Source organism: Lentimicrobium sp. L6 (genome assembly GCF_013166655.1).
Taxonomy (GTDB): Bacteria; Bacteroidota; Bacteroidia; order Bacteroidales; family UBA12170; genus UBA12170.
On the sequence record NZ_JABKCA010000011.1, the window covers coordinates 1 to 57,671 of the forward strand.

General features: G+C 35.9%; 41 protein-coding genes (1 of these 41 running past the window's edge). 20 read left to right on the top strand and 21 right to left on the bottom strand.

Annotated features, from left to right (window positions below; all coding sequences use genetic code 11):
- The first annotated feature begins 197 nt into the window (after positions 1–197).
- Entirely contained in the window at positions 198–1,112 is a 915-nt protein-coding gene (locus HNS38_RS04130) for a TAXI family TRAP transporter solute-binding subunit (RefSeq protein WP_172284600.1), read from the top strand.
- Between the two features lie 87 nt (positions 1,113–1,199).
- Here HNS38_RS04130 and HNS38_RS04135 read toward each other — a convergent pair whose 3' ends face one another.
- Both HNS38_RS04135 and HNS38_RS04140 read right to left on the bottom strand, forming a co-directional pair.
- Entirely contained in the window at positions 1,200–1,778 is a 579-nt protein-coding gene (locus HNS38_RS04135; protein ID WP_172284602.1) for an indolepyruvate oxidoreductase subunit beta, read from the bottom strand.
- 13 nt (positions 1,779–1,791) lie between these two features.
- Positions 1,792–3,420, bottom strand: a complete 1,629-nt coding sequence (locus HNS38_RS04140) for a thiamine pyrophosphate-dependent enzyme (protein WP_172284604.1) — start codon at positions 3,418–3,420, stop codon at positions 1,792–1,794.
- 267 nt (positions 3,421–3,687) lie between these two features.
- Between HNS38_RS04140 and HNS38_RS04145 the strand changes: the two genes are divergently transcribed.
- From HNS38_RS04145 to trxB, 6 genes are all read left to right on the top strand, one after another.
- Positions 3,688–4,038, top strand: a complete 351-nt coding sequence (locus HNS38_RS04145; RefSeq protein WP_172284606.1) for a hypothetical protein — start codon at positions 3,688–3,690, stop codon at positions 4,036–4,038.
- A gap of 13 nt (positions 4,039–4,051) precedes the next feature.
- Positions 4,052–4,678 (top strand): hypothetical protein, encoded by a 627-nt coding sequence (locus HNS38_RS04150; RefSeq protein WP_172284608.1) that lies wholly within the window; start codon positions 4,052–4,054, stop codon positions 4,676–4,678.
- A 124-nt stretch (positions 4,679–4,802) separates the two neighbouring features.
- Entirely contained in the window at positions 4,803–5,450 is a 648-nt protein-coding gene (locus HNS38_RS04155; RefSeq protein ID WP_172346016.1) for a DUF2490 domain-containing protein, read from the top strand.
- 11 nt (positions 5,451–5,461) lie between these two features.
- Positions 5,462–6,841 carry a CotH kinase family protein gene (locus HNS38_RS04160; protein ID WP_172346017.1) on the top strand — a complete coding sequence of 460 codons (1,380 nt, stop codon included), beginning with the start codon at positions 5,462–5,464 and terminating at the stop codon, positions 6,839–6,841.
- A gap of 123 nt (positions 6,842–6,964) precedes the next feature.
- The gene (locus HNS38_RS04165) at positions 6,965–7,681 is read left to right on the top strand and encodes a DUF4956 domain-containing protein (RefSeq protein ID WP_172284614.1); all 717 of its coding nucleotides are present in this window, start codon (positions 6,965–6,967) and stop codon (positions 7,679–7,681) included.
- A gap of 407 nt (positions 7,682–8,088) precedes the next feature.
- Positions 8,089–9,042 (top strand): thioredoxin-disulfide reductase, encoded by a 954-nt coding sequence (gene trxB, locus HNS38_RS04170; RefSeq protein WP_172284616.1) that lies wholly within the window; start codon positions 8,089–8,091, stop codon positions 9,040–9,042.
- A gap of 238 nt (positions 9,043–9,280) precedes the next feature.
- On the opposite strand, the gene HNS38_RS04175 is transcribed toward trxB, so the two are convergent.
- From HNS38_RS04175 to HNS38_RS04190, 4 genes are all read right to left on the bottom strand, one after another.
- A complete protein-coding gene (locus tag HNS38_RS04175) occupies positions 9,281–10,882 on the bottom strand; it encodes a T9SS type A sorting domain-containing protein (RefSeq protein WP_172346018.1) in 1,602 nt (533 codons plus the stop codon).
- Between the two features lie 254 nt (positions 10,883–11,136).
- Entirely contained in the window at positions 11,137–12,741 is a 1,605-nt protein-coding gene (locus HNS38_RS04180) for a T9SS type A sorting domain-containing protein (protein ID WP_172346019.1), read from the bottom strand.
- Between the two features lie 66 nt (positions 12,742–12,807).
- The gene (locus HNS38_RS04185; protein WP_172346020.1) at positions 12,808–13,629 is read right to left on the bottom strand and encodes a T9SS type A sorting domain-containing protein; all 822 of its coding nucleotides are present in this window, start codon (positions 13,627–13,629) and stop codon (positions 12,808–12,810) included.
- Between the two features lie 226 nt (positions 13,630–13,855).
- Positions 13,856–15,457 (bottom strand): cation:proton antiporter, encoded by a 1,602-nt coding sequence (locus tag HNS38_RS04190; RefSeq protein ID WP_253916461.1) that lies wholly within the window; start codon positions 15,455–15,457, stop codon positions 13,856–13,858.
- A 178-nt stretch (positions 15,458–15,635) separates the two neighbouring features.
- Between HNS38_RS04190 and HNS38_RS04195 the strand changes: the two genes are divergently transcribed.
- The 4 genes from HNS38_RS04195 to HNS38_RS04210 all read left to right on the top strand — a co-directional run bounded on the left by HNS38_RS04195 (position 15,636) and on the right by HNS38_RS04210 (position 18,868).
- Entirely contained in the window at positions 15,636–16,091 is a 456-nt protein-coding gene (locus HNS38_RS04195; protein WP_172284736.1) for a hypothetical protein, read from the top strand.
- Positions 16,088–17,311, top strand: a complete 1,224-nt coding sequence (locus HNS38_RS04200; protein WP_172284735.1) for an Nramp family divalent metal transporter — start codon at positions 16,088–16,090, stop codon at positions 17,309–17,311. The genes HNS38_RS04195 and HNS38_RS04200 overlap by 4 nt, the downstream gene beginning before the upstream one ends.
- 304 nt (positions 17,312–17,615) lie before the next feature.
- The gene (locus tag HNS38_RS04205) at positions 17,616–18,206 is read left to right on the top strand and encodes a TetR/AcrR family transcriptional regulator (protein ID WP_216663632.1); all 591 of its coding nucleotides are present in this window, start codon (positions 17,616–17,618) and stop codon (positions 18,204–18,206) included.
- 29 nt (positions 18,207–18,235) lie between these two features.
- Entirely contained in the window at positions 18,236–18,868 is a 633-nt protein-coding gene (locus HNS38_RS04210; RefSeq protein WP_172284734.1) for a nitroreductase family protein, read from the top strand.
- Positions 18,869–19,203: 335 nt separating this feature from the next.
- Here the strand turns inward: HNS38_RS04210 and HNS38_RS04215 are convergent, their stop codons facing one another.
- On the bottom strand, positions 19,204–19,710 hold the full coding sequence (locus HNS38_RS04215) for a hypothetical protein (protein WP_172281066.1): 507 nt from the start codon (positions 19,708–19,710) through the stop codon (positions 19,204–19,206).
- A gap of 92 nt (positions 19,711–19,802) precedes the next feature.
- Here HNS38_RS04215 and HNS38_RS04220 point away from each other — a divergent pair, with 92 nt between their 5' ends.
- Positions 19,803–21,632, top strand: coding sequence for an ABC transporter ATP-binding protein (locus HNS38_RS04220; RefSeq protein WP_172281065.1), 1,830 nt, complete (start codon positions 19,803–19,805; stop codon positions 21,630–21,632).
- 54 nt (positions 21,633–21,686) lie between these two features.
- Here the strand turns inward: HNS38_RS04220 and HNS38_RS04225 are convergent, their stop codons facing one another.
- The 9 genes from HNS38_RS04225 to HNS38_RS04265 all read right to left on the bottom strand — a co-directional run bounded on the left by HNS38_RS04225 (position 21,687) and on the right by HNS38_RS04265 (position 39,107).
- Positions 21,687–23,027, bottom strand: coding sequence for a glucose-6-phosphate isomerase (locus HNS38_RS04225; RefSeq protein WP_172281064.1), 1,341 nt, complete (start codon positions 23,025–23,027; stop codon positions 21,687–21,689).
- Positions 23,028–23,178: 151 nt separating this feature from the next.
- The gene (locus HNS38_RS04230; protein ID WP_172281062.1) at positions 23,179–28,794 is read right to left on the bottom strand and encodes a T9SS-dependent choice-of-anchor J family protein; all 5,616 of its coding nucleotides are present in this window, start codon (positions 28,792–28,794) and stop codon (positions 23,179–23,181) included.
- A 171-nt stretch (positions 28,795–28,965) separates the two neighbouring features.
- On the bottom strand, positions 28,966–31,152 hold the full coding sequence (locus tag HNS38_RS04235; protein WP_172281060.1) for an LruC domain-containing protein: 2,187 nt from the start codon (positions 31,150–31,152) through the stop codon (positions 28,966–28,968).
- Positions 31,153–31,866: 714 nt separating this feature from the next.
- The gene (locus HNS38_RS04240; RefSeq protein WP_172281058.1) at positions 31,867–33,996 is read right to left on the bottom strand and encodes an LruC domain-containing protein; all 2,130 of its coding nucleotides are present in this window, start codon (positions 33,994–33,996) and stop codon (positions 31,867–31,869) included.
- Between the two features lie 289 nt (positions 33,997–34,285).
- Positions 34,286–35,047 carry a LytTR family DNA-binding domain-containing protein gene (locus HNS38_RS04245; protein WP_172281056.1) on the bottom strand — a complete coding sequence of 254 codons (762 nt, stop codon included), beginning with the start codon at positions 35,045–35,047 and terminating at the stop codon, positions 34,286–34,288.
- Positions 35,040–36,107, bottom strand: coding sequence for a sensor histidine kinase (locus HNS38_RS04250; protein ID WP_172281054.1), 1,068 nt, complete (start codon positions 36,105–36,107; stop codon positions 35,040–35,042). The genes HNS38_RS04245 and HNS38_RS04250 overlap by 8 nt, the downstream gene beginning before the upstream one ends.
- A gap of 26 nt (positions 36,108–36,133) precedes the next feature.
- Entirely contained in the window at positions 36,134–36,955 is an 822-nt protein-coding gene (locus HNS38_RS04255) for a LiaI-LiaF-like domain-containing protein (protein WP_172281052.1), read from the bottom strand.
- Positions 36,956–37,147: 192 nt separating this feature from the next.
- Positions 37,148–38,368 (bottom strand): FtsX-like permease family protein, encoded by a 1,221-nt coding sequence (locus tag HNS38_RS21035; RefSeq protein WP_172281050.1) that lies wholly within the window; start codon positions 38,366–38,368, stop codon positions 37,148–37,150.
- A 1-nt stretch (position 38,369) separates the two neighbouring features.
- Positions 38,370–39,107, bottom strand: a complete 738-nt coding sequence (locus tag HNS38_RS04265) for a porin family protein (RefSeq protein WP_172281049.1) — start codon at positions 39,105–39,107, stop codon at positions 38,370–38,372.
- A 264-nt stretch (positions 39,108–39,371) separates the two neighbouring features.
- Between HNS38_RS04265 and HNS38_RS04270 the strand changes: the two genes are divergently transcribed.
- The 7 genes from HNS38_RS04270 to HNS38_RS04300 all read left to right on the top strand — a co-directional run bounded on the left by HNS38_RS04270 (position 39,372) and on the right by HNS38_RS04300 (position 48,042).
- Positions 39,372–40,025, top strand: a complete 654-nt coding sequence (locus tag HNS38_RS04270) for a porin family protein (protein ID WP_172281048.1) — start codon at positions 39,372–39,374, stop codon at positions 40,023–40,025.
- Positions 40,026–40,097: 72 nt separating this feature from the next.
- The gene (locus tag HNS38_RS04275) at positions 40,098–41,087 is read left to right on the top strand and encodes a hypothetical protein (RefSeq protein WP_172346022.1); all 990 of its coding nucleotides are present in this window, start codon (positions 40,098–40,100) and stop codon (positions 41,085–41,087) included.
- Positions 41,088–41,233: 146 nt separating this feature from the next.
- Positions 41,234–42,697 carry an IMP dehydrogenase gene (guaB, locus tag HNS38_RS04280; protein WP_172281046.1) on the top strand — a complete coding sequence of 488 codons (1,464 nt, stop codon included), beginning with the start codon at positions 41,234–41,236 and terminating at the stop codon, positions 42,695–42,697.
- A gap of 37 nt (positions 42,698–42,734) precedes the next feature.
- A complete protein-coding gene (locus tag HNS38_RS04285; RefSeq protein ID WP_172281045.1) occupies positions 42,735–44,744 on the top strand; it encodes a peptidylprolyl isomerase in 2,010 nt (669 codons plus the stop codon).
- Between the two features lie 110 nt (positions 44,745–44,854).
- Positions 44,855–45,673, top strand: coding sequence for a hypothetical protein (locus HNS38_RS04290; RefSeq protein ID WP_172346023.1), 819 nt, complete (start codon positions 44,855–44,857; stop codon positions 45,671–45,673).
- Positions 45,674–45,675: 2 nt separating this feature from the next.
- Positions 45,676–47,067 carry a peptidylprolyl isomerase gene (locus tag HNS38_RS04295; RefSeq protein WP_172281043.1) on the top strand — a complete coding sequence of 464 codons (1,392 nt, stop codon included), beginning with the start codon at positions 45,676–45,678 and terminating at the stop codon, positions 47,065–47,067.
- A 3-nt stretch (positions 47,068–47,070) separates the two neighbouring features.
- Entirely contained in the window at positions 47,071–48,042 is a 972-nt protein-coding gene (locus HNS38_RS04300; protein ID WP_172281042.1) for a MoxR family ATPase, read from the top strand.
- A gap of 142 nt (positions 48,043–48,184) precedes the next feature.
- Here the strand turns inward: HNS38_RS04300 and HNS38_RS04305 are convergent, their stop codons facing one another.
- Together HNS38_RS04305 and HNS38_RS04310 are read right to left on the bottom strand one after the other, a co-directional pair.
- On the bottom strand, positions 48,185–49,138 hold the full coding sequence (locus HNS38_RS04305; protein ID WP_172281041.1) for a transketolase family protein: 954 nt from the start codon (positions 49,136–49,138) through the stop codon (positions 48,185–48,187).
- A gap of 617 nt (positions 49,139–49,755) precedes the next feature.
- Complete coding sequence (locus tag HNS38_RS04310; RefSeq protein WP_172346029.1) at positions 49,756–51,777, bottom strand: agmatine deiminase family protein; 2,022 nt, start codon at positions 51,775–51,777, stop codon at positions 49,756–49,758.
- 277 nt (positions 51,778–52,054) lie between these two features.
- Here HNS38_RS04310 and HNS38_RS04315 point away from each other — a divergent pair, with 277 nt between their 5' ends.
- A complete protein-coding gene (locus HNS38_RS04315; RefSeq protein WP_172281039.1) occupies positions 52,055–52,753 on the top strand; it encodes a 4'-phosphopantetheinyl transferase superfamily protein in 699 nt (232 codons plus the stop codon).
- A 47-nt stretch (positions 52,754–52,800) separates the two neighbouring features.
- Here HNS38_RS04315 and HNS38_RS04320 read toward each other — a convergent pair whose 3' ends face one another.
- The 3 genes from HNS38_RS04320 to HNS38_RS04330 form a co-directional block, all read right to left on the bottom strand.
- The gene (locus HNS38_RS04320; RefSeq protein WP_172346031.1) at positions 52,801–53,925 is read right to left on the bottom strand and encodes a glycerate kinase; all 1,125 of its coding nucleotides are present in this window, start codon (positions 53,923–53,925) and stop codon (positions 52,801–52,803) included.
- Positions 53,926–54,050: 125 nt separating this feature from the next.
- A complete protein-coding gene (locus HNS38_RS04325) occupies positions 54,051–56,882 on the bottom strand; it encodes a glycosyl hydrolase-related protein (protein WP_172346033.1) in 2,832 nt (943 codons plus the stop codon).
- A gap of 24 nt (positions 56,883–56,906) precedes the next feature.
- Positions 56,907–57,671 carry the final stretch of an alpha-amylase family glycosyl hydrolase gene (locus HNS38_RS04330; protein ID WP_172346035.1) on the bottom strand. 897 nt of this gene lie beyond the right edge of the window, so only the last 765 of its 1,662 coding nucleotides appear in the window; the start codon falls outside the window, past its right edge; its stop codon occupies positions 56,907–56,909.

The following is a 57,671-nucleotide window of genomic DNA, read 5'->3' on the forward strand; positions in this document are numbered from 1 at the left end:
CTTGAGAATTACTCATGGTGGTAAAGTTTCTTACAAAAAGGTTGTTATTCAATAGTTAGTAATTTTTTATAAAAGGCTGGCTTTTCTTAAGTGAGAAGTCAGCCTTTTGTTATTTTATAATGAATATTCGTGAGCAAGGCTTTAATAATCAATGGAAATGAGTATATTTGAACTTAAAACTAATCAAATCCCAAATTATGAAAAACATTCACTCTTACTTATTGATAGGCATATTATTAATATCCTCTTTTACTTCATTTTCTCAAATTGAAGTATTGTCGGGGACTGAAAACGGTACTTATATTGCTTTAGCAAATGATATGAATAAGGTGCTTCCCAAGAAGGCTAAAGGAGAAACAGAAGTAGATTTTTTAAATGTAAAAGCCACACAAGGTTCTTCGTTTAACTTCGATTTATTAGCTGATGCCAACCACCCTGCAAAAGCAGCATTTATGCAATTAGATCTTCTTTTATTAAAGAAATCTGAAGACATGTTAAATGGAACAAAAAATACTGAAAACCTTATTGTTTTGATGCCTTTGAACACAGAGGAAATACATTTAGTAAGTAAAGAGGGCTCTGGTATTAATTCATTAAATGATTTAAGTGGTAAAACTGTAGGAATCGGAAACAGTGGTGAAGGGACCTATAGTACAGCTATCTACATACAAAACTCCAGCAAATTAGATTGGAAAAATAGGAATCTGAATACACAAGATGCCATGAAAGCTTTATTGCTTAATAAAATTGATGCTTTCTTTGTGGTTGCTGCAGCTCCTTATGAAATGATTGCTACTATTCCTGTTAATTTTCCTTTGAAAATGCAATTGGCTAGCCTTGAAAACGTGAATGGTTGGGCCGAATACTATACTCCCATTACTATGGAGGCCGAAACATATCCTTGGCAAAAAGAGGTTATAAATACTTTTGGTGTACCTAGTGTTGTTGTAGTAAACAAAAACAAATTAAGTGAAGAAGATATAGCAGATTTAAAATTGTGGAAATCGACTACTATTGAAAATTTGGAAACTTTAAAAACTACAGGACATAGCTCTTGGAAAACGGCTAATCCTGCAGAATGGAACAATTCTATTTGGACATCAATGGAATAATGTTTTAAAATATGATAAAAAAATGCTGCAATCCGATAGGATTGCAGCATTTTTTATTAATGATTAGACTTCTCTAATTCTTGTATACTATCTTGCATCTGCAACAGCTCGCCCAGCTCTTAGTGCTTCAATATTTGCATTGATAATTTTATCTCCTTTTTTCTTAAAGATTAATTTGATAGCCTCCTCAAAAGATTCAAATGGAATATCGATAAATGGAGTAGCGGCTCCTAAGGCGACGATATTACTGGAACGTGGAGAACCTATTTCTTTTGCAATTTTATCAGCATCCAAAATAATCACATTCTTTCTTTCTTTAATTTTAGCTATCACCTCATCCACATCGGGATAATTAGGGATATTTACAAAAGGTGTTGAGTTGGTAATAATCCAGCCATCTTTCTTTAAGAAATCAATGTATCTCAATGACTCCATAGGCTCAACTGACAAAATAATGTCGCATCCACCTTTAGGAATTAAATCGGAAGCAATAGGCTTAGAAGATAAACGGAAGTGTGACTGTACCGCTCCTCCTCTTTGGCTCATTCCATGAACCTCGGCTTGTTTCAAATGAAGATTATTGGACAAAGCACTCATGCCAATAGTTGCAGCGATGGAAAGAATACCTTGTCCACCAACTCCTGCTAATATAATATCTGTTTTCATTTTTTTATATTTTTTATCTGAGGTTCAATTCTCTGATTCTTTCATTTAAGGCTACATTCTTAGTAGTTTGAATACACTGGCGACGAGGAATAATGACAGAAACACCTTTATAAGCCAATTCCTTTTTCATAATCGCAACCATTTCGTCATGATTTTTCTTAAGAGGAGTGAAGACAATGATATGCTCTGGATCTACACCGATTCCTTTACAAATATCTTCAATTTTACCTAGTGCAGCAGAATCTTGTCCGCCTGTCATACCAGTAGTGAAGTTATCGGAAATCATAACTGTTATTGGGCTGCTTTCGTTCACAGCATCAATTAATCCTGTCATTCCAGAGTGAGTAAATGTTGAATCTCCAATAACAGAAACAGCAGGAACTAAACCAGCATCGGCGGCCCCTTTTGCCATAGTGATAGAAGCTCCCATATCTACACAACTATTAATGGCATTATAAGGAGGAAGTGCACCTAAAGTATAACATCCAATATCACTAAATACTCTACCTACACCATAATCACTTAAAGCTTCGTTTAAGGCGTTATAAGCATCAATATGACCACAACCTACACACATGGCAGGTGGGCGATTTTTAACGATATCTTTTACATCTTCAGAAATCTCAGTTACTTCTTCTTCGCTGGCTAACTTTAATGCTTTTGCAATGAGGTTAGGATTTAACTCACCATCTCGGGGTAAACTACCATCTAAACGACCGTGAACTTTTTCCTTGCCTAAATAACCTTTTAATAACTCCTCAATAATTGGATAACCATCCTCAAGTATTAATACCTCGTCACATTCCTTCATTAGCTTTTCAACCTTGGCGCGTGGCATAGGATATTGACCAATCTTTAATAGAGGATGAGTCAATTCGGTTTCAGAATAATTTTCCATCAAGTAATTATAGGCTAACCCACAAGCTATAATTCCTAATTTCTTATCAGTTCCTTCAAAATAATGATTGAATGGAGACTCTTCAGAATCTTCTATGAAACCAGCGAAGCTGTTTAATAATCCTTTGTATTGTTTTCTAGCAATGGATGGAAGAAGAACAAATTGAGTCGGATTAGAAGGTAAAATGAGTTCGTTTTGATCGAGTAAAGGTTTTCTTTCCACACCTGCTCTGGAGTGAGCTAGGCGAGTAGTGATTCTAATCATCACTGGAATACTGAATTTTTCGGACAATTGAAAACCAAAATAAGCCATATCATAAGCTTCTTGTTGGCTGGCAGGTTCCAAAATTGGGATTTGAGCAAATTTTCCGTAATAACGACTGTCTTGCTCGTTTTGTGAAGAGTGCATGCTTGGATCATCGGCCACTGTTACGAGTAGTCCACCATTGGAACCTGTGATAGCGGAATTTATAAAAGCATCGGCTGCCACGTTTAATCCAACGTGTTTCATACAAACCATAGCTCGTTTTCCGGCATATGACATTCCTAGTCCTGCTTCCATAGCAGTTTTTTCATTAGCTGACCACTGGCTGTGAATATTGCGCTCCTTAGCTAAATCGTAATGTTGCACATATTCTGTTATTTCAGTTGAAGGAGTGCCCGGATATGCGTAAACACCAGACATACCGCCGTCAATTGCACCTTGCGCAATGGCTTCAGCACCTAACAATAATAACTTTTGCATGAGTTTTTTATATTTCTTGACCTTAAAAATATTTCAAGGTTTCTTGTGGACTCTTTCTTTTTCGCTAGATTTGGGTAGCTAGCTTCCCTGCCCCTCGGGATTTCAATCGTTTGCAAAAATACAGAAATAACCATTTTGTTTTACCATTAAAAAACACCAGAACTATATATTTAGATTGGGTATAATTAAGAAGGAAACCAAGTGAAACTCAACTTTTAAGTTTTTTTCTTATAGAATGAAGCCTCAATTAATATACCTTTACAATCTATGAAAAAAATCGGATTCCTTTATATTCTCCTTATTATTTTATCAGTTTCGGCTTGTAAGAAATATGATATTGCGGATGGTACTCCCGCATGTATTGAGCAATTGATAAAAGATTTTAACTCCGAAACAGATTGTATTGTGGCAGTAGATGTAAGAAAGTATGAGTTTCAGGGAGGAGAAGTATACCTTTTTAATCCTGGTGATTGTGAAACAGATGAGGGTTCTGAGATATACGATTCGGAGTGCAACAGCATTGGTTTTTTGGGAGGTGTTGATGACAATCAGATCATCAATGGAGAAGACTTCTCCAATGCAATATTAATAAGTGTCATTTGGTCAAAGCAACCATAGTAAAATAAGCACCATGGAAAAAACAAATATCGAAATACTTCAGGATTATGCTAAGTCGAGCAAAAGAGAAATAACAATAAAGGAAACACCCTATCCAAAACCCAAGGGAATTCGTAGAATCATTAAGTATAAAAGAACGGCATTCACTCCACTAAATCCTTCAGAAGAAAGTTTTTTACTTTGGTTTTACGATTACCATACTCCTACTATTGAATTATCAACCTATTGTGGAACTTTCATCCCAATTTCTATTTCCAAAGAAGTCAAAATTCATATTCGAAGCAAAACCATCCTTCATAAACTTCAATTATTTGGAAGAAGTAAACATTTAAAGACGGGCTCCAAATCATTTGACTCAAAAGTACTCATTACTACTAATCATGCTCAAGAAGCTAAAAAGCTATTATCCAAAAACAAGATTCAAAAAGCTATACTCAAAGCTTTATCCTTAGATCCTGCTATGTGTATTTCGGTAAATGAAAAGGATATAGATTTTGTTTCTCAGCTCAAAAATAAATCTTATATCTCCATCCTTCGTCCTGGTTTTTGGTATGTGGAGAAAAAAGAAATAGAATCATTAATAAGAGTTTCAGAATCATTAGAAAACTATTTATTCGAAACATCCTCAAAAAATTCATAGGGGAAATTACCCTGTCTATAGATTAAATATCATTTCCTATTGATTTCATTTTCTGAAAGCCATTTCAGACTATATTTTTACGCCATATTCATCATAAAAATAAGAGGAGGGAAATATGAAGTGGATGGAAAAGAAATATATTATCATATTAATAATCTTAGGTATTGTTTCAGTTAATTATGCTCAAACCACTATTAACGAGTTCCAAGGAAGAACGAGTGCCGAGATTATCTTTAAACCAATCAAGAAGTTAAGTTTAAGCTTTTCACCAGAGCTCAGGTTCGATGAGGATTTCAGTATAGACAATTATCATTTTCAATTGCAAGCAGATTATAAATTCAGTAAGGTATTTAAAGCTGGTGTTCGTTATCGTTTTGTGGTTAATCCAAGAGATGTTAAGGATACCGAATATGCTTCACGATATGGTGTGTTTCTTAAGTTTAAAAAGGAATTTAATGACTTTAGCCCGTTTTTACGTTTGAGTTATACTAACGATGCGGATGAGGATTTTAAGACCGAAAGAAGTAATTATCTTAGATATAAGATCGGTGTTCAATATGATATCCCAAAGTGTAAAATCACACCTGCTATTGGCTTGGAAGCATTTCAGGAATTATCGGGAGATGGTTTGTATAAAATGAGGTATTTTGCTGGTGCCGATTACAAAATTAATAAGAAAAACAGTATTGGACTCGATTACAAATTCGATTATTATAGAACATCCTATTATAACAAACATATCGTAAATCTTACTTATAAATTCAAATTCTAAAAACAAAACCTATGAAAGCTTATATCATATTATTATTTTCTATCACAATGTTGGCCAGTGGATGCCGAAAAGATGATATTGTTGTTGTAGATACGGAAGGAATAGACTATTCTGACTGGAGCGAAAGTACCCATGGTTCTTCTGTTTCACCAGATTATTCCATTGTGTTTAATCAAAATAAAGTTCAACGATTTGATATTGTCATCAGTAGTGACAATTACACAATTATGCAAAACGATTTAGATGAAAACATAGGTAGTAGCGGAGGAGGGCCTGGTGGTGGATTTGGTGTAGATGCTACATCATCTGATTACGATCCTGTTTGGGTACCTTGTTCTTTTAATTATGAAGGCATAGAATGGTATAATGTTGGGATTCGGTATAAAGGCAATTCCAGTTTGACTTCCGCCTACCAATCGGGGAACAATAAACTCTCTTTAAAGCTAGATTTCGATCAGTTTGAAGATGCCATGCCCGATTATCCCAATCAAAGGTTTTACGGTTTCAAACAACTCAATCTGAATAATAATTATGATGATGCCTCATTGATGCGTGAAAAAGTAGGCGCAGATTTGTTTCGAGAATTTGGCTTGGCTTCAGCTCAAACCTCCTTTTGCGTGGTTTATGTTGATTTTGGTGATGGACCTCAATACTTTGGAGTTTATACAATTGTAGAAGAAGTGGACGATACTGTATTGGAAAGCCAGTTTTCTGATGATAGCGGAAACCTATACAAACCCGATGGTGATGCGGCTTCTTTTGCACAAGGTACTTTCGATGAAGGAGAAATGGAGGTAAAAACCAATGAAGAGTTAGCTAATTATGCCGATGTACAATCTTTGTATGATATCATTAATAGTTCAGAAAGAACCATAAATCCTGATACTTGGAAAACCAGCCTAGAGTCTATTTTTGATGTAGACACATTCATTAAATGGATGGCTGCCAATACAACTATGCAAAACTGGGATACTTATGGGATCATGACACATAATTATTATCTATATAATAATCCATCTAATCATAAACTCACATGGATTCCTTGGGATAATAATGAAGCCTTACAAGAAGGAAAACAGGGTGGAGCATTGAGTCTGTCATTAAATGAAGTTAATGATAACTGGCCCCTTCTCAGATATATTAAAGATATTGAGGAATATGATGCCTTATATAATCTATATTTACAACAATTTATTGATGAGGTGTTTATCCCTAGCAAGATGGTTAGCACTTATGAGAATTATTATGAAATGTTACATGATTATGCATATGCAGAAGAAGAGGGTTATACCTTCCTCCGTTATGCTTCTGAGTTTGATGAGGCATTATATGAGCTTCAATCACATGTGCAAACTAGAAATAATAATGTGGAAAGCTACTTATCAAAATAAGATAGTTTATAAGGCTATTAAACTTAACGCCAAATAACAAATTATAATATTAAATTTGCATGAAGAAATAACAAGTTTATTAGAGCTTGGCTTCTTTGTGCAAATATTGAAAAACAAATATATATGTTGAAATTCATCCAAAATACAATATTGAATGTCTCAAAAACAGCAGAAAATATTGTCGATACTCCAACTTGGGAAGACAGCTTTCGGTTTTTAGATATTAAATTAATCAATGTTCCTGATTTTACAGAATTAGTGGTTCGATTTGCTCTCAACTCCATTATGATTCTTTTGGTCATACATTATATGTATGCCAGAACAAGCAAGCGAAAAGACTTTTACTTTAGTTATATTGCCATTGGAGGAACCGTTTTCCTTTTGAGTTTTTTGCTTAATAATGTAAAGCTAGAATTAGGGTTTGCACTTGGTTTGTTTGCTATCTTTGGGATTATTCGTTATCGAACCGATGCTATTCCTATCAAGGAAATGACCTATTTATTTGTGGTGATAGGCATATCGGTAATGAATGCTTTGGCTAGTAAAAAAGTGAGCTATTCCGAATTGTTATTTACTAATGCAGCTATTGTAGCAGGACTTTGGTTCCTCGAAAAAAGGCTCTTATTAAAAGAAGAAAAATCTCTTCGTATTATTTACGAAAAGATTGAGAATATTCATAAAATGAAAGAAGAAGAGTTGAGAGAAGACCTTCAAAATAGAACTGGAATTACTATCATCCGATATGAAATCACCAAAATAGACTTCCTTAGAGATGTAGCTGATATTGAGATATTCTATAGCCCAAAAGAAAATGCTACTCTGATTCAGAATAATGAGTAATTCAGAATTACTTACTTAAAGAGGAAAGAAAAAGCCATTAAAATCATTTTATTGGCTTTTTTGTTGATATGAGAATGGCCATAACAATCAATTTATACAATTGTATAAAGAAATTAGTTATAAAGGCATTTCATTATTGCAATGGTTATTACCGATAGGAAATCATACGTTTTTTTTAAGATTAAATTTAATCCTAACTTCATTTTATCATTGGTATTAGTTCTTCATTCTAAAGAAAAACATTCTTATATTAAACTCGACAGTCACTTTGTCACAAAAACAGTCATAGCTTCTTATTTTTTTGGCTAAATTTGCAGACAAAGCTGTGCTAAATTTATTTATTTGCTAATGGCACAGTTTTAGACTGAACACATTTAAAATTGAATACACAAATAAATAATACTATAATGAGCGAGGCTATAGAGAAAGTAAAAACCCTGATCATTGGTTCAGGTCCTGCTGGTTACACAGCTGGTATTTACGCTGGTCGTGCAGCACTTAATCCTGTGATGTATCAAGGAATGCAGCCAGGTGGTCAGCTAACTATTACTACAGAAGTAGAGAATTTTCCAGGTTATCCAGAAGGAACTGATGGTCCTGCTATGATGGAAGACTTGAAGAAACAAGCTGAAAGATATGGAACTCAAGTAAGATGGGGCGAAATTGTAGAAGCTGACTTCTCAAAAAGACCATTTATCTGTAAAGCCGATGATGGTAATATGATTGAAGCTGAGACCGTAATTATTGCTACAGGTGCTTCTGCTATGTGGTTAGGACTACCTTCTGAAGAAGAGTATAATGGTGGTGGAGTATCTGCTTGTGCTACTTGTGATGGTTTCTTCTATAAAGGAAAAGATGTTGCTGTTGTAGGTGGTGGTGATACTGCTGCTGAGGAGGCTTCCTACTTAGCTAATATCTGTAATAAGGTATACATGATTGTGAGAAGAGACGAGTTAAGAGCCTCTAAAGCTATGCAAGAAAGAGTGAAGAAAAATCCAAAAATAGAAATCCTTTGGAATCATAATACCAAAGAAATTCTTGGAACTTCTCAAGGTTTTGCAAAAACAGTAACTGGGGCATTATTATTAAATAATAAGACCAACGAAGAAACAACAATCAATATCGATGGTTTCTTTGTAGCTATTGGTCACACGCCAAACTCTAAAATATTCAAAGGACAAATTGATATGGACGAAACTGGATATATCAATACGATTCCAGGAAGTACAGCAACAAATATTCCTGGTGTTTTTGCAGCAGGTGATGTACAAGATAAAACTTATCGTCAAGCGATTACTGCAGCCGGAACAGGTTGTATGGCTGCTATTGAAGCGGAACGCTTTATTGGCGAGAATGAGTAAATAGTGACTTCAAGAAAACTCCGATAACTTCGTTATAATCTTTTTGAAAACAGTCATTTACACATGTAAACTCCTTGTTTTTCATAAAGACCAAGCCTCGTTCTCGGAGATTTCTTATCAGTCACGTGAGATTGGATAGGTTCTTTGCTAATACAAAGTGGAATTTAACCTAGAAATAACAAAATCCGTTTAGCCTTAGGCTAAACGGATTTTGTTTTAACACTAACTCTTTGTTGACCTACTCTACCACCAATTTAGCACTCCCCACCATATGGTTTTCGCTTCTTACAATAATGACATATATACCTGCCGACCATTGGCTAATATTTAAGGCCTCCTCCTTTATACCATTGGCTAATTTCTTTTGATAAACCTCCTCGCCAGTTTGATTATACACTGATAATTGCAAACCTGTAACTTCATTTTTATTTTCGATGATTAGCTTAGCAATGGTATGGGCAGGATTAGGATGTATTTGCAACTCTATTTTATCTTTTGTTTGGGCATAATGCTTAGGGCTTTGTAATTCATCTATACCCACAATAGTATGGCAGGTATAGGGTAAAAACCCAGAAACTACACCACCAGGGCATAAACTATCGTATTGCCCTGTCCAATTGGGGTATACAGTATCATAAGTAAAGTCCAGATTACGCTTGCTCATATAAATATCATATTTACCAGAGGAATTATTCTCTTTCATTCTACCTACGGTTACGATTTTGTCATTATAGCTATAAATTAAATTAGCTGGGTCTTTCCATCTGTCATCTTCTTTATAGTCTATGATATTAAGAGCCGTATCAAATTTAATATATCCGTAGTGGTAATTATACTCTTCAATGGTATACAAATACCGCCAAATACTGATAAAACTAGTGTCGCTAATTTGAATAGATCCAGCCAGACGGGTGGAAAAATAATCCTCAGGCATGATTTGCTTTGACACAAAGGATTGCTCTTCTCCATTTTCATTAAAATACATCAACACAGGGTGATGGGTTTGATAGTTACTGCCTATAGCTACAAAATTCCCTTCAGATAAATTGTGAATACTCCAAGGTTTACTATATAGGCTATCATAAATACCAAAGGGCAATATCCATTCCTCTTCCCCATTAGGATTAACCTTAATAAATAAAGACCGAGTTCCCCAACCTTGGGAGGGGTCATTATTAATTGGCCATTCTGCTTCTCCAGCTATATAATAGTCATTTTCTTCACTTATCAATATCTTATCTGGCATGGCATTCCATATCACAGGGTAATCATCCATGGTAGCATAATCACCCTTCCAAATAATATGTCCTTCAGTATTCAGTTTAATTAAATTAATACGCTCTTCATACAACTCTCCATAATCTGCACACAATACAATAATATCCCCATTCTTATCAATCGCTATATCCTTAGCAAAAGAATATTCGGGCCATTCAAATATTTTACACCATTCTACCTCCATACAGGCATTTAATTTGGATACCCACGGATTAGCAACGCCTGTAAAATTGCTTATCCCACACATAATAAGTCCACCATCTTCATGATTCTTCATGGATAATATATAGTTTTGATAGGTAGAATCCATTCTTCTTTCCCAAAGATAATAACCATTTATATCCGTTTTTTTAATAAAAGTTTTACCCTCCATGAATTCCTCATAATTGGCATGGAAAATATAACCTTTATCATAATGTTCTATATCATTTTTATAAGCCAAAGCCGATTCATTATTATTTTGCGCCCCATACCACCTTTCCCAAGTGGTATCAGAGTAGATAAATTGAGCATTTGCATAAATTGAAAAAAACAGAAATATATTTATTAGAAAATTTCTCATTTGCTTTATTTTAAAAAGGGAAAAGGAATGCAAATAAATTGCATTCCTATCTCCCATGGATTCTCATCTTCCAAATTTACTTAATTATACCGATGATTAATCAAAATTTGACTTTATTTCCCTATGGTCATAAAGCCGATTTGATTATATATCGGCATAAACCAATGTAACAAGCAAAATGGCTTAAAAGCGCATTTTGGTGTACATTTGGTATCATATTAAATGTAGAACTTTTGATGGTTTGTTATCTTGTTTTACTCCACCACCAATTTAGCACTCCCCACCATATGGTTTTCGCTTCTTACTATAATCACATACATACCTGATGACCATTGGCTAATATTTAAGGCCTCCTCCTTTATACCATTGGCTAATTTCTTTTGATAAACCTCCTCGCCAGTTTGATTATACACTGATAATTGCAAACCTGTAACTTCATTTTTATTTTCGATGATTAGCTTAGCAATGGTATGGGCAGGATTAGGATGTATTTGCAACTCTATTTTATCTTTTGTTTGGGCATAATGCTTAGGGCTTTGTAATTCATCTATACCCACAATAGTATGGCAGGTATAGGGTAAAAACCCAGAAACTACACCACCAGGGCATAAACTATCGTATTGCCCTGTCCAATTGGGGTATACAGTATCATAATTAAAGTCCTGATTACGTTTGCTCATATAAATATCATATTTACCAGAGGAATTATTTTCTTTCATTCTTCCTACGGTTACGATTTTGTCATTATAAGTGTGTACTAAATCTGAAGGCCCAGTCCACCTGTCATCTTCTTTATAGTCTATGATATTTAGAGCCGTATCGAATTTAATGTATCCAGAATGATAGGTGTATTCCTCTGAGGTATTTTTATATAAAAAAATACTAAAAAAGCTAGTGTCACTTATTTGAATGGCTTCCCCTAATCGAGTGGCGAAATAATTCTCAGGCATAATTTGCTTTGAAACAAAAGATTGTTCTTCTCCATTTTCATTAAAATACATCATAACAGGGTGATGGGTTTGATAGTTACTGCCTATAGCTACAAAATTTCCTTCTGACAAATTGTGAATACTCCAAGGTTGGGTATATAGGCTATCATAAATTCCAAAAGGCAATATCCACTCCTCTTCCCCGTTGGGATTAACCTTTATAAATAAAGACCGAGTACCCCAACCTTGTGAGGGGTCATTATTAATTGGCCATTCAGCCTTCCCAGATAAATAATAATCATTTTCTTCGCTTATTAATATTTTATCAGGCACGGCATTCCAAATCACAGGGTAATCATCCATGGTAGCATAATCACCCTTCCAAATAATATGACCTTCAGTATCCAGTTTGATTAAATTAATACGTTCTATATCGCCATAACCAAAACCATAGCATAAAACAATAATATCACCGTTATTATCTATAGCTATATCCTTAGCAAATGAATATTCGGGCCACTCAAACAATTTACACCATTCCACCTCCATACAGGCATTTAGCTTGGCTACCCAAGGATTACCTATATCATTATAGTAGCTAACACCACACATTACAAGTCCTCCATTATGGACATTCTTCATAGATAGCATATAAGTCTGATAAGTAGAGTCCAATTTCCTTTCCCAAAGATAATAGCCATTTATATCTGTTTTTTTAATAAAGGTTTTCCCGTCTGCTATTTCTTCATAATTGGCATGGAAAATATAGCCTTTATCATAATGTTCTATATCGTTTTTATAAGCCAGAGCCGATTCATCATTATTTTGTACTCCATACCATCTTTCCCAAGTAGTATCGGAGTATATATATTGTGAAAAGGAAGATAAACTTAAAAAAAGAATTAGAATTAATAGGATCGTTGATTTCATAATTGTATTTTTTAGAAAGGCAGGAATTGACTTTGTCAATTCCTGCCGGATTCTCATCTTCCAAATTTACTTAATAATATTGAATGTGGTACTATTAATAGCTTTACCATCAATTTTTAGAGTAATAATATAGTTGCCTGATTTAAATGATTTTAAATCTATGGTCTTACTGTCTTGTTTTTGTTCGATGGCAATGTTATCTAAACGCTTACCGGTGGAGGTTTCTGTAATCACCAATTCGGCCGATTGAAATGCTATTTTAATATCGTATTCACAAATCACATAATCTCTGGCTGGATTGGGATACATATTGATTTCAGCATATTCTTCTTTTGGTATATTTATATCAAAAGGCTCGGTAATTAGAGCCGATTTGTTTTCGAACTCCGGTAAATATATGGGGGCTTGATATTCTTTCTCGCCCAAATAGATGAGTAAATTGCGAGCCCAAGCCGAAGCTAAATTCACCGTATCCTTTGATAATAGAAGTATTTCAGCTTTTTCAGTATCAGTTAGCTCATAAATACTTCTATTATTGTTTTTTACATTGGCCAATATCTGATAATATTCTTGCAATTTATCTAATTCGTAGGCATCCTCATTATCCAAAGTAAAGTCTGTTGCTATGGAGTTCAATACTTGATTGGCAGCTGTGGTTTCATTATTCTGTAAGTAAATACCTGCCAATTGATAGCGCGATTCTATATTCTGTGATTGACTTAATAAATACAAAATACTATCGCTATTATTATTTACAGTATCGTGAGTATAGCGGGCCAATATATGATTGAAGGCATTGCTATATTCAGCTTTGCTATTTTGCAATTGTGCTTCTAAATTCTCTTTGGCACCTATAATGGTTTGCCCATTAATAATTTGCTGTTTCATATATTCGGGCATGGGGTTGGTCCTGCTTTTGGGAATTTGTATTTGAGTAGGCTTTCTGATAATTCAAAGGAGCATAAATTTCATCATTAAATTGATGTTAGATAGGATCTTTGTTTTGTAGTGCCTTAATGCAAATATATGTAGGTTAATTTCAAACTTTGATTAATAATACTACAGAAAATTAATGAGGAAACCAGCCTTTCTTTTTTCTACTTACTTGAAAAACTCAATTAGACTCAGAATGATTCAATAAAAACTCCTTAGCAAACTCCTTCCCAACTTGTTCGCGGGCGTTATAAATGAAATCTACTCCATTATCGTGAAGTTCTTTGGCCTGATCGCGGAACTCACATACTGCACCAATTTTAATTCCACTGTGCTCAATATTTTTAAGTTCAATACTTGTATTTACATTAGAGGTATGATTACTAAAAGACAAGAATATCATATTAATTTTACTTAAATCTACATTTTGCCAAAAATTACTATCTGTAGCGTCTCCCCAAATCACATTCTTATTTTCTGACTGAGCTCCTTCCACAGTATCATGATTATAATCCACTCCAACTACTTTGTCATTATATTCTTGGCAAACTTGCCGATAAACGGAACGTCCTATCCTTCCCATCCCACAAACCAACACCTCAGCATCTCCTAAATTGCTTGGTTCGTCATCGGGGTGAACTTTACTGGAATTCAAACGCATTAGTTGTGGTTTAAAATGGTTGAATATCTCATGTGCTCTATGGTTAAATGGAGCAGCTATTAAGAATGATAAACTCAAAGCTAATGCTAAAGTAACCAACCAACTTGACTCCATCCAACCTGCTTGCACACCAATTGCCGCTACTATCAAACCAAATTCACTATATGTTGACAAGCTTAACGTTGTTAGCAAAGAGGTACGCGCTCGAAGATTGAAACGAGTAAACAAGTACATAAAAAGACCCGATTTTAAAACCAGCATCATTGTCATGATTACAGCAATGAGCAAGGTACTCCAAGTGGGTAATCCTGACAGTCCTATCTCAAAAAAGAAGGCAATCAGAAAGAAATCTTTATAGCCACCCATATGTGTAGATAGTTCTTTAGCCCGACCATGATTTCCCAATAAAACCCCCATAATAAGCGCCCCTAAGTCAGCTTTTAAACCCACCATATCGAAACTCATTGCACCTGCCACAAAAGCTGCAAAAAAGCCAAAAAGCGTTAATAGCTCTCCGTGATCAATGGTTTTTAAAATGCGATAGAAGAGAAATCTTATTAAATAGAGATAAACCGGAAGTCCAAGAGCCCAAAGACTAGGGATTTCATTCTTTGAAATCGTTAAAAAGATAACCGCCAGAACATCTTGTATGACCAGTATCCCAATGGCTATATTTCCGTGGAAGGAATTGACTTCTCCACGCTCCTCTAATATTTTAATGGTAAAAACAGTACTGCTAAAACTTAAAGCGAATCCAATGATCAGAGCAGTTTTAAAACTAAGAGGAGTCAAATATCCTAACCCAATGGTAGAAATAATGCTTATCAAACTTGCAAACACCAGTGTAGTTATAACAGAATGAATCCCTGCACTAGCCCATATTTCCTTATGCAGCAGTGATTTAAGATTTATTTTAAGCCCAATATTGAATAATAAAAGCATCACACCCAATTCCGCTAAGGCATGAATAGCAATATTACCTTCTGACATACCAATAAAGTTCAATAAAAATCCTGTAGCCAAGAATCCTATTAAAGGAGGTAGATTTACTTTTTTAGCCAAAAAGCCAGCTATGAAAGCAATACTGATCCAAATTGCGTCGATATGCCAAGTTGCAAACATTGGTAACAAAGATACTATTTATACGGGCTTTTACTATTCTATATTTTGAAGAGATTTTCAATAATCTGTTAAATCCAAGTTACAGTATAGTCTCTTTTATCAGAGAATTTTAAAAATAAGTTAAAAGCGAAAGCATATCCCGTTTATTATCTCCATATTTGTATGATAAAATATAGTGATGCGATTTCTATACTTACTTTTCTTCCTCTTTTTAGCCCCCTGCCTTATAGCACAAAACATGCTTGTAGTTGAGAAACCGGGGACGGTAAATAATAAAATCTATTATGCAGGAAATAATATCGACCTCAAAACCATAGATGGTCTCAGAATCTCCGGCCCCATAAATGTCATTCGTGATAGTATGATGGTGGTTGATTTCGTTCATGAAGTTAAGATCAAGGATATTGAAATCATCTATAAACTTCGATATGGTCTCAATATCACAGGAAGTGCATTGATAAGTGGAGGAGCTTTATATTTGGGATTAGATTTGATTAATAATCAATCCATTGATGAACAAGGAATATGGGTAGCTTCTGGAGTCATTGTATCCGGAATCATCATGAAACTTTTTGCTAAGAAGAGAATGCGCTTGGAGGAGGGTAAATGGAGAGCTAAAATCCTAGTAGAGTGAGGCTGAAAAGTTTGGTTAAAGACCTGGGGCCTGGTTTAGTAGTTGCAGCTACTGGAGTTGGAGCGGGTGATTTAGTAGCTGCCTCTGTGGGCGGAGCTCATTTTTCTTATGTCATATTATGGAGTGCCTTATTAGGTGCTTTATTAAAATACGCACTAAACGAAGGTATTGCTCGCTGGCAATTGGCTTCCGGAAAATCTATGATTGAAGCCTGGAAATCCTATTTCCCTTCCTGGGTTTCCTATTATTTCTTATCATATTTAATCATTTGGTCTTTTATAGTTGGAGCGGCATTATCAGGTGCTTGCGGCTTAGCCGCTCATGCCATATTTCCTATTCTTTCAGTGGCCCAATGGGGAATTATTCATGCAGTTTTAGCCTTTGTTTTGGTTCTGTTTTTCCAATATAACTTCTTTGAACGCATCATGAAGGCGATGATAGCTTTGATGTTTATCATCGTAATATTGACCACCATTATCTCACAACCTAATTGGTCTTTGGTAATAAAAGGAACTTTTCTCCCAAGCATTCCTAAGGGATCCATTTGGTTAATTCTAGGAATCATTGGTGGAGTTGGAGGTTCTGTTACTTTACTTTCCTATGGATATTGGATTAAAGAGCGAGAGTGGAATAGTGTTTCCTTTTTGCCTAAAGTAAAGATAGACTTATCTGTTGCCTATATTTTAACCGGACTTTTTGGAATGGCCATTATGATTATTGCGGCCCAATTACAGCCCGAAGTGGTAAATGGAAACGGAATGGTGCTGTCATTAGCTGATAAAATAGGCGAAAATAGCGGTGAAGTGGGAAAATGGATCTTTTTATTGGGATTTTGGGGTGCTGTTTTTAGTTCTATGCTTGGGGTGTGGCAAGGGGTTCCATTTCTATTTGCCGACTATATGCGTACTCGTTCAAACTCAATGACTCATTCTTCTATTTCAAATATTGATTTGAGTAAAGACAATTCCTATAAATATTTCCTAGCATTTATTGCTTTACCTCCTCTAGTTCTTCTCTTTTTTCAGAAACCAGTATGGATTATCATTGCCTATGCCGTTACAGGTAGCATGTTTATGCCTTTTCTAGCTTTTACCTTATTCTGGCTCAATAATAGAAAAAATGAGGTCTTGAAGAATTCTATTTTTATTAATTTCTTACTTTTTATTGCCTTTGCTTTATTTAGTCTATTGATGGGAATGAAGCTTTGGGAGTTTGTTTAACACTAACAATCCCCTCTGACTTTCATTCGAACTCCACTCCCTAAAGATTTTAACTCTATGAACCAAAAGCACCTTATTTCCTATTTGTAATTCCACATAAAAAAAATTAACAAGGTAATTAAGATCCGAAACTAGCCTTTCTGTTAACTGTATATTCAACACTTTTATTGGGGGCGATATATTGTGAAAGTTCTGATCATTTGATAGTTTCTTTATTGATTGTTCTTACTGAATATGTTATTTAATTGACAAATAAATGAACGTTCATTCATATTTTGTAATATTGCCTTCTCAAATAGATAAGATGAACAAATTGATACCAAAACTTCAAAAGAGCAAGGACAAGAGAGTGGCATTATTGCAAGCTACCCTTCAGCTGATCAATCAAGGAGGAATACAAGAGGCTTCCATGTCGAAGGTAGCCAAACTGGCCAAGGTATCTCCTGGAACCATCTATCTTTATTTTGAGAACAAGCAGGATTTAGTGAATCAGTTATATTTGAGTATAAAAGCAGCATTTAGTAAAGAAGCATTTAAAGATTTTAAAGAGGATGATCCAGTAAAGGAGAGTTTCAGGAAAATCTGGTATCGTATTGCTGGTTTTAAAATCAAGCAAACTGAGGAGTCTTCTTTTTTAGATCAATGCGACAATACACCTATTTTAGATGAAAAAAGCAGGCAAGAAGGATTGAGGCATTTGCAACCGCTTCTCGATTTATGGAATCGTGGACAAGAGGAGGCTTTAATTAAAAAAATCTCTCCTTATTTATTGTACGCATTCACCATTTATCCTATGGCTTTTTTAATGAATACCAAAAACAGATCCCACTGTAAATTAAATGAACAAATTTTAGAAAAGGCTTTTGAAGCGGCTTGGGATAGCATTAAGCTTTAAAGCTTTTCTAACACATAAAAATGATAAAAATGGAATTGTTAGATAAATTAAACTGGAGATATGCTGCCAAAGCCATGAATGGTGAAAAAGTAGCACAAGAAAAAATCGATAATATTATTGAAGCCATCTCTTTGGCTCCTACATCAAGTGGATTGCAACCATTCGAGGTGTTTGTGATTACCAACCAAGAAATAAAAGAGAAAATCAAACCCGTAAGTTGGAATCAGTCAGTGATTACTGATTGTTCTCATTTATTAGTGTTTGCTGCTTGGGATACCTATACCGAGGATCGTATCAATAAGATGTTCGACTTAACCAATGAGGTACGTGGTTTCAAAAACCAAGGCTGGGAAGATTACCGTCAGTTGCTTTTGGGAGCTTATCCACAAAGAGATGCAGAGGTGAACTTCAATCATGCAGCTCGTCAGGCTTATATTGCTTTTTCACAAGCCATTGCAGCGGCTGCTTTTGAAGGAGTTGATGCAACACCTTTAGAAGGATTTGATCCTGTTGCTGTAGATGAAATTTTAAACCTAAAAGAAAAGGGATTAAGATCTTGTGTGATGCTTCCTCTAGGTTATCGTGATACCGAAAACGATTGGTTGGTGAATCTAAAAAAAGTAAGAAAAAGTAAAAATGACTTAGTGACTGTAATAGACTAATCTTTATTGGAATATACAAGTAAAGCCAGTTACTCTTAACCAGAATAGCTGGCTTTTTTGTAGTATATTATATTTTTACTAATCCACCATAAACTTAGCACTGCCAACCATATGGTTTTCGTCTCTAACAATAATCACACATATGGCTGTTGACGATTGGCTAATTTACAAGAGTTCCTCCTTTTTGCCATTGGCTAATTTTATTTGATAAACATCCTCTCCAGCCTAGTTACAACGGATCATTTGTAAACCTGCGAATACACATTGGGGGTTTTAAACACCTAATAGGCGAAATGATATAAGTCTATATTTACTATAGATATATAGGAGCTTCTCTACTTCTCTATCTTAAACTTAAAGCTAGTCAGGTTAGGGATATTTCTATCGCGAATATAAATATAGAATGGAGGATGTATATTTTCTGGAATAGGGACGGTGGTGTAATTCCAATAAAAGTTTCCTGCGGGTAGTTCCGAAGATTTATATGCCAATTTATGCTCCCACAGTTTTTCTTTATCATCTTCTCCTCTAATGATAAACATAAACCATTTCATATTAGCTAAAGATTGTTCATATCGAGTAATGTAAAATTCTAAGTATGCCTTCTCAGCTGATGAAACGGCATCATGATAGGCTATAGAAGTAATCATACCTGTTGTAGAATTTCTCGAACCACCATAATCGGCTCCATTTACTCGCCTCACTTCGTAGCCATTAATACTTCTTATTTCACCATCTACCCAGGTTTTGTATGTGAGTTCTCTATTGATTTCGTTGAGACTTTGTCCGAAAGACATCAAACCTAATCCTAAAAATAGGGCTATAAATGCTAATTTCTTCATGTTATAAATTGTTAATTGAGCCATATCAAAGATAATAAAAACAAAGAAGCGGCAAATTGACTATTTTTGCGAATTGTAAAAATGCATATTTCATGAAGAAGCTATTTAAAATCCTTACCTATGTTAAACCCTACTGGCCTTACGCTAGTTTGAATGTATTCTTTAATATCTTGGCGGTTATCTTTTCATTGGCTTCGTTTGCGGTGTTTATCCCCATACTAAATATGCTTTTTAAAATGCAGGATATTCCGGAGGAAGCTGTTCCTCTTGATATTTTCAACTTCGATTCCATCTCTGAGAATTTCAATTTCTATGCCGGACAACTGATTAAAATGCATGGTGAAATGGAAACTCTATTGTATATCGCATTTATTATTCTAGGACTATATTTCCTTAAAAATCTCTTTCGTTATTTGGCCATGTTCTTTTTGGCACCCATACGTAATGGTGTGGTGAGAGATCTAAGAAATGATATGTATAAAAAAGTACTGATCCTTCCCATCAGTTATTTTAGCGAAAAGAAAAAGGGGGATATTATCTCCAGAATGACTTCTGATGTTTTAGAGATAGAATGGTCTATTATGAGCTCTTTGGAATCGGTTTTTAGAGAACCCATTGCCATAATTGCTTCCATTGCAGTCTTGTTTTTTATGAGTCCAAGCTTAACTATTTTCGTGATGGTATTATTGCCCATTAGTGGCTTCTTGATTGGTCAAATTGGTAAAAGTCTGAAAAGAACCAGCGATAAAAGCCAGAAAAGTATGGGTTTTATATTGAGCGTAATTGAAGAAACCATTGGAGGCTTAAGAATTATCAAAGGCTTTACAGCCATCAATAGTACCGAAAAGAAGTTTCAAGCCATCAATCAAGATTATACCAAGTTGATGATTAAACTATATCGTAAACGAGATATGGCCTCTCCGCTAAGTGAATTTATGGGAGTAGGTGTGGTAGTTACCATTCTTTGGTATGGCGGTAGATTAATCCTAAGCGAAGATTCCACAATGGAAGCAGCAGAATTCCTTGTTTATTTAGGGATTTTCTCGCAGATTTTGAATCCAGCTAAAGCCATCACCACTGCTTTCTATAATATTCAAAAAGGTGCGGCCTCAGTGGAAAGAGTAGAAGGCGTATTAGATGCGCCTGAAATCATAGAAGAAAAGCCCCAAGCCATTGCTAAAAAAGAATTTATTGATACTATTGAATATAAAGACCTCAGCTTCTCCTATCAAAATCATGTAGAAGTCTTGAAAAAGATTAACTTGAAGATAGCAAAAGGAAAAACCATTGCGCTTGTTGGGGCATCAGGAGGAGGTAAATCAACATTAGCCGATCTATTACCACGTTTTTACGATCCTCAAGAAGGAAGTATTTCTATTGATGGAGTAGATATTAAAGACATTGTAATTGATGATGTGCGTGGTTTAATGGGTATCGTGACTCAAGAGTCTATTCTTTTTAATGATACTGTATTTAATAATATTGCTCTAGGAATTGAAGACAAGGTCACTTTAGAGGAGGTTAAAAACGCAGCCAAAATCGCCAATGCTCATGAGTTTATCGAGCAAATGGAGGAGGGCTACGATAGCATTATTGGTGATAGAGGACAAAAATTATCTGGTGGACAAAGACAGCGATTGAGTATTGCGAGAGCAGTTTTGAAAAACCCACCCATTATGATATTAGATGAGGCTACATCAGCACTCGACACTGAGTCAGAAAGACTCGTTCAACAAGCTTTGGAAAACCTTATGAAGAACAGAACTTCACTCATTATTGCACATCGCTTGTCGACTATTCAACATGCCGATGAGATTATTGTAGTAGATAAAGGTGAAATTGTAGAGCGAGGAATTCACGAAGAGCTCCTCAAAGAAAAAGGGATATATCATCGCTTGCATGATATGCAAGCATTTGCTTAAAGCCTAGGTTCGACGACCCCTAGCTTAAGCTAGGGGTCGTCGAACCTAGGCCAGCTATAAGCGAGCCTTTATAGCTTTAGTAGCTTCTTCAAAACCTGGTTTTCCCAGAAGAGCAAACATATTCTTTTTATAGGCTTCAACACCTGGTTGGTCGAATGGGTTTACATCTAAAATATAACCACTTAATCCACAGGCAAACTCATAGAAATAAATCAACTGGCCAATATTCTCTTCGTTTAATTCTGGGATACTGATTCTTAAATTGGGTACTCCACCATCAACGTGAGCAATGGCAGTTCCAAGTTCTGCATTATAATTCACCTCAGTAATGGTTTTTCCTTTTAGGTAATTTAAACCATCGAGGTCGGCAGCATCCAATGGGATCTCGAGCTTTCTTTTGCTCTTCTCCACACTAATTACTGTTTCAAAGAGATTTCTAATTCCCTCTTGGATATATTGGCCCATACTGTGTAAATCGGTAGTGTTACTCACTCCAGCTGGGAAGATTCCTTTGTTCTCTTTTCCTTCACTTTCGCCATATAATTGCTTCCACCACTCTGTCATATAATAAAGAGTAGGTTGGTAGTTCACCATGATTTCGGTGGTTTTTCCACTATTATAAAGTGCATTACGAGTGGCAGCATATAAGGCAACAGGATTGGTTTCTATGGCAGTGTTCTTCTCGTTGAACTCTTGCATCTCAACTGCTCCTTTAACTAGGGCGTGAATATCGAAGCCAGCAACAGCAATAGGTAATAATCCAACAGGAGTTAAAACAGAATATCTTCCTCCAACATCATCTGGCACCACATAGGTTTTATAACCTTCTTTATCAGCAAGGGTTTTTAAAGCACCTCTAGATTTATCTGTGATGGCGATAATTCTATCGGCGGCCTCTTCTTTACCATATTTAGTTTCAAGATGGTTTTTGATAATTCTAAAAGCCAATGCGGGTTCAGTGGTAGTTCCAGATTTGCTGATTACAGTCACTGCATAATCAAGTCCGTCCAAAGCTTCCATCAGGTCCACCATATAATCTTCGCTAATGTTTTGTCCAGCGTAGATTACTTGTGGTCTGTCAGATTTCACAAAACCTTTAAACTGATGTTGCAAAGCTTCAATAACAGCTCTAGCACCTAAATAACTTCCTCCAATTCCGATAACCACAAATACTTTTGCTTTTGCAGCCATTTTATCGGCATCGGCTTTAATCTCGTCTAAAAACTCAGTGCTAATAGAGGAAGGTAAATCTACCCAGCCCAAGAAATCATCACCTTTTCCTGTTTTATTTAAAAGGTTTTGGTGATTTTTGTTGATCACATCTTGAAAGGCATTGATGTCTTCTTTCTTTACAAAGTCTAATGCTCTGCTAATATCTAAGTTGATGTTTATCATGTTTTTATAAATTTTAATATCTAAATATGGTTGTTTGCAAATATCATAAATTTAGGAATACAAAAAAGAACCCTATTTAAAAAGTCATTGATTCTTAAAGAAAACGAGCATCCGAAAAGAATCAATGACTTTCAAAAAATTTTAAAAGAGACTATTTATTGATGACTATCTTATGTTGTACTGTATTTTTCTCATTTTTCAGCTCTAACATATAGCTTCCAGAGGCCAAGAGACTTAAATCTAATTCTAATTTTTGGCTACCAGGCTTTATTTTGTCAGTAATAACTTTACTTCCATTTAGAGTCCAAAGTATAACTTCGGTATCAGCTTCTAATGGCTTATTGATTTCAATATAAAGTCTGTTCTGCGCAGGGTTGGGATATATCGCTACATCCATAATAGAGACCTCAAAAATTCCAATGGGAATAATTTCAATAAGCATTTCAGAGGCTTCACTTAGTCCGCAAAGATTTTCAGCGACCACTGAAAGCATACCTGAATTGGCATCCTCTGGGAAGTCTATGGTAATTTCATTACTTCCTGTTCCGGCAATCAAAACCCAACTTGGATCCAAAGTCCAATTATAGGATTCAGCACCATCAAGAGTCTCCACAGAATAGGTTTCTGTGTCCATTCCCCAAATTTGATCTAGGCCTGTAATACTACTAAGTTCACTTAACACAGGATTAGAATTCAGTGCTTTTGAAGTTGCGGGGCTTAGTCCACACTCATTTTCTAAGACAACTGAAATATCGCCATCATTAGAACCAACGGTTACAGAAATCTGATGTGTAGCGCTAGTCCCAGCCCAGCCACTTGGCAAACTCCAATTATAGGAGACCCCGCTTTGCTCTTCCATGCTATATATTTCTGTTACTCCAGCACAAACTTCTTCTTCTCCCAATATTTCACTGGCTGGTATTGGCACCTGATTTACATCGACAGTCAAGCTATTTGAAGGACCATCTCCACAACCATTGGAAGGGGTGACTATGATTTCGCCACCATTATTTCCGATACTTGCTTCTATTTCGTTGTTTGCGCTTGTTCCATTCCATCCGTTAGGCAATTCCCATGAATATTCAATACCATCAACAAATTCAACAGAATAAGTTTCTGTTTCTCCAGCACATATTTCTTGAGCTCCACTTATGGAGCTAGGCTGAGCAGGAGTACTTGTAAGGACTCCTAGAGTGGCTGTTTGTGGCGTTCCTTCACCACAAAAATTACTTGGTGTTACTGATATTTCACCACCAGTATTTCCCACTGTAACGGTGATAGAATTGGTGTTGCTATTTCCTGTCCAACTACTTGGAAGCGACCATTCATAGCTATCTACTGATGGGTCGAATGGAACAGAATAGGTTTCTAAGAATCCTATACAAGCCATAATAACACCTTCGATAGGATCTGGCTGTGCTGGTCCTTCATTAGTTACTTCTAATGAAATGGATTGACTAGGGCCCGAACCACATTCATTATTCGGAATAACAGAAATATTTCCTCCATTACTACCAATGGTGACAGTAATTTCGTTACTTATACTTGTTCCTGTCCAGCCTGAAGGAATAGACCATGTATAATCCTCCACATTCTCATCTAGTTCAACCGTATATAGCTCTTGAGTTCCCTCACAAACTGATGGATTTCCATCTATGGCACTGACTTGAAATGGGATGGAAAATGATATAACATTTAATTGTCTCGGGGAACCATTTCCACATCCATTTACTGGAACAACTGAAACAACACCATCCTCTGTTCCAACTGAAACCGTAATTGAACTCGTGCTACTTGTTCCAGTCCACCCACTTGGCAAAGTCCAAATATATGAATCTGCATTTGGGTCATTAGTAATTGAATAAGTGATAGATTCTCCTTCACATGGAGTTTCGTCTCCACTAATAGCAGAAGGTTGCTCTGGTAGTGAGATAGCATCAACAGCCAAGGATCTTGAGGATCCATTTCCACAATCATTCATTGGGCTCACTATAATATCTCCTTCTGTACTTCCTGCGGTAACAGTGATTGAGTTGGTATTGCTATTTCCCGACCATCCACTTGGAAGGGTCCAAGTATAAGACAATACATTAGGATCGTTATCTACAGTGTAAGTTATAGAGTTTCCTTCACATGGAGAAGTTTCACCAGATATGATAGAAGGCTGAGCTGGTAATTCATTTACCTCAATAGCTAAAACTCTAACAGGACCACTACCACATTCATTCTCAGGTATAACAGAAATATTTCCTCCTGTAGAACCAACAACTACAGTTATTGCACTATTTGTGCTTGTCCCTGTCCAAGTACTTGGTAAAGTCCAATTATAAGTATCTGCATCAGGGTCATTAGTGACCGAATAAGTTTGACTAGTGCCTTGGCAAGGCTGAAGATTTCCAGCCATGCTGCTCGGTTGTTGAGGTAATGTATTATTGGTGAGCGTTGCAGCAGCAGACAAGGCAGACATTTGTCCATCTTTTTCTACTTTCCCTTTATACACCCCATTTACCAGATCTGGAAAAGTATAGAAGTTAGTATTAGCGGTGGCATTATCCAATACAGTACCTGAATTATCTGTAAGGTAGAAAGTTTGGTTTCCACTCAAGCTACTCGTCACTTTAATGGCTCCAGTATTACAATCTGGAATGGCAGAAACTGTAGCCACAGGAGTAGGTGCAGAACCCTCGATATTGATATGATCAACAAACCAATCGTCACCATCATCATTAGTCATTACAAAAGCAATATAAATCTCTTGCCCAGCATAGGCAGAAAGGTCAATTGTTTTTTCTGAATAGTTAACAGAAAAGGTGTCTTCACCCCAAGAGTTAAGAGTTGAAAAAGACGAAATATTGGTTTGAGATGTTGTGGAAACTTTAATATAATACATTGATCCATATTCTGCTTCGTATGCCTGCTTTTGGTAGAATGACATTTCAGCACCAGAGGATATAAGTATCTTAGGGCTGACCAACCAGTCTTCAGCTAGACCTTCTGTATTTTCCCAAACTATGTGAGCTGATTGACTACCACTATAGGCATCATCTGAGGATTGCCAATCTTGTACAGTTCCTAGCCCATTAATTCCTCTATAAGAATCCCAACAGTTTGGTGGGAAAGTTGATGACTCAAAATCCTCAGTAAATGGTAATCCTAGTACTCCGCAATCAGTGGTAAAAACTTCCTGCCCTCCATAAGCTGTTCCGTAACTGTTTATGGCATAGGCTCTAGTATAATATGTTGTTGCTGGTGATAAGCCTGATACTGAGGCAGTATAGTTGCCTGTTCCTGTATTGGCATTTACTATTTTGAAATCATTAGTAGTAGGGTTCGAGGAGGTGCTATAAACCACTCCTCTCTCCGAAATATTAGAGCTTCCTTGGTTAATCACATTACCTCCTAGCGTTGCAGTAGTTTGAGTAATATTAGTTGGAGTAGTTGTTTGTACAGAAGGAAGGTCTGTATTTTCCAGAACTAGTGGAGATTCCCATAAGCCTCTTCCATAGGAGGCCAGTCGGAGTTTGCTATCGGTAGCATCTCCGGCGTAATAAATCTCTAATTCTCCACATTGAACCTTGGGGAGGTTGGTATTATATTCCGTCCAATCGTTACTACCCTCTCTAAAATATACGCCAAGCTCTGTTCCAAGATAAAGGTGACTTGTTGAGCTTGCCTGTGTGTTTTGAACTATAGTATATGCTGGAATGGAAGGTAAACCATCAGAAATATTATTCCAAGTGCTTCCTCCATTTGTAGTTTCATATACCAAATTATTATTATATCCACTCAAGCTTACCCAAACGGTATTGGGATTATCAGCTTTTATGGCGATATAGGTAATATTGGAGCTGCTTGTTGGCAAATTAGATGTTACGTCAGTCCAAGAACCTCCTCCATTAGTAGTTTTCCATATTTCATTAGGATCTGAGACGAAAAGCACATCATTATCAGAAGAAGCAATGGCCATGGCACGAATTTTTGAGGAGGTATTCATAGTTGAAATCTTGGTCCAATTATCTCCCTTATTGGTGGTCTTCCAAATGTCAGTATAACCAGCAAAGAGCGTGTTATGATCTACAGGATCAATGACATAAGGCGTTACCCATGCGCCATCTCCAGCAGCAGAAGGCTCAATATCTGTACTTGAGGCCCAATGATTTGTGGTTCTTGTGATTTGCCCATTAACATATGTAGCATATTGTGTGTTTGAGGAAGTATAGTCGATAAGACATTCCATACCGTCGCCTCCTTTTACATCGTCCCAGAAATTACTAAAAAAGAGCTTTGAACCATTGTCTTGCAATCCTGTAATAGTTTCAGTGGCATTGGTTTGAGACACTCCCAGTTTATACATTTGGCTGATGATCATCCCATTAGTTTTGTCTGTCCAAGAAGTTCCGTTATTAGTAGACAGATAGATTCCTCCATCATTACATTCAAACAAATCACCATTATCTCTATATTTCAACATATGCTTGTCGGCATGCACAGCAGGAACGCCATCGCCCCACCAATGATTAACTATTGACCAAGAGGAACCTCCATTTGTAGATCTCCAAGTATTAATTCCTCCAACCAATATGGTGTTGGCATCATTTGGAGAAACAGCAATGGATAAATCGTACCATCCTTGTCCTTGAGAACCTCCACCATTGGAATCCCATCCCAATAGGTTTGAACTATTTCCACTAAACACTTCAGAAAAACTATTCCCGCTATTTGTTGATTTATAAATTCCATCTAGAGCACTACTTGAGTTGGCTATTATGGCATACACATAAGTTGGCTCGTCAACAGAAACAGCTAGCTCTATTCTGTTACCTTGAGATAATTCTTCACTCCAGTCGCCTCCTCCATTTGCACTGCGATAAATACTTCCTGAGGTGGTTGAACCATAAAGGGTATTAAAATCACCTGGTTTGTATTCCATATCGATGAATGAAATTGAGGTAAGTTGATTATCCCAAGTGGAGCCCCCATTCGTGGTTTTATAAACACCATTGCTGGTGGCTGCAATAATGGTTTGGTTATCACTTGGGTGTAATAATAAACGAGTTACCATATCACCATCGGATAAATTAAATTGTATTCCTGTAGTATTCCAAGTAAAACCTCCATTGGTGGATTTTAAAACTCCAATGCTTCTATTGTCCCATGCATCTCTATCTCCTGTGGCAATATATATGGTTTGGGAGCTGCTATAATCAGTTGGAATAACGATGTCAGAAACTCCCAATACATTATTTTCATCAGTTAGGCATGTCCAAGATGACCCATTATTTGTGGTTACCCATAGTCCACCAGCAGGTGCTCCAACCCAATAGGTACTATTATCTGTTGGATGAAATGCCACACAGTTTAATCTGCCCACTCCAGCATAACCTCCAGTTGAACTACTTGGTCCTAAATTCGTCCAATTTGCAGATTTATAATTTCTTTGCTCAGGATTTGTTTTGATAAACTCATCATAAACTTGTTGTGCTGTTTTACTTGGGAAAATTCCTGTACTCGGATTTACTTTGGCTTCCATTTGATAATACCAACGATAAAACTGTTTCCAACCAGGTGCTTTAACTTCTTTGCCATCCTCTATATAGTATCCTTTATTATTAACTTGGTAGGGCTCCCAATATTGATGGAATGCACTTTCGTAATCATATAAGGTCCATTCTTCTTTGGATTTATTCTGAGGCATATTTTGCAGCCAAGGCTGTGCCATTAACAATGTAGAACTAAATAAAATTAAAATGAGTAATATTTTCTTCATGATGATGCTTTTCGATGTTGTCAGTTTATTATAAAAAAACCTGTTGTGTGTTAATAGTGATGTGCCAAGTAGCAAAAATACCATTTCTGAATAAACAAAATCAATAAAAAATGCTGCCAGAAATCTGACAGCATGAACATATTATCTACTATTATTATGAAATTATAATATTTATGGAGTGTAAATTACATTTGTATTTCTATATCCAGCTCCATCACTATACCAATCAGGATAATTCGCTCCATCACTTTCTGCCCAATCACCAAAATAGTTATAAGCATCGATGATAGCTGATTTCTCAATTGGATAATCAAAACCGCTTGAAATATCGATAGCCCAAGGTAGATTATTAAAAGATTTATAATAATATCCTGCACTGGGAACGCTTTCATCTTGGCCTGTGCCAAACAAACTTAAATTCGCTAAGTCAGTAGGCTTATTGTTTTTCAAATGTACTTCTCTACTTCTATCACCGTTTATAAAAATAAATGGGTTGAAAGGTGTTTGCCCAAGGTTGATATCACTTATTGGATAGGCAAAGCTAATTAAGAAATCTATTTGCTGAGGCTCCACATAAATAGAACCAGGCCTTGTGTTTACTCCAGTTCCGCCACCTGGGTGTGGAAGTAAGTCAAAGCCATTGTCAAAGAAAACAACAACAGCATTAGATTGTCCTGTTTCTAGATTTCTTCCATCTAAATTGATAATGTTTTGTGTCATACTAAAGTCACCAGTAACTTCACTCACCATATCATTAGCAATAGGTAGCTCCATTCCAAATCCATTCTTGTAACTAGCACCAATTGCCATGACTTTTAAGCTCACATATATTTCAACTGCATTATCATTAGCATTGGTTACGGTATTAAAATTATAATCCACAACCAAATCGTTAAAGTCATAATCAGCTTTAAATGGCCATAAATCTTCAAAAGCTAAGGTGCCAAATGTGTTCTCATTAGGGTGGTAATTATTGAAAGCTCTTTCTGGATCATATGGATAATCATCAAACTCATCAATTACTCCATCTCCATCTGTATCTAGACTTCCTGGTCCTTCGCTACCTGGATTACAATATGTTTCAGGTATACTTGCTTCACAAAATGTTACACTTGGAGCAATGGTTCCATTATTAGTTTCTATTTCATTCTCATCGCAGTAATCTATGTTTCCAGAGATGCTTCCAGAGCTATTTATGGTGGTGTTTCCTGTTACTACTATTTTAGAATAAGAAGAACCATTACCAACAATATCATCATTAATCATCATGTGAACTACATCAATCAAAGCTTGGTCATACATTTGTAACTCCCCATTACTATTAAGAGTTAGAGTTCCATTGATATCCATATATGAGTAATTATATAAGGTGCTATTATTATTGAAGTTGCCAGCAACATTAGCTCTACAGTGATTTTCAAATATTGCATTGGAATTATTGGCTACATTTCCTGCGAAATTCATAATTCCTTCATTATAGGTGAAACTATTATTGTTATAGTGATTAGAGAATGCTATAATACCATAATTGTAAAATTGACCACCACTGTTGATGTTAGCTCCAGCTAAGGCTATATATCCCCAGTTTTTAAAAATACCATTAACATTAGGGCCAGCACTTACCATGAAAACATCACTATAATTTTCAATAACTAAATCGGAGCTGTTCATATTCAGCGAGTTTGAAATAAAAGCACCATCGTCATTTATAATAATGGTTCCGCCACCATTTATCCATTGTGAAGTTAAGGTTCCGCAAACTTTAAGAGTTCCACCATTCATGGTTAAACCTCCGGTAAAAGTAGCTCCATTTAAAATACAAATTGTTTCTCCGCTATTTATTGTTAGCGTTCCAGTTAGATGATCAGAAATAGTAGTAGTACAATCGCTGCAACCGGGACCGGTTACATTTCCTCTCATGCTATTTACCGATTTAGTATCTGTGAATATGTATTCTAATTTTTCACCATTAATATCCATTGTTACAGTTTCTATTACACCACTATTTGTTGTACGACGGATGTAAATAGTTTCTTGATAAGCGGGTAAGATTATTGTCGTTTGGAATTCTTGGTTTCTATTAGTAATCCCTGATTTAATGGCTTTACCATTCTCATTAGGGTTGGCATCAAAGAGTTCAATTTTTAGGGCTGGGAGACCAATATGGTCGCTCGCAATAATCTTTATATCTATAGTTTGGCTGGTTTTGAAATTAAATGTTTCGCTTACTAGCAAGTCCTCCATGGTTTTTTCAGGAATACATGGTGGGTCTTGTTCTAAGTCTTTAGAACAGGAAGAAAACCCCCAAACTAAAACAAATACTAAAAGTATAATTTTTAAGTCTTTCAGTAGTTTCATAGGTCTAATTTTAAATGTCACCGATAATATCAAGAATTATGCCAATAGCTTCGGTTTGTCAGGATTCATTTTTATGTTTCAGATATTCAGTATCTTTAAGTTCGTATGCTCAGTTTCTATGTTTGTGAATATTTTCCATTGTAAAGAATGTTTAAACCAGAATTAGAGATTGAATTAGGCCACAGTTTCAGATAATTATACCAATTGTATAATGAAATTAGTTCTTAAGCATTTCATTATTACAATGGTTAATGCCGATAAGAAATGATCCATTTGTATTAAGATTAATTTTTAGGCTAAGTCCATTTCATCATCGGTATTAGTTCATATATGACACAGATTTATGAAGAGCTATCAGGATAGCCTAAAGAAAGTTGTGAAAATATAGGGGCTAATTTCGATATCCACTAGTGGAAAAACCAATAATACATTATCTTTTACTTAATCATCCTTTGATGTAACCCGTTATAACTACATGATTATTAATGCAAATCTAATACATCATTGGCTTCCTGATGAATTATTTAATAATCGAACCTCAGGTTTTAAGGAATTTGAGAAATGCAAATAGCCCTACTGGCCTAAGGTTTAGTAAATGTTTTCATTCTGGATTTCTAAAAAAAGCACATAATGTATTTTATTTTCATGCAAAAAAAATGCTGCCAGAAATCTGACAGCATGAACCTATTATCAATTATTATGAAATTATATTATTTATGGGGTATAAATTACGTTAGTATTTCGGTAACCAGCACCATTTGTATACCAATCTGGATAATTGGCTCCATCACTTTCGGCCCATTGTCCAAAATAGTTATAAGCATCAATAATGGCTGTTTTCTCAATTGGATAATCAAAGCCATCGATGATATTTATTGCCCAAGGAAGATTGTTTGAAGATTTATAATAATATCCTGAATTAGGAACACTTTCGTCTTGACCAGTTTGGAATAAACTTAAATCTGCTAAGTCAGTAGGTGTATTGTTTTTCATGTGTACTTCTCTTCCTCTATCCCCATTTACAAAGATGAATGGGTTAAATGGCGCTTGTCCAAGATTTGCTGCGCTCACAGGATAATCAAAGCTGATTAAGAAATCTACTTGTTGTGGTTCTACATAGGTAGCACCATTTCTAGTATTTACTCCTGTTCCATCACCAGGGTGAGGAAGCAAGTCGAATGCATTATCAAAGAACACAATAACAGCATTACTTTGTCCGGCCTCCATGTTTCTTTCATCTAAACTCACTATATTTTGAGTCATGCTAAAGTCACCTGTTATGCCACTAACTGCATCATTTGCAATGGGAAGTTCGATTCCAAATCCGTTTTTGAATCCAGCACCTATGGCCATCACCTTTAAACTTACATATACTTCTACTGAATTATCATTGGCATTGGTTACCGTATTGAATTGATAGTCCACAACCATATCGTTGAAGTCATAATCACCTTCAAAAGGCCATAGGTCTTCAAAGGCAAGTGTGCCAAAGGTGTTGTTATTAGGGTAATAATTATTGAAAGCTCTATCTGCATCATTTGGATACTCATCAAACTCATCATCTACACCATCCCCATCTGTATCATTTCCTCCGGAACCTCCAGAACCGTTGCTGCCTGGGCTACAATAGGATTCAGGAATGCTAGCTTCGCAGAAAGTCACACTGGCTTCAATAGTTCCGTTATTGGTTTCTATTCCACTTTCATCACAATAATCTAAATTACCCCCAATTGTAGCATTATTCAATGTGGTATTATTAGAAACCATAATTTTTGCATAGCTATCACCTAAGCCGTACACATCATCATTAATGGTCATGTCTACTGTTTCAATTAATGCTTCGCTATATAAATTCAAACCTCCATTACTATTATTGGTGAGCCTACCATTTATCTTAGCATAAGAATAGTTATTAAAGGCACTACTATTGTTTAAGTTTCCGGCAATGATTAATCTACAATGATTGTCGAAAGTAGAATTTGAATTGTTTGCTACGTTTCCTGAGATATTCATAAGCCCCTCGTTATAAGTATAATCACTATTGTTGTAATGACCAGAAAAATTGATATTCCCATAATTATAGAACTGACCTCCACTATTAATATTAGCTCCTGCAAGGTTTATGGTACCGTAATTCTTGAAAACTCCTTTAAGGTTTGGAGCAGAGCTTACCATAAAGGCATCACTATAGTTTTCGAAAACAAGCTCATCATCGTTCATGTTCAAATTACTTGCTTGTAGTACTCCATCATCATTAATAACAATAGTTCCATCACCATTTAGATTATTGATTATCAGTGTACCACACACTTTTAGTGTTCCCCCTTGCATTAATAAGTTTCCAGTAAAAGAACCTCCTGAAACAATACATATTACATCATTGTTCTTTACTTTTAGGACTCCATTCTGTGCGTTTGAAATGGTACTAGTACAATCCACACAACCAGGACCATCTACATTTCCTTTTAGTGCATTAGCAGATTTGGTATCTGCAAATGTGTATTCGATATCTTCTCCAGTAATATCTAAAGTGACCGTTTCGAGAGAGCCATCTGTAATTGTTCTACGGAGATAAACCACTTCTTGACTAGCTGGTAGGGTAATGGAAGTAGAAAATTCTTGTTCTTTATTAGTGATGCCCGTTTTGATAATTTGACCATCCTCATTAGGGTTGGCACTAAAGATGTCAATCTTAACAGCAGGTAGGCCAATCTTATCGCTAGAAACTACCTTAATATTAATAGTTTGACTGGTTTGAAAATCGAAGGTTTCGGTTACGACCAAATCATCCATGGTTCTGGCTGGTGTGCCTGGATCATTATTGGTATCTAGTTTTTTGTACAAGATGTGGCTCCCCAAATAAATAAAAAAGCCAACATGGCATACTTAAAGTTCTTAATAGGTTTCATAATACATTTTTTATTGTTCGTTTATCAATTCACAAATAGCGTACCAAATTATTACCAAATTATTAACAAAATATAATACAACCTGATACATAGAGGCATATGGGTAAATATATTTACTTGGTCATATTTATTGGTTAGATAAATATATCTCGATATGAGAAATCACATCAATATGAGAACGTAAATAATATTCTTAAAAGAAAGTCTTTTTTAAATAAGCCAGATTAAATATACAAAACTTTTCGAAGCAACTGCAATCCAGAGCGTGATATATTTATTTTTTCGCCATTAGTCAGTAATAATAGATAGGAATCTTTATTGTAGTTTTCCAATTTTCTGATAAAACTGGTATTTACTATATAGGAACGATGGACCCTTACATATTTTTTAGGGTCTAAATTTTCCTCAAAGAATTTCATTCGTGCATTCTTCAGGTATGTTCTTTCTTTGGTGTGAATAGAGATATAATCATCCTGCGCCTCCAGAAAAACCACATCCTCAATAGCGATTAGGTGAATATCCGTCTTATCTTTTACCGCAATCCGATCTAATTGTTTGTCATCGTTATCTTGGATGGAGCTTACTATATCTTTATAATCTTTTGTATTTATTGCTTTTGGGGAATTATTAAACTTTTCATATGCCTTATCGATAGCATTAAACAATCTATCCTTTGCAAAAGGCTTGAGGAGGTAATCCACTGCGTTTTTCTCAAAGGCTTCAATGGCGTATTGATTATATGCTGTTGTGAAAATAATCATAGGAGCATCGTCAAGTAGTTCGAGTAATTCGAGACCCGTCAACTTAGGTAACTCAATATCTAAGAACACTAAATCAGGTTTTAAATCTTGTATGGCTTTTAATCCACTAAAGCCATTATCAAATTTACCTATCAGTTCTACCTTATTATTCTCCTCTATATTTTTCCCTAATAATTCAGCGGCTAAATACTCATCTTCTACTATAATTGCCTTAAGTTTAGTCATCAGTTTTTATGTTTTGAGGGATAATTAATCGAACCCTAAAGATATTACTTTTCTTCTCAATTTGAAATAAATGAAATTGCTTGAATAATATTTCGAGTCTTTTTCGCACTGTATAAAGGCCAGTCCCTGAACCTTTCCTATGTGCTGTCTTTTCATCGTAATTATTTTCTAATTCTAGGTATAAATTACCTTGTTCTACATGACAATTAAAGGTAATGTTTACCTGGTCCACATCTCCCTGTAAGCCGTATTTTATGGCGTTTTCAAGTAAGGGTTGTAGTATTAATGCCGGAATCTTCATTTCTTTGCAATTGACTTCCCCGTTTCTTTCAAAATGAATTTTGTTGCCAAATCTCATAGTTTCAATGGCTAAATATCTTTCTAGGTTTAGCATTTCATCATCTAAGGATATGAGTTTTTTATAATCCTGATTCAAGCTAAATCTTAAATAATCAGATAATTCCAGTAGCATATTAGTAGCTTTATCTGGCTGTATTTGAATAAGCGCATGTAAAGAATTTAAACTATTGAACAAGAAATGTGGATTTAGTTTAGAGCGGAGGAGGTTGATCTCTGTATCTTTGAGCGTTCTTACTAAGTCGTTCTCTTTCTTTTGACGCTGCTGCATATGAGAATAATAGCTGTTCAGGTAATAGAAGAGGATAAGAACAATATACATTAAAAAACCATTAAGGTATCTCCAGCTGATTGCTTCCCAAAGGAAATCCTGAATTTCTGGAGTTTCAGAAAACAGTGCTGATAACAGATAAATACCGCTAATCACCCATATGCTTACTATAATAATTAAAGAACTGGCATGCTCCATAAAAATAGAGAATGTACTTTGTTTTTGAAACTCATTAAAACGAATAAAAAACCAAAGTCCTATTCCGAATAGATAAAACAACGCACCATATACCAAACCATCCACAACTGCATAATGCCAATCGAAATTGAATAATTGCATGAGGGCAAATGTTTGAATGCTAATGATAAGGATCCAAGCCAAGCTATAGAAGGCCAAATTTGCTTTATTACTGAGAACAGGATGCGGTTTCATAATTTATCTCCTTGTTGATGCTTTAATTAGTATGATTTAATTTCAGCACCTCCAAAGATAACAAGCCCTTTGATTACAAGCACAGAATCGCTTCCTTCTCCCGTTTGTAGTTCTCGGGAGATGTATCTTTGGTCTGAAAATCCACCAAAAATAGGTGTAGCTTCCAATACAATATTCCAATCTGAAGGCACTACAATCTCAGAGCCACCAAACATAAAAAACACATTGAGATAATTTCTTCCAGGAGCTAAACGAGAGCGAGTCATATTTACTTCAGAACCTCCAAAGATGGCCGTCATGCGACCACCTTTAAAGTTTGAAGAGTTTATTCTTTTTTTAGTACCACTAAATATAGCCACATCATCCACATAGTCGGCATCAGAAAAAGAGGTGTTTTGGTATTTTTTTCCATGAGGGCCTTGATGGGGAGGGGTGAATGGGCCAGAGCCATTTCCTTTGTCGTTTCTGTCATTCCCATCGTTATTATTGTTATTCCATGGGCCATTAAAGTTATGACCAGGACGTTTGAAGAGCAACATGATACCAACAATGATAATCACTACAGGCCAGAAAAGCTGACCAGCTCTAACAGATAGGTCGAAAATATTTGGTAGCCAAAAGAAAGTTCCAATGGCGATAAGGATAAATCCAGCTACTTTATTTCTAGAAAGGGTAAGGTTTAAGATACCGATTCCAATAAGTAAGGTTTTCCAGCTGAAAATATAATACCTTATTTCGGGAGTGAGGAAATCGAAATTACGGAGCAAGAAAAGTAGTCCGATAGTCAGTACAACAATTCCTCCTATGAGGTGATTATTTGTTTTGTTGGCAGGGGCTTGATTTGTCATGATTTCTATTTTTTAGTTTTATTTTCTAATTGATGAAGCAAAACTAGGTTCAGAAGGTTTTTTTCGCAATCGCTTTTCGGTGAACGGAGGTTATGTTTCGGTGAATGACGAAAATACAACCATTAAGCTCACTATTATATAAAACAAACCCTCAAGAATAAGGATAAATTCTAAATGATAAGTTTAAACCATTTAGGAAACAAGATTACTAGACAATTGTCTTAATGGATACAGAACAGAAATGGCACTCATGGTTAATACCATAAATAGGACTTTAAAGAAATCAGAGAAAATGATTTGGACAGGATAAGCATCAACAACGAAACCTGTCCCGCCTTGACCCAAAGAAATGACACCAAATTGCTGCTGAATAAACGCGATTAAACCACCCATTAGCAGCCCGATTAAACCACCAGCCAAGCTAATCATCATTCCTTCCATAGCAAAGATTCTCAGGATTAGTTTCTTAGAGGCCCCCATAGCTCTCAATGTCGCCATATCTGGTTTCTTGTCAACTATCAACATACTAATGCTACCGATTATATTAAAAGTAGCTATCAGCAAGATAAAGCCAAGAATAAGATAAACCATAGCCTTTTCCGACTGCATGACTTGTAGTAGTACCGATTGCTGTTCGAGACGATTTTTCACAATAAAACCCTCCCCTAAAAGTTTCTTTATTTCTTTTTGTACTTCATTATAATCATAACCTTGTTCCATTGCTAATTCAAAAGAACTGCATACATTTTTTTGACCTAAAATATCCTGTAGTGCTTGAAAGGAGATAAAAGCATAATGTTCATCATAATCTTGGCGCACGCTAAAATATCCCGAAGGAAACAAGCTCAACGTTTTAAAAGAATCGTCTAGTTTAGTACTGGCTTTTTTGCTTTTATCTGGCACATATACTTGTATTGAAGAATAAAAATCACTCAATCGGCTTTGTAAACGATAAGCCACTCCATAACCTAAAACTATGTAATCGGCTCGTTTTTCACGTAATTTAAACTGTCCTTGAACCATCAAAGTATCCATCTGACTCATGATGGCAAAAGAGGAATCCACACCTTTTAATTTCACTATGGCTTGGCGGTCTTTGTATTTTAATAGTGCATTTTCTTCTAAAACAGGGCATACGTATTTTACTCCTTTAATATTTTGTAGCTTCTCCAAAGGAAAATCTTTCATATGGATGGTTTTCCCTGTGGAGGGCTCTACCACTAATTCTGGATTAAAGCTATTGAATAGTGAAATGACCAACTTTTCGAAGCCATTAAAAACAGACAGTACAATAATTAATGCAGCAGTAGTCAGCATCACACCAACAACAGAGATGATGCTGATGTAATTAATAATGTGATGCGATTTCTTGGCGAAAAGGTATCGTTTGGCTATGTAGAAGTCGGTTCTCACTTTAGAAAATCACCCCTAGATTTAGTTCGAAATAATAAGGAACAGCCTTTGCATCGACGCTGTTATCAACAGTGTTTGTCCCTTTTAGAATATTTGTAAATCCGTTATTAAAATTGATTCCGATCACAACACTTACCGATTCGTCAATTACATACTCAGTTCCAGCTCCTACTAATAAGGAAGCTTTTACGAGAGTTGTTTCTTCTTTAATGTCTATTTTGTTCTCGCCATATGAATATTTCCCAGTTATGGGATTACTTCCGCTATACTCATCATTGGCTTTCGCTCGTATATTGAATCCAGTATTAATCCCTATCTGTCCAAAAAACTTTAAATTTTTTGCCAATTCATTGGTTTTCATTTTCAGTGCCATTGGTACCTCAATATATCTTAGATTATAATCTCTTTGCATTTCACCAGTATAATCCATAGGAATTCCAGCAGTTTCAAGAGTGGCCATATGAGGGTATTTTAATTTTCCACCAAAATAACTCACATTAAAGCCTGTGGCTAGATAGTAATTCTCCATTAGCGTAATATCAGCTATTAAACCCCAAGAAAATGTAAAGTCACTTCCGTTTCCTTCGTAGTTTTTGGCATCTGGACTTAACCAACTAATAGCAGGGCTTAATTTAAATCCAAATTTAAAAGGTTTCTGCTGGGCTCGGCTCGAGATGCTGAGCATCAAAAACAGAACGATAAGAGAACTAAAGAGCGTGTTTTTAATATAATATTTCATCCGTTTATATTTTATTTTCGTTGATTTATAAAAGTGTTTGAATTAAAAAAAAACATTTTTAACTGAAATTTGTGTAGATTATTCATGTTTTAAAGCTACCAAATGAGTGGTTTATGTGCTAAATTGGCATTAATTCCTTAAAAAACGAATGAAATCTCATTTCATTTTAACGAAAGTATTATATTTGAAAGTTCAAACAGCCAAGTGCGATGGCTATTTTTAAACAAATCTATGTTGAGTAAGTAATTATAAAATCTATATGTTATGAGAAAATTATTCCTTGTTTTTACGGTGTTATTAATGAGCACAGCCTTAATGGCTCAATTGCCAAATATTGGTATTAGAGGAGGTCTAACGACTTCAAAATTATCAACAAATCTAAGTGAAAATTTTGCATCTGAAAATCAGTTGGGTTATCAAGGTGGTGTGTTTGTTCGATTAAAATTCAATAAGTTATATATTCAGCCAGAAGCGATCTATAACCATAGGAGTACTAAATTAGAGTACGAAGTAGTACCTGTATTAGATTATGATAATCAGAAAGTGGGTGCTAAAACCAGTATGAAGATTGGTACTATAGATGTTCCTGTTCTTGTAGGTTTTTATTTGGTAAAAAGTAAAATGTTCAATTTGAGGATTTTTGCGGGACCAGAAATTTCTTTCGCATCTAGTAAAAGTGTAGAATATCAATATACAACTGGAGATGGTACTGATTTCAATGGTGAGGTAGTGGATCCGATTACCGTTGATGATTTCAACCAAACTACATGGTATATGCAGGCTGGAGCTGGGGTTGATGTTCTTTTCTTCACTTTCGATGTACGTTACGAAAAAGGCTTGAGTGATTTGTATAATAAAAGTGATTTCAACTTTAAAAATAATGTCTGGGTATTTACTTTAGGTTTTAAATTTATCTAAAGAAATAAAAAAATTACAAAACCGTTTCCTTAATCAGAAACGGTTTTTTTTGTAATCTATAATTTAATAAAAATGAGGCAGGTAAAACACTTTAAACTCTCTTTGATATTTTTTGTAATTTTAATATTTGCAAGCTCATGCAATCATCCTTTTAACGTGGATGTTTCAGATATAGAAAGTAGGGATATTAAAATTCAACGCTATGAACAAGCTTTGTTTGCTGCGCCATTAAGTATAGGAAGAATAAATGAGCTACAAACACAATTTCCACTTTTTTTAGGCAACAAAACACTACAAGAAGACCAAATTGTACAGTTAAAAAACTATGTGAGCGACCCTTATTTGCAGAAGCTTTTCGACGAAACTGAGAAGGTATTTCCTAACTTAACGTCTCAAGAAGTTGAACTATCAAAGGCCTTTCAGTATTTACAGTTCTATTTCCCCAAATTTCAAATTCCAGAAGTATATTCTTATATCTCCGGCGACCAAGCGGAAACCTATTATGAGGATCCTGTTATAGTTATCAGTCTAGATCATTACTTAGGCTATAATCACGAAGCTTATAACATGGCTGGAACTCCAAAATACAAGCAGTTTTCTCTAGATAAAAAATTTTTCCTTAAGGATGTTCTAATGGCCATTGCTAAGTCTTATATTCCATCTCCAGGGAATAATACCCAACTTCTAGAGCAGATGATTTATGAAGGTAAAATGCTCTATTTTATCAAAAGTATGAGTCCTGCATTAAGCGACAAAGTGCTTTTTACTCAAACAGAAACTCATTTTCAATGGCTTCAAGAAAAAGAAAAAGATTTATGGAGGTATTATATTGAGAATGAATTATTATACACTTCAGATTACTTGACTTATAATAAGTTCATTTCAGATTCACCATTCACAACATCATTAGGTGATGATTCTGCGCCACGAACAGGAATTTGGCTTGGCTATCAAATTGTATTTTCTTACATGAAGAAAAATGAAGTGGAACTAAAAGATCTCCTTCAAAACAAAGATGCCCAGCAAATACTGATTAAGTCTGGGTATAAACCTGGATTGTAGACCTTTATAAATATACTGCTAGTTGATTCTCTTAGGTGACAATCCATATAAAAATTATGATGTTATATATACCTTGGATTCAGGTTTTTTAACTTTTTAAGCAGTCTTATTTTTCATACTTTTGCACAAATTTTTAAACATAAGACATGTCGCACAGCAAAGTAATTCAAGAAGGCCTCACCTACGATGATGTACTTCTAATTCCAGCCTATTCTGAGGTTTTACCTAGAGAGGTTAATGTGAAGACCCAATTTACCAAAAACATTGAACTCAATATTCCTATTGTATCTGCAGCTATGGATACAGTAACTGAATCAGCAATGGCTATAGCACTAGCACAAGACGGTGGTATAGGTGTGATTCATAAAAACATGAGTATTGATAGCCAAGCTAATGAGGTAAGGAAAGTGAAAAGAGCAGAAAATGGGATGATTATCGATCCTGTTACACTACACTCTAATGCATTGGTTTCTGATGCTTTAAATATGATGGCTGAGTATAAGATTGGTGGAATTCCAGTAGTGAATAAATATAACGAATTGGTGGGGATTGTCACCAATCGTGATTTGCGTTTCGAAAGGGATTTCAACAAACCAGTTAATGATGTAATGACTCATGAAGTGATTACTACTAATGAATTTGCTGATTTCGAGAAAGCAGCAGACATTCTTCAAAAATATAAAATTGAAAAACTTCCAGTGGTTGATAAAAACAATAAGCTGGTTGGTTTAATTACCTATAAGGATATCATCAAAATTAAGCAGCGCCCAAATGCCTGTAAAGACACCATGGGTAGACTTCGAGTGGCTGCTGCCATAGGCATTAGTGGAGATAGCTTGGAAAGAGCCGATGCTTTAGTAAAAGCAGGAGTTGATGCTATTGTTATCGATACAGCCCATGGTCACACCAAGAGTGTGGTGATGGTATTAAAAGAAATCAAAGCTTCCTTCCCTAATATTGATGTGGTTGTTGGAAATATTGCTACTGGTGCAGCTGCTTTAGCTTTAGTAAAAGCGGGTGCCGATGCAGTTAAAGTTGGAATTGGACCTGGTTCTATATGTACCACAAGAATTATTGCAGGTGTTGGTGTTCCTCAATTAAGTGCTGTGCTCAATGTAGCTAAAGCATTAAAAGGTACCGGTGTCCCAATTATTGCCGATGGAGGAATCCGTTATACAGGTGATATTGTAAAAGCTTTAGCGGCTGGTGGTCACACCGTTATGGCTGGCTCATTGTTCGCTGGAGTCGATGAGTCTCCAGGAGAAACCATCATTTACGAAGGAAGAAAATACAAGTCATACCGTGGGATGGGTTCATTAGAGGCCATGCAAAAAGGTAGTAAAGATCGTTACTTCCAAGATATGGAAGACGATATTAGTAAATTGGTTCCAGAAGGAATTACTGGACGTGTGGCTTATAAAGGCACTTTATCAGAAGTTATTCATCAAATAGTTGGAGGATTAAGAGCAGGTATGGGATATACTGGTTCATCGGATATTAGTGACCTTCATAAAGCACAGTTTACTAAAATCACAGCCGCTGGGGTAGCTGAAAGCCATCCTCATGATGTTTCCATTACTCGTGAAGCTCCTAATTACAGTAGATCATAATTCATTTATCCAATCATAAAGTCAAAACAATTAAAAAATGAAATTCTTTAAATCTTTATTGTTAAGCTTAGTTGCTGTTCTTATCGTATCTCAAGTACAGTCGCAAAATGCAGAAAAAACCTTAATGACCGTTGGTGAGGAAGCCATCACTGTTGAGGAATTTTGGAATATCTATCAGAAAAACAACACTGATAAATCAATAGACAAAAAATCTGTAGATGAATATCTTGACCTCTATGTTAACTTCCGATTAAAAGTAAACGAAGCCAAATCCATGAAAAAAGATACGGTTCCTTCTTTTATTAAAGAGCTTGAAGGTTATAGAGATCAGTTGGCAAAGCCTTATTTGGTTGATGAGGATATCAATGAGGAATTAATGACGGAAGCTTATGACCGCATGCAAAAAGATGTGAGAGTAAGCCACATCTTATTATTTCTTGATGAGGATGCCTTACCAAAGGATACTTTGAAAATCTATAATAAAATTGATAAAATCAGAGCAGAAATTGAATCTGGCGAAATTAGTTTTGCGGATGCTGCAGTTAAATATTCTGATGATCGTTCTGCTAGAGATATGCCTGCTGAAGGGCGAAGACCAGCAAGAAAGGGGAATCAAGGTGATTTAGGCTATTTTACAGTATTCGATATGGTTTATCCTTTTGAAGTTGCGGCTTATAATATCGGTATTGATGAAATGTCAGCTCCAACTCGTTCTCGCTTTGGATACCATTTGATTTATAAAACAGATGAAATACCAGCGATAGGAAAAGCTCAAGTAGCTCATATTTTCATTAAAAGTATGGAGGGTGACACTGCAGTTGATCCAGTGGAAGCTAAGAAGAATGTAGAAGCTATTTATGCTAGATTTTTAGCGGGTGAGTCTTTCGAAGATTTAGTGAAGACCATGTCTGATGATAAAGGTTCTGCAGTTAAAGGTGGGGAACTACCCATGTTTGGTGCAAATCGTATGGTTCCTGTTTTTATTAAGCAAGTTTCAGAATTTGATAGCATAGGGCAAGTTTCTGCCCCTATACAGACCATGTATGGCTGGCATATTGTGAAATTCTTAGACCAAAAACCCATTGGTTCTTTCGAAAGTGTTAAAAGTGAAATCAAAGACAGATTGAAGAAAGATGTAAGAAGCGAAAAAGGACGTCAGTCTAAAATTGCTCAAGTGAAAAAAGAGGAAGGTTTTAAAGAAAACCCTGCTGCTTTAAAGGAGCTCACCACGCTGCTCGATTCTACTCTGTTGGCTCATAAATACGATGAAGAAAAAGCAAAAGAATTTACCACAGAATTATTCACATTAGCTGATGAATCTTATACCCAGTATGATTTAGTGGTTTATATTCAAGCCAGCGGTAAGAAAGCTGCTATTACGGACTTATCTCGTTATATTTATAAGAAATATCAAGATTTCGTTGATGAAACAGTCATTGATTACGAGAACCGTCACTTAGAAGCTAAATATAAAGAGTTTGCTTTATTGATGAATGAATACCGTGATGGTATCTTATTATTCGATTTGATGGATGAGAAAGTTTGGTCAAAAGCCGTTAAAGATACTACTGGATATGAAGCTTATTTCAACGAACACCGCAACGATTATATGTGGGACAAACGAGTGGATGCTGCTACTTTTACTTTTACCAATCCAGAAGCATTTAGTACAGTCCAAGCTCTGGTTCAGTTAAATAAAACTGATTTAGATATTTTAGGTGAATTACAAAACGACAGCTTGAACGTAGTAAAATACGAGCGTGAAAAGTATTTAAAAGGCGACAATGCTGATATTGATAATGTAAAATGGAAAACGGGTTCATATGAAGTGATTAAGAACGAAGCAGGAACTCCATTGGCTTTAATCAGAATTCATGAGAAATTAAAACCCATGCAAAAAGAATTATCAGAGTGCAGAGGTATGGTGATTTCTGATTATCAAAATGAATTAGAAAAGCGGTGGATAGTAGAATTAAAAGCAAAATATCCTGTGATTATCGATAAGGAGGTTTTAAAAGATTTAAAGTCTAATGGACTTGTAAAATAATACTTAATAGCGAGCCCAAAGTTGAGCGTAGCGTTTCAAGAACCTCCTCTACTTTGGGTTTACTTATGATGAAAAAATGGACTCAAATATCACTTATTTTATTGCTGCTCATGTCTTCATTTGCTTGCAAGAGACATCTGTATTCCGATAAAGAAACAGTATTGGCCAGAGTGGGTGAAAGTTATTTGTATCTTTCTGAATTATCTGAAAATATTCCTAGAAATATTAACAATACAGATAGTATTCAAATGCTTAATAGCCTTGTTGACAACTGGGTGAGAAAAGAATTATTATTGCAACATGCCGATAAAAACTTACCTGATAGCTTAAAAGATTTCTCAGAACAGTTGAGAATCTATGAAAATAGTTTGACTATTTATGAGTTCAAAAAGAAATTGGTGAATCAAAGGTTAGATACTGTGGTTGAAACTAAGGAGATTGAAAAATATTATGAGGATCATTTAAAAGATTTTCAGTTGAAAGACAATATTCTTCAGTTTGCATTTATTCAGATTCCTATTCAATCAGATTCAGTAGATCAGGCTAAGGAGTATATTCAAAATATCGCAGATACTGCTCTTGATAGAAGTAGAGTTGAAGTGTTTTGCCAAAACAATGCCATTGATTATTACTTGAACGATGAACATTGGATATCTTTCAATGAACTCATTAAAAGAGTTCCTATCGAGACCTATAACCAAGAACTCTTTTTGGAGAATAATAAGTTTATAGAAATAAAAGACCATCCCTATTGGTATTTTGCCAATTTGCGAGATTTTAAAATAAAAGAAGATGTGAGCCCTTTAAATTTTGAAAAGGATCACATACGAAATATTATTCTTAACCGAAGAAAGTTGAATATGTTGAATAGCTTAGAAAACGATATATACGAAGAAGCTACTCGACAACAACAATTCGAAATATACTAAATATGATACAAAAAAACGTGCTTAGATACTTTTGGTTACTAGCAGGTGGATTATTCCTCCTTACTGCTCAAGCTCAAGAACAGACTGAAATTACGAAATTTGAAGATGATAAAATTCTAGATCAGGTAGTGGCTGTAGTTGGAAAAAATATCATCCTGAAATCGGATATTGAAACTCAGTATTTGCAATATAGAATGCAGGGTTTTATTGAGGGCAATAGCAGAACCATTAAGTGCGATATTTTAAAAGATCTTATCTTCCAGAACTTATTGCTTAATCAAGCCGATGTGGATAGTATTGTGGTTGGTGAAAGCCAAGTTGACCAAGAGCTTGATCGTCGTTTTCGTTATTTTATTTCTCAGTTTGGCTCTAAAGAAAAGCTAGAGGAATACTATGATAAATCTGTTGATGAGTTTAAAGATGAGATGCGTGTAGTAATTAAAAAGCAGCTGATACAGCAAAGTGTACAAGGTGAAATTGTTAGTAATGTGGGCATCACTCCAAAAGAAGTAAAAGCTTATTATAAGGAAATTCCTCAGGATAGTCTTCCACTCATCAATACCGAGTATTTTGTAGCCGAATTGGTGAAGGAACCCCAAATTACTGCGGTGGAAAAATTGGCTGTAAAAGAAAGACTTTTAGAACTCCGTAAGAGAATTTTAAAAGGAGAAAGTTTTGCCACTTTAGCTATCCTATATTCTGAAGACCCAGGCTCAGCAAAGAAAGGTGGGGAACTAGGAATGTATGGTAAAGGTGAATTGTACCCGGAATTTGAAGATGTAGCTTTTAATTTAAAGGAAGGTGAAATTAGTGGTATTGTGGAAACTGAGGCTGGATTTCATGTGATTCAAATGATTGAAAATCAAAAAGACTTTGTGAACGTTCGCCATATATTATTGCGCCCAAAGGTTACGCCTTATCAAATTCAAGAAACTGTAAGCTATTTAGACAGTATTTATAACCTGATTCAGGACAGTACTTATACTTTCGCACAAGCTGTTAAACTGTTTTCAGATAACCCAAACAAAATTAGTGGAGGATATTTAATCAATCCACAAACAGGAAATAATATGTTTCAAGCTGAAGCTTTGGACCCAAAGGTTTTTTATGTGATTGATAAGATGCAAGTGGGTGATGTAAGTAAACCTACATCATATACCAACGAAGATTCAAAAGAAGCCTATCGATTATTACAATTGGTGGAGAAGACACCTCCTCACCGCGCCAATATTGAGCAAGATTACGATAAGATTTATAATATTGCACTCAATCAAAAGCATCAAGCCATACTAGACGAATGGGTGGTTGAACATGCTAAAAAAGCTTATATCAGAATAGTAGATAATTATTCTGACTGTGAATTATATAATGACTTGATGTCCTCAAAGAAATAAACCATGAAAAAATACGCATCAGATGTGGAGGCAGTAGATGCTTTTGCAGAAAAGTATAAGCTTCTTAAAGCAGAGATTTCTAAAGTGATTATTGGTCAAGATGAGGTCGTTCGAGATGTAATTATTTCTGTATTTAGTAAAGGGCATGCCTTATTGGTTGGTGTGCCTGGTTTGGCTAAGACATTATTGGTAAATACGATAGCAGATACATTAGGTTTAAATTATAAAAGGATTCAGTTTACGCCCGATTTAATGCCTTCCGATATTATTGGTTCTGAAATTTTGAATGATAAAAGAGAGTTTAAGTTTATTCAAGGTCCAATTTTCTCCAATATTATTTTAGCGGATGAAATCAATAGAACCCCGCCTAAAACTCAATCGGCGCTTTTAGAAGCCATGCAGGAACAATCAGTTACTGTAGGTAGAACAAGTTATCAGTTGGACAAGCCTTTCTTTGTTCTAGCTACTCAAAACCCCATCGAGCAAGAAGGAACCTATCCACTTCCAGAGGCTCAGCTCGACCGTTTTATGTTTAATATCATCCTTGATTATCCTTCCTACGAAGAAGAAGTACAAGTGGTTAAAGCAACAACTGGATCTCATAAAAACGAAACCAATGAGATTTTAGGAGCAGAAGAAATCCTGTTTTTCCAAGACTTAGTTCGTAAGATTCCTGTTACTGATAACGTATATGATTACGCCGTAAAGTTGGTGGCTAAAACTCGTCCGAATACTCCAATGGCCCACCAAATTACCAACGACTATTTAAGTTGGGGTGCAGGGCCGCGAGCTTCACAATATTTAATTATCGGAGCAAAGTGCCATGCTGCCATTAACGGGAAATACGCCCCAGATATTGAGGATGTTAAAGCCGTAGCTCCTCAGATTCTTCGACATCGCTTAGTCAGAAACTACAAAGCTGTAGCCGAAGGAATTAGTATGGAATTTATTATTTCGGAATTGGGGAAGGCTTAGGAAGGATAAAGGAGGAAGCCTGAAGTCTGAAATTGGAAGCGTGAAGTATGGGATGATAGCCCTTTACGGGATAGCGTCCCTGGTATTTTGTAGAAATTGACATTGAAAACAATACCCAGAAACTAGCACCCAGCACCCACCACTACTTCAAGCGAAAAAGTTGAATGGCTTGTCCAATAATATATTTTGATGTGAGCCAATACTTGTCCAACAATTCTTCTGGTTGTCCTGATTCACCAAAACAGTCTGGCATTCCCATGATCTTCATCTTAACGGGATGGTTTTGACTCACCACCTCAGCCACAGCAGAGCCTAAACCACCATGTATTTGGTGTTCTTCCACCGTAAGAATAGCTCCAGTTTCTCGTGCTGCTTTAATGATGGTTTCTTCATCGAGAGGCTTAATGGTATGCATATTGATAACTCTAGCATTTACACCCTCCTCCTTTAGTTTTTTGACTGCTACTAATGCTTCCCATACCATATGTCCAGTTGCAATAATAGTAATATCATCTCCATCTACTAGGGTTTGAGCTTTCCCAATTTCAAAAGGTAAATCAAAAGAAGTAAAATTAGGAACGGCTTCTCTACCATAACGAATATATACTGGTCCATTGGCTTGTTCAACGGCTGCAGACACCGCCAAATGTGCTTGATTGGCGTCGCATGGGGAAAGCACCGTCATATTTGGTAATACTCTCATAATAGCCAAATCTTCCAATGCTTGATGAGTTGCTCCGTCGGGGCCAACAGAAATACCAGCATGAGCCCCGCCAATAATAGCATGCACATTATTATAACACAAGGAGATTCTAATTTGGTCGGTTGTACGTAATGCAGCAAAAACGGCATAAGTAGCAAAAACAGGGAGCTTTCCACTTAAGGCCAAACCCGCAGCAACACCAATGGCATTTTGCTCAGCAATCCCTAAAGAATAAAATCGTTCTGGAAAAGCATCAGCGAAAAAGTTCATGCAAACCGAAGAGGTGATATCGCTCCCTAATCCAATAATATTTTCTTCTTTTTCAGCAATAGATTTTAATCCCTCCCCAAAACCAAAACGAGTAGCTTTTGAGCCCAAATTTGAATATTTCATATATTTTTTCCTTTCTATCTCAAAGTTAAAGAAAAAGGGAAAATATTCCAAGGAGAAATTTCTGAGGAGGTCTTTTGGAGAAATTAGAGTGTGATTTAGTAAAGAAATGTTCAAAGTACTTGGAGGTAAAAGCTTATATTTATGTAATAAAATATCCTTCAAATTGGATTCTTACAGAAAAAGACAACTATTAATCACTTTACATAGGTTACTGAACTTATCGAAGTGTTCCAAATGGTCAGCAAGACAGAATAGCCTGAAAAATGACCCCTAATTACAGATCAGCCTGAAGAAAATATTTTGCAGAACTTTTCAATATGTCAATGATAAGAATATTGAATTTGATTTCTCAGTGACAAGCTTGGAATACTATTCTCTAATAATCGAGACCATCATCCTTTACATAAGGGCATAAAAAAACGCCCGAATGAAACATCCGGGCGCAGAATATATATACTCTTGTTTTAATGATCTTATTATTTAGAAGTATTTAGCAAAAGATGTCAAGGTCGAGGTTTTTGCAGTCTTGAAATTTAGGAGTCCCGATAGAAATCATCGGGATGACTGAATTTAAAACAATAAAAACGATGAGATTGGCTATTTCTTGCAAATACAACTTACATTTTAATCCATTTTTGGATAGTTACTTCACCATTCTTTTGAAGTCTTACTAAATAAACTCCATTCTCCATTTCGGAGCCTTGAGAATTTCTACCATCCCAATTATACTGATAGCTTCCGCTAGATAATCTACTGTCTTCTAATCGCTGTATCAACTGCCCATTGATATGGAAAATCTCAAGCTGAACAGCAGCAGGCTCTTCCAAAACTAAACTGATGGTTCCATGATTATTGATTGGGTTTGGAGCAATAACAAAATATTCTTTAGAATCGAACTCATCATTAACACCTACTCCATCTGAAGCTACAATACTATGATAATTATTAGCTTCCGTTGTGACAATAAGGCTATCATAAAAAATGGCTTTGCCTACTGCCACATCCAAATATACTTCAATAGACTCTGATGGTAATAACTCATAAGGATAAGAAGTGATTTCAGGAACAGTATGATTAATCCACCATAATGGAGAACCAGTTTCTCCTCTGACTATATTAGTTATTGCAGCAGGGCCATCACCAGTATTGTTTATAATGATAACGTGCTCTTCAGTTTCATGAACAAATAAAGTATCAGGAGTGAATGTAATATTTTCAGAAACAGCTTCACCACTTACAGTAAATACAAATGGATCTGGAGCACCAATATAAGGCATATTTTCGCTTCTTCCACTTTCATCGGCTGCATGAATATAGTAGGCCACTTCGTCACCTTCACTAGCGATAATATCAGCAGAGAACATCTCTTCTCCATTATCCGTCATGGTCATAAATTGGAAAGCTCCCCCATTGATTTGATAATAAACCAAAAGAGAATCTGCATAAAGACTTTCGTTGCTATAAGGATGAATTTTAGCTTCAATGGTATAAGCGCTTTGTACTTCTACTTCGCCATGGAATGCTGGAATATGAGTGATTTTCAACATGCCGAAATCAGCAATCTCATGGGTTCTACAGTGCAGAGCATCAGAGTTTAACCAACCATCGCTTCCTGCCATTACGGTAACAATATTATAACCCGGCATGGCTTCCTCGTAAGTTGCAATAGCAGTAGCATCGTGAGTGCTTCCTGTAATCGGCAAAAATACTGTATTGTTTAAAATGAGTGAATTAGTATAAGGTGTGTAAGGATAATTTCCTGGAGCATAAACTCTAATCACCTCAAATGGATAGCCATAAGCACAGTTTCTTGTGGCAAAGTAATTGGCAGCAGCTTCATAATCCTCATAACGATAATCACTTTCTGGAACTTGAGAAACCAATACCTTATCTACATCGAGGAATTTTCCCCAACAATCGATATGCATGATATAATCATCTAATGGATCAGTTACCACAAAATTATCTGTCACCCCTAAATATTCTTCCATATAAGCATCTACTTGTGCATCTGAAATGGAGTTTTCTTCATAAACTAATTCTGTTTGAGCCGCAATGCCAAAGCCATCACACATATAGTTTCCACCTGTGTGAACAACAGGCATATTATAAACTGCAGCACCATATATATCGGCTATTTTAGCAGGAATAATATCATCATCTGGACGAGGTCTGTTATAGGTAAAGTTAACGATAGAAACCTGATCTTCTTCACGAATAAACCATGGACCGTAATCACGTGTCCAATAAGTATTATGAGGCTCCACCATAAAATCAACATTATCCATATTTACACCAGCATTTTCATACTGAGTAGTAACTGAGTTTTGTTGGCTAGTAGAATGTACTAAAGTGGTTACCTTAACCACATTCGACATTTCTACTATTAATTCCATTGGAATACCAAATGGATAAGCAATTAGAACCGCTTCCATGGGCTCAAACTCAGCAACTGGATTTATAGGGCCTTCAGGAGCCTCGCTAGGTTGAAAGAATTTACCAACATTGCTTCTATTGTCATATTCTTCTTGTGATAACCATCTTCCTTTTTTCAATTCTTCTGAAGATAGTTGTTGCGCGAAAAGACTCATTCCTGACCAAAGAAAGGCCACAAATATCAATAGGTATTTTTTATTCATGTTTGTTAATTATGATGTTTTTAATAGCAGACCAAATTACATCATTAATGGTTGCCTTAGCACTTAGAAAGTAATTTATAATGATTTTTAGTTGTGAATCAAATATTAAATATTCATTTATTCCACGCAAAGAAAACGCAAAGGAAAACCCGCAAAGGCCAGCTAAGAAAAGGAAAAAAAATCTCTACAAAGCCACAATATTTGAAATCTTCATTCATACATCTGTATAGCTGCGTAGCCAGATAGATTATTGGCATTTCTTCCCTACATTTGCCTCATGCTTAGCTTATACACATTTCAACTATTAGAGGAGGGTGAATTTAATAGATTCTACCCAGAAATATGCTCCCAACTACCTATTTCTGTTCAGCAAAAAGTAGATACCTTTAGATTTCCTGCTGACAAACAAAGGAGTTTGATGGGTGATTTAATGGTGAGAAAGTTCTACAGTCAAAAGCTTAACCAAAATCCAAAGGAAATTGACTTTGAGTATACCGAGCATCAAAAGCCCCTGCTAAAAAATGTAGATGGAGAATATTTCAATATCAGTCATAGTGGGAATTATGTGGTGGTGGCCTTTAGTGACAAACCTGTTGGCATTGATGTGGAATTGATAAAAAAAGATCGAAGGAATATTGCAGAACGATTCTTCACTCCTTCAGAAATTATAGACATGAATGCGGCCGGTACCGAAGAAGAACAAATCAAATATTTCTATCAACTTTGGACCTTAAAAGAAAGCTATATGAAAGCCATTGGTGATGGCTTAACCATGTCATTAAGTTCATTTTCATTTGCTAAAAATGAGGAAGGTTACTATTTGTCCAAAAGCAAATATGGATCGGATTGGTTTTTTCATTCTCAAGAATGGAATGGTGATGCTTTTTTGAGTATTTGCTCTAAATATCCCCAGATACAAAACCAAAGCCCTTTTGAAATAGAACTCGCTCGAAAGCTTTTTACATCATCTGCTTGAAAAAAAGGTTTTATTGCCACGAAGCCCCAAAGACACAATATGGGCTACTAAGCCTTTAGTTTCAGAGCAAATTCTTCAGCGACCCGTGCGAGATAGTTGGATGAGTTTTTAATGGAATCGTCGATATTTTTAGCATAAGCCTTTACTTCAGCCAAATAATCTACTCCATATTTCGCTAAGTCTTGCTCATCGAGCTCACTGAAACCACAGAAAACAGCTAATTTTTGATTGGTCTTTGAGTCCATCACTCCTTTGATGACTTTTCCAGAGAAGGTTTGCTCATCGAGCCTCCCCTCGCCCGATATCATCCAATCGGCTCCTTTAATCTGCTCATCGAAATGGGCTATTTCTTTAATTAAAGCTATGCCTGATTTTAATTCAGCATCTAAAAACAAAACTGTTCCAGCTCCAAGGCCTCCCGCCGCTCCAGAACCTGCAATATTCTGTAAATCAAAGTTGAACTGATTATTAATAATGTTACTGAAATTTTGCAATCCTCCATCTAAGGTGGCTACCATTGGTGCATGGGCTCCTTTTTGAGGAGCGTAAATATGAGCTGCACCATTTTCACCAAATAATGGATTATCCACATCACAAGCTACATGGAATTTAATGTCTTTGAGTTCGGAAAAAACAGATGTGGTATCAATATGCATCAATCGGTTTAAATCTTCTCCTTTCCCCAATAATTCTTCATGATTCAAATCATAAAATCGATAGCCTAGGGCACGGGCCATCCCCATACCTGCATCATTAGTAGCACTTCCTCCAATTCCTAAAATGATATGCAGGGCACCTTTTTCAATGGCATGCTTAATGAGTTCACCCGTTCCAAAAGTTGAGGTTTTTAATGGGTTCAGTTCTTCATTTTTTAATAGACGAATACCTGAAGCATCAGCCATTTCTATGAAAGCCATTCTCTTTTTTGGTGAATATAAATAGGATGCTTTAATCATTCTTGCTAGCGGATCATGTACTTCTACTTCCACTCGTTCACCTCCCATATAATACTCCAATACCTCCACCGTTCCGTCGCCACCATCGGCTAAAGGAAGCTTCTTTATTTCTACGGAGTCCAAATGTTTTTTAAGGGCCTCCTCCACAATATCACAAAACTGTAATCCACTGAGAGCGCCTTTAAACTTATCGGGTGCGATTATGATTTTATACATTTGTCAATTCTTTAAAACGGCACCGTAAAAATACTTCACGGTGCCATGGGGGTGTTATTAATCAAATCAATTATTGAACCAATCCTGTTTACGAAACCAGTTCATGAAAAAAAAATGTTTCAAATTTATTCTGCATCGGGGTTTTTAAACTGCTTAATATAATCGTAAACTCTACGTTGAACTCTAGCTTCGTTTAGTCCATAACCCAATTCAGTAGTCTTCACTTCATTAAACCTATTGCGAGCTAGAATAGCCGATAATTGCGCTTCCAATGCTGTTCTACGCCACATGGGATGATGGGCTCTATCTTTCAATGCGTCCGCTCTTTCTATTTCCGATTGAATATCTTCCTCTGTTACATAAGCGGCATATTCATAATCTTCGAAAGATTCTCTGTTTTTATTTTGGTCAACAATGAGCTCACAATCTTTACTCATTTCTAAGTCTTCTCGATCAATATCCAATCTCAAGCTGAAAATCTTTTTAGAGGCCAAGTCAAAGGATACCGCTGACTTGTCCAGCTTCAATTCTTCTTGTGCTTCTTCTAAAAGATTGCTTAGACTGGCTTTGTTTATCTTGAAAGCACTATTCACCGATACTTTTGTACTTTGCTCTGCTGAATTATATCCTCTAATAATGATGGATTTACCATCCTCGCTTCTCTTTATAGCCGTAACTTTCATGGTATTTAATGAATCACTAGCCGAAAAGTAGGACTTATTTGTTTTTATCTCACCTTGATGTTTATCGGTTGTACAGCTAATGAGATCGGAATTATAAATATTCGATTTTTGACAAACTTCAGCTTTCTCTATATTTCCTTCGTGGGGATAAACGGCATATTCAAATTGCATTTCACGCAGACACTGGGCATCTGGAGTAAAAATCTCTGGCCCTGCATCGCCAATTCTAGAATTGATTTCTTTGGCTATCCATCCTACTGAGCGGAATAAAGTAAGCGCAATTTGGTCATCGTTTATCACCTGATATTCTGGCAATCCTTTTGAAAAAACCGACAAACCATCCACACCATCATTTAAATCTACAAATTCACGATTCAAGAAAATAGTATTGGGTTTGGCTTCTCTAGCTCCAATAATCACTTTTTTTACATCCTCAGGAATAGAAGACTCATCATAATCTTCAATATGAATGGGACGCTTCACCACATCGAATGGGCTTCCAGCATAAGCGATATCCGTATCAACACCACTTGGGAAAATCACACGCATCAGGTGGTCCTTTACGGTATTTCTCAGGTGAGTTTTACATTTTACAATTCCTGAATCCGACTCAATGGTATAATAATTTATCAAAGGAAGCTTCCTCAATTTTTCGCTTCTGCAAGTATGGTTTTCAGCATCAGACTCTGGTAGCTCCAAATCATATTGAGTACGAATGATAACTTTTGAATCGCTTTGCTCTACAATTTCTATTTGTGCTTCTACATGTTCCGAAGTAATAATTTTATCTACATCGGGATAAGAATAATTATACTCATCACCAGTATCCGCTCTATCTTCTATGATACCTAAATTCTCAAATAACTTCCCACTACTCTTGTGAAGAATGGTAAAACTACCATTACTGTTGAAACATACTTTAATATGTTTATTACTAATATCTAAACCCCCAACTATAAGCTTATCTTCGTTTTCATCAGACTCCTCTATTAGTTTATATCCCATAGCTGGAATATCTTTCACATAATAAGAAGCATCTTCGAAATCCACATTCTCGGAGCGCTCTTGCATACTGGTATTGAAGACAATTTTCACATCCTCAGTAGCAGAATTAGAAGTATCGATAAGGCTACAAAGCTCTTTCAGTTTTTGTTCTGTTAAGGATTGAGTAAGCATATGAACCACTCTGGTTCGGTTTTCCATATCGGTATGAACATCATCGATACTCACCCCACAAATGCTATCGTGAGGATGATTTTTGAGGAGGGTTTTCCAAGCCTCTTTTATCTGGGTTTGTTCATATTCGCCTCCCAATGCCCATACTAAAGTTGACAAAGGTTCTACGCGTTTTTCGAGTGCCTTTTGCTGTTCATCGTTTTGCAGTTTTAAATACATACGTGCCGACATCACGCCTGGAAAAACAGAAATAAACCTTCCACTATATAAAGCGCCTTCTAAGGTTTTCAAATCGGGTTTCTCCTCCATCACATCACGGATATATTTCACCGGATTCGATTGGATGATTTCAAACTCCTCGGTATCCATTTTCCCATTACTGATATAGGGCTGGATATCATCAGGAATCATCTCCTGATCGTAACCATTCATCAATAAAATTTGATTGGTGGTGGCAAAAGGGCTGAGCTTGTTTACTTCATCGTAAACTCGATCTTTCATAATGTCATTATGCTCTGCTAATCGCATCACATTTCTATAACTATCTAATAAATACATGGATGGAAGCACTGTTCCATCGGGTGATTTCCACATAAACTCTGATTGTACATCAGTTGGCTCCATTTCTACACCACGCCAAACAAATAAGCCTTCCAAGTTAAACTGATTATGAAGCTGGGTAGTTTGTGAAATCTGACCGAAATTATCAAGCATCCAACCCACATTCATGGCGCCACCTAATTCTTTAGCCGCTTGAATTCCATAGGTGAAATTTCTTACCAAAGACTCCTCGCTGAGCAGTTGCCAATCGGGTTGTAAATAATAAGGACCTATGAATAAACGATTCTGCTTCACATATTTTCTAATCTGACGCTTGTACTCGTTTACATTATACTTATGCTTGTCCAACTCCTCAAAATAATCTTCTACCATAGCCATTTGACCATCGAGCACAAAGATATAATCTGGCTCTTTCTCAAACATCCTAAATAGATTATTAAAAAATGGAATCAACCATTCGTTGGTATATTTACTATTGAGATACCATTCGCGATCCCAATGGGTATGAGATATAATATGAGCAGTTTTCTTTTTCATCTTCTCTTGTTTTTATTCTTGAATTTAGACTGATTTCAACCACAAATAAGCATAAGGCTTCAGTTGTGTTTCTACAGGTTTCCAATATGTTATATTGACTTTATTGCTAATATGGGATTCTATATTAATGGCTTTATCGGAAAAATTAAATAGACAATAAACACTTTCCGATTCGCTTTTCCTTTCGATAATAAACAAAGCATCTTCATTGGAAAAAAGAGCTTGACTAAAAGGATGGAATGCATCTTCTTGTTGACGCAATTCCAGTAATTTCTTATATTCTGAATAGACTCTATATCTTAGACTTGACTTATCTTCAAGCTCCCTATTCAAATCATCAACTTGAATTTTAGCTCTGTTGATTCTTCTATTTATGCCCGAAGCCTTCACTACCTCCACATCATTCTCCGAACCAAAAACAGAATGATAGTAGACACCAGGCACGCCATTAAAACTCAACATCACTGCTTGAGTGAGCATAAATCGTTTGGCACGATAGGCTATACTTTCTTCTGGTGAACTGAGCAAATCCATATAATTACAATTGAGCTCATAGGGTGTTTTACTGCCATCGGGATTGGATTTATAGGAAACAAAACCACCATGACATTCTGCTTTATTGGCCAACATGGAAATTTGCTCATCACTAACTATCCCTTGCAAAGGACGAACTCCAATACCATCGTGGCTAGCCGTAAAGTTGAAGAAGCAAGTTTTATCAGAAGGCAATTTTAAAGACTGTGCCCAATTGCTTAAGGTGTCAACTTCCCTTGCATGTAGGCTATATGC

Coding starts and splice junctions, on each gene's coding strand:
- HNS38_RS04180 (WP_172346019.1), bottom strand. CDS start 12,741: ATGAAATCAACGATCCTATTAATTCTAATTCTTTTTTTAAGTTTATCT.
- HNS38_RS04145 (WP_172284606.1), top strand. CDS start 3,688: ATGAAAAAAATCGGATTCCTTTATATTCTCCTTATTATTTTATCAGTT.
- HNS38_RS04295 (WP_172281043.1), top strand. CDS start 45,676: ATGATACAAAAAAACGTGCTTAGATACTTTTGGTTACTAGCAGGTGGA.
- HNS38_RS04160 (WP_172346017.1), top strand. CDS start 5,462: ATGAAAGCTTATATCATATTATTATTTTCTATCACAATGTTGGCCAGT.
- HNS38_RS04185 (WP_172346020.1), bottom strand. CDS start 13,629: ATGAAACAGCAAATTATTAATGGGCAAACCATTATAGGTGCCAAAGAG.
- HNS38_RS04300 (WP_172281042.1), top strand. CDS start 47,071: ATGAAAAAATACGCATCAGATGTGGAGGCAGTAGATGCTTTTGCAGAA.
- HNS38_RS04210 (WP_172284734.1), top strand. CDS start 18,236: ATGGAATTGTTAGATAAATTAAACTGGAGATATGCTGCCAAAGCCATG.
- HNS38_RS04220 (WP_172281065.1), top strand. CDS start 19,803: ATGAAGAAGCTATTTAAAATCCTTACCTATGTTAAACCCTACTGGCCT.
- HNS38_RS04135 (WP_172284602.1), bottom strand. CDS start 1,778: ATGAAAACAGATATTATATTAGCAGGAGTTGGTGGACAAGGTATTCTT.
- HNS38_RS04140 (WP_172284604.1), bottom strand. CDS start 3,420: ATGCAAAAGTTATTATTGTTAGGTGCTGAAGCCATTGCGCAAGGTGCA.
- HNS38_RS04290 (WP_172346023.1), top strand. CDS start 44,855: ATGTCTTCATTTGCTTGCAAGAGACATCTGTATTCCGATAAAGAAACA.
- HNS38_RS04195 (WP_172284736.1), top strand. CDS start 15,636: ATGCGATTTCTATACTTACTTTTCTTCCTCTTTTTAGCCCCCTGCCTT.
- guaB (WP_172281046.1), top strand. CDS start 41,234: ATGTCGCACAGCAAAGTAATTCAAGAAGGCCTCACCTACGATGATGTA.
- HNS38_RS04235 (WP_172281060.1), bottom strand. CDS start 31,152: ATGAAACTACTGAAAGACTTAAAAATTATACTTTTAGTATTTGTTTTA.
- HNS38_RS04265 (WP_172281049.1), bottom strand. CDS start 39,107: ATGAAATATTATATTAAAAACACGCTCTTTAGTTCTCTTATCGTTCTG.
- HNS38_RS04310 (WP_172346029.1), bottom strand. CDS start 51,777: ATGAATAAAAAATACCTATTGATATTTGTGGCCTTTCTTTGGTCAGGA.
- trxB (WP_172284616.1), top strand. CDS start 8,089: ATGAGCGAGGCTATAGAGAAAGTAAAAACCCTGATCATTGGTTCAGGT.
- HNS38_RS04315 (WP_172281039.1), top strand. CDS start 52,055: ATGCTTAGCTTATACACATTTCAACTATTAGAGGAGGGTGAATTTAAT.
- HNS38_RS04325 (WP_172346033.1), bottom strand. CDS start 56,882: ATGAAAAAGAAAACTGCTCATATTATATCTCATACCCATTGGGATCGC.
- HNS38_RS04130 (WP_172284600.1), top strand. CDS start 198: ATGAAAAACATTCACTCTTACTTATTGATAGGCATATTATTAATATCC.
- HNS38_RS04225 (WP_172281064.1), bottom strand. CDS start 23,027: ATGATAAACATCAACTTAGATATTAGCAGAGCATTAGACTTTGTAAAG.
- HNS38_RS04320 (WP_172346031.1), bottom strand. CDS start 53,925: ATGTATAAAATCATAATCGCACCCGATAAGTTTAAAGGCGCTCTCAGT.
- HNS38_RS04190 (WP_253916461.1), bottom strand. CDS start 15,457: ATGTTTGCAACTTGGCATATCGACGCAATTTGGATCAGTATTGCTTTC.
- HNS38_RS04305 (WP_172281041.1), bottom strand. CDS start 49,138: ATGAAATATTCAAATTTGGGCTCAAAAGCTACTCGTTTTGGTTTTGGG.
- HNS38_RS04245 (WP_172281056.1), bottom strand. CDS start 35,047: ATGACTAAACTTAAGGCAATTATAGTAGAAGATGAGTATTTAGCCGCT.
- HNS38_RS04175 (WP_172346018.1), bottom strand. CDS start 10,882: ATGAGAAATTTTCTAATAAATATATTTCTGTTTTTTTCAATTTATGCA.
- HNS38_RS04165 (WP_172284614.1), top strand. CDS start 6,965: ATGTTGAAATTCATCCAAAATACAATATTGAATGTCTCAAAAACAGCA.
- HNS38_RS04285 (WP_172281045.1), top strand. CDS start 42,735: ATGAAATTCTTTAAATCTTTATTGTTAAGCTTAGTTGCTGTTCTTATC.
- HNS38_RS04255 (WP_172281052.1), bottom strand. CDS start 36,955: ATGACAAATCAAGCCCCTGCCAACAAAACAAATAATCACCTCATAGGA.
- HNS38_RS04270 (WP_172281048.1), top strand. CDS start 39,372: ATGAGAAAATTATTCCTTGTTTTTACGGTGTTATTAATGAGCACAGCC.
- HNS38_RS04205 (WP_216663632.1), top strand. CDS start 17,616: ATGAACAAATTGATACCAAAACTTCAAAAGAGCAAGGACAAGAGAGTG.
- HNS38_RS04230 (WP_172281062.1), bottom strand. CDS start 28,794: ATGAAGAAAATATTACTCATTTTAATTTTATTTAGTTCTACATTGTTA.
- HNS38_RS04215 (WP_172281066.1), bottom strand. CDS start 19,710: ATGAAGAAATTAGCATTTATAGCCCTATTTTTAGGATTAGGTTTGATG.
- HNS38_RS04155 (WP_172346016.1), top strand. CDS start 4,803: ATGGAAAAGAAATATATTATCATATTAATAATCTTAGGTATTGTTTCA.
- HNS38_RS04275 (WP_172346022.1), top strand. CDS start 40,098: ATGAGGCAGGTAAAACACTTTAAACTCTCTTTGATATTTTTTGTAATT.
- HNS38_RS04250 (WP_172281054.1), bottom strand. CDS start 36,107: ATGAAACCGCATCCTGTTCTCAGTAATAAAGCAAATTTGGCCTTCTAT.
- HNS38_RS04150 (WP_172284608.1), top strand. CDS start 4,052: ATGGAAAAAACAAATATCGAAATACTTCAGGATTATGCTAAGTCGAGC.